The 57,671-nt window shown below is 34.9% G+C and carries 54 protein-coding genes (1 of these 54 running past the window's edge); 11 read left to right on the top strand and 43 right to left on the bottom strand.

The features are described 5' to 3' along the window. The 16 genes from Q0951_RS16455 to Q0951_RS16380 all read right to left on the bottom strand — a co-directional run. On the bottom strand, window positions 1-370 hold the 5' portion of the coding sequence (locus Q0951_RS16455; RefSeq protein ID WP_299339297.1) for a TspO/MBR family protein. It extends 92 nt beyond the left edge of the window; 370 of the gene's 462 nt are visible here — the first part of the coding sequence; the start codon lies at window positions 368-370; its stop codon lies beyond the left edge, outside the window. A gap of 6 nt (window positions 371-376) precedes the next feature. Beyond that, on the bottom strand, window positions 377-544 hold the full coding sequence (locus Q0951_RS16450) for a Lacal_2735 family protein (protein WP_299339294.1): 168 nt from the start codon (window positions 542-544) through the stop codon (window positions 377-379). Between the two features lie 5 nt (window positions 545-549). After that, window positions 550-1,089: a glutathione peroxidase gene (locus Q0951_RS16445; RefSeq protein ID WP_299339291.1), complete on the bottom strand. Its 540-nt coding sequence runs from the start codon at window positions 1,087-1,089 to the stop codon at window positions 550-552. A gap of 3 nt (window positions 1,090-1,092) precedes the next feature. Continuing rightward, on the bottom strand, window positions 1,093-1,776 hold the full coding sequence (locus tag Q0951_RS16440) for an SDR family NAD(P)-dependent oxidoreductase (protein WP_299339288.1): 684 nt from the start codon (window positions 1,774-1,776) through the stop codon (window positions 1,093-1,095). A gap of 89 nt (window positions 1,777-1,865) precedes the next feature. Beyond that, the gene (locus tag Q0951_RS16435) at window positions 1,866-2,090 is read right to left on the bottom strand and encodes a hypothetical protein (RefSeq protein WP_299339285.1); all 225 of its coding nucleotides are present in this window, start codon (window positions 2,088-2,090) and stop codon (window positions 1,866-1,868) included. Between the two features lie 4 nt (window positions 2,091-2,094). Then, window positions 2,095-2,790 (bottom strand): GTP cyclohydrolase I FolE, encoded by a 696-nt coding sequence (gene folE / locus Q0951_RS16430; RefSeq protein WP_299339282.1) that lies wholly within the window; start codon window positions 2,788-2,790, stop codon window positions 2,095-2,097. Between the two features lie 54 nt (window positions 2,791-2,844). Next, entirely contained in the window at window positions 2,845-3,117 is a 273-nt protein-coding gene (locus Q0951_RS16425) for a TIGR03643 family protein (RefSeq protein WP_299339279.1), read from the bottom strand. Between the two features lie 3 nt (window positions 3,118-3,120). Beyond that, window positions 3,121-3,549 (bottom strand): hypothetical protein, encoded by a 429-nt coding sequence (locus tag Q0951_RS16420; protein WP_299339276.1) that lies wholly within the window; start codon window positions 3,547-3,549, stop codon window positions 3,121-3,123. Between the two features lie 140 nt (window positions 3,550-3,689). Beyond that, window positions 3,690-5,159 (bottom strand): cryptochrome/deoxyribodipyrimidine photo-lyase family protein, encoded by a 1,470-nt coding sequence (locus Q0951_RS16415; RefSeq protein WP_299339274.1) that lies wholly within the window; start codon window positions 5,157-5,159, stop codon window positions 3,690-3,692. After that, entirely contained in the window at window positions 5,149-6,681 is a 1,533-nt protein-coding gene (locus tag Q0951_RS16410; RefSeq protein WP_299339271.1) for a cryptochrome/photolyase family protein, read from the bottom strand. Before Q0951_RS16410 ends, Q0951_RS16415 begins: the two co-directional genes overlap by 11 nt. Next, the gene (locus Q0951_RS16405) at window positions 6,682-7,992 is read right to left on the bottom strand and encodes a DASH family cryptochrome (RefSeq protein ID WP_299339268.1); all 1,311 of its coding nucleotides are present in this window, start codon (window positions 7,990-7,992) and stop codon (window positions 6,682-6,684) included. It lies immediately after the preceding gene. Beyond that, complete coding sequence (locus tag Q0951_RS16400) at window positions 7,968-8,111, bottom strand: DUF2256 domain-containing protein (RefSeq protein WP_299339265.1); 144 nt, start codon at window positions 8,109-8,111, stop codon at window positions 7,968-7,970. Before Q0951_RS16400 ends, Q0951_RS16405 begins: the two co-directional genes overlap by 25 nt. Then, entirely contained in the window at window positions 8,104-9,528 is a 1,425-nt protein-coding gene (locus tag Q0951_RS16395) for an SDR family oxidoreductase (protein WP_299339262.1), read from the bottom strand. Before Q0951_RS16395 ends, Q0951_RS16400 begins: the two co-directional genes overlap by 8 nt. An 8-nt stretch (window positions 9,529-9,536) precedes the next feature. Next, window positions 9,537-10,151, bottom strand: a complete 615-nt coding sequence (locus Q0951_RS16390; RefSeq protein WP_299339260.1) for a flavin reductase — start codon at window positions 10,149-10,151, stop codon at window positions 9,537-9,539. Beyond that, the gene (locus Q0951_RS16385) at window positions 10,151-11,461 is read right to left on the bottom strand and encodes an AarF/UbiB family protein (RefSeq protein ID WP_299339257.1); all 1,311 of its coding nucleotides are present in this window, start codon (window positions 11,459-11,461) and stop codon (window positions 10,151-10,153) included. The genes Q0951_RS16390 and Q0951_RS16385 overlap by 1 nt, the downstream gene beginning before the upstream one ends. A 9-nt stretch (window positions 11,462-11,470) precedes the next feature. Next, a complete protein-coding gene (locus tag Q0951_RS16380; protein WP_299339254.1) occupies window positions 11,471-12,127 on the bottom strand; it encodes a TetR family transcriptional regulator C-terminal domain-containing protein in 657 nt (218 codons plus the stop codon). Window positions 12,128-12,540: 413 nt separating this feature from the next. Here Q0951_RS16380 and Q0951_RS16375 point away from each other — a divergent pair, with 413 nt between their 5' ends. Then, on the top strand, window positions 12,541-13,389 hold the full coding sequence (locus Q0951_RS16375; protein ID WP_299339252.1) for a DUF2911 domain-containing protein: 849 nt from the start codon (window positions 12,541-12,543) through the stop codon (window positions 13,387-13,389). Between the two features lie 52 nt (window positions 13,390-13,441). Here Q0951_RS16375 and Q0951_RS16370 read toward each other — a convergent pair whose 3' ends face one another. From Q0951_RS16370 to Q0951_RS16315, 12 genes are all read right to left on the bottom strand, one after another. Beyond that, entirely contained in the window at window positions 13,442-14,422 is a 981-nt protein-coding gene (locus Q0951_RS16370; RefSeq protein ID WP_299339249.1) for a Gfo/Idh/MocA family oxidoreductase, read from the bottom strand. Next, window positions 14,409-16,112 carry a sodium:solute symporter gene (locus Q0951_RS16365; protein WP_299339246.1) on the bottom strand — a complete coding sequence of 568 codons (1,704 nt, stop codon included), beginning with the start codon at window positions 16,110-16,112 and terminating at the stop codon, window positions 14,409-14,411. The genes Q0951_RS16370 and Q0951_RS16365 overlap by 14 nt, the downstream gene beginning before the upstream one ends. 98 nt (window positions 16,113-16,210) lie before the next feature. Continuing rightward, on the bottom strand, window positions 16,211-18,736 hold the full coding sequence (locus Q0951_RS16360; RefSeq protein WP_299339244.1) for a PIG-L family deacetylase: 2,526 nt from the start codon (window positions 18,734-18,736) through the stop codon (window positions 16,211-16,213). A 132-nt stretch (window positions 18,737-18,868) separates the two neighbouring features. After that, the gene (locus Q0951_RS16355) at window positions 18,869-19,285 is read right to left on the bottom strand and encodes a hypothetical protein (protein WP_299339241.1); all 417 of its coding nucleotides are present in this window, start codon (window positions 19,283-19,285) and stop codon (window positions 18,869-18,871) included. A 72-nt stretch (window positions 19,286-19,357) separates the two neighbouring features. After that, complete coding sequence (locus tag Q0951_RS16350) at window positions 19,358-19,705, bottom strand: VOC family protein (protein ID WP_299339238.1); 348 nt, start codon at window positions 19,703-19,705, stop codon at window positions 19,358-19,360. A gap of 1 nt (window position 19,706) precedes the next feature. Beyond that, window positions 19,707-20,162 carry an RDD family protein gene (locus Q0951_RS16345; protein WP_299339235.1) on the bottom strand — a complete coding sequence of 152 codons (456 nt, stop codon included), beginning with the start codon at window positions 20,160-20,162 and terminating at the stop codon, window positions 19,707-19,709. A gap of 11 nt (window positions 20,163-20,173) precedes the next feature. Further along, a complete protein-coding gene (locus Q0951_RS16340) occupies window positions 20,174-20,716 on the bottom strand; it encodes a mechanosensitive ion channel domain-containing protein (protein ID WP_299339234.1) in 543 nt (180 codons plus the stop codon). 50 nt (window positions 20,717-20,766) lie between these two features. Continuing rightward, the gene (locus Q0951_RS16335) at window positions 20,767-21,726 is read right to left on the bottom strand and encodes a septum formation inhibitor Maf (protein ID WP_299339231.1); all 960 of its coding nucleotides are present in this window, start codon (window positions 21,724-21,726) and stop codon (window positions 20,767-20,769) included. Window positions 21,727-21,763: 37 nt separating this feature from the next. After that, window positions 21,764-22,351: a Maf-like protein gene (locus Q0951_RS16330; protein ID WP_299339228.1), complete on the bottom strand. Its 588-nt coding sequence runs from the start codon at window positions 22,349-22,351 to the stop codon at window positions 21,764-21,766. 7 nt (window positions 22,352-22,358) lie between these two features. Beyond that, on the bottom strand, window positions 22,359-23,270 hold the full coding sequence (locus tag Q0951_RS16325) for a geranylgeranylglycerol-phosphate geranylgeranyltransferase (protein ID WP_299339225.1): 912 nt from the start codon (window positions 23,268-23,270) through the stop codon (window positions 22,359-22,361). Between the two features lie 64 nt (window positions 23,271-23,334). Beyond that, window positions 23,335-23,865, bottom strand: a complete 531-nt coding sequence (locus tag Q0951_RS16320; RefSeq protein WP_299339222.1) for an HAD family hydrolase — start codon at window positions 23,863-23,865, stop codon at window positions 23,335-23,337. After that, window positions 23,855-24,613, bottom strand: coding sequence for a Rossmann-like and DUF2520 domain-containing protein (locus Q0951_RS16315; protein ID WP_299339219.1), 759 nt, complete (start codon window positions 24,611-24,613; stop codon window positions 23,855-23,857). Before Q0951_RS16315 ends, Q0951_RS16320 begins: the two co-directional genes overlap by 11 nt. 76 nt (window positions 24,614-24,689) lie before the next feature. Between Q0951_RS16315 and Q0951_RS16310 the strand changes: the two genes are divergently transcribed. From Q0951_RS16310 to mscL, 4 genes are all read left to right on the top strand, one after another. Further along, entirely contained in the window at window positions 24,690-25,100 is a 411-nt protein-coding gene (locus Q0951_RS16310; RefSeq protein WP_299339342.1) for a group III truncated hemoglobin, read from the top strand. Between the two features lie 106 nt (window positions 25,101-25,206). Then, window positions 25,207-28,464 (top strand): cytochrome c biogenesis protein CcsA, encoded by a 3,258-nt coding sequence (gene ccsA / locus Q0951_RS16305; protein ID WP_299339216.1) that lies wholly within the window; start codon window positions 25,207-25,209, stop codon window positions 28,462-28,464. Window positions 28,465-28,717: 253 nt separating this feature from the next. Then, the gene (locus tag Q0951_RS16300) at window positions 28,718-29,071 is read left to right on the top strand and encodes an endonuclease domain-containing protein (protein ID WP_299339214.1); all 354 of its coding nucleotides are present in this window, start codon (window positions 28,718-28,720) and stop codon (window positions 29,069-29,071) included. A 92-nt stretch (window positions 29,072-29,163) separates the two neighbouring features. Beyond that, window positions 29,164-29,610, top strand: a complete 447-nt coding sequence (mscL, locus tag Q0951_RS16295) for a large conductance mechanosensitive channel protein MscL (protein ID WP_299339212.1) — start codon at window positions 29,164-29,166, stop codon at window positions 29,608-29,610. 3 nt (window positions 29,611-29,613) lie between these two features. On the opposite strand, the gene Q0951_RS16290 is transcribed toward mscL, so the two are convergent. Beyond that, window positions 29,614-30,027 (bottom strand): hypothetical protein, encoded by a 414-nt coding sequence (locus tag Q0951_RS16290; RefSeq protein WP_299339209.1) that lies wholly within the window; start codon window positions 30,025-30,027, stop codon window positions 29,614-29,616. Between the two features lie 1,089 nt (window positions 30,028-31,116). Beyond that, on the bottom strand, window positions 31,117-31,524 hold the full coding sequence (locus tag Q0951_RS16285; RefSeq protein WP_299339206.1) for a DUF2452 domain-containing protein: 408 nt from the start codon (window positions 31,522-31,524) through the stop codon (window positions 31,117-31,119). 103 nt (window positions 31,525-31,627) lie between these two features. Here Q0951_RS16285 and Q0951_RS16280 point away from each other — a divergent pair, with 103 nt between their 5' ends. Then, a complete protein-coding gene (locus Q0951_RS16280) occupies window positions 31,628-31,813 on the top strand; it encodes a hypothetical protein (protein ID WP_299339205.1) in 186 nt (61 codons plus the stop codon). 166 nt (window positions 31,814-31,979) lie between these two features. Beyond that, window positions 31,980-32,510 carry a Pvc16 family protein gene (locus tag Q0951_RS16275; RefSeq protein WP_299339202.1) on the top strand — a complete coding sequence of 177 codons (531 nt, stop codon included), beginning with the start codon at window positions 31,980-31,982 and terminating at the stop codon, window positions 32,508-32,510. A gap of 28 nt (window positions 32,511-32,538) precedes the next feature. On the opposite strand, the gene Q0951_RS16270 is transcribed toward Q0951_RS16275, so the two are convergent. From Q0951_RS16270 to Q0951_RS16240, 7 genes are read right to left on the bottom strand one after another with little or no spacing between them, the layout of a single operon-like run. Then, window positions 32,539-33,381: a GIY-YIG nuclease family protein gene (locus Q0951_RS16270; protein WP_299339199.1), complete on the bottom strand. Its 843-nt coding sequence runs from the start codon at window positions 33,379-33,381 to the stop codon at window positions 32,539-32,541. 2 nt (window positions 33,382-33,383) lie between these two features. Then, window positions 33,384-34,427, bottom strand: a complete 1,044-nt coding sequence (locus Q0951_RS16265; RefSeq protein ID WP_299339196.1) for a hypothetical protein — start codon at window positions 34,425-34,427, stop codon at window positions 33,384-33,386. 3 nt (window positions 34,428-34,430) lie between these two features. After that, entirely contained in the window at window positions 34,431-36,068 is a 1,638-nt protein-coding gene (locus Q0951_RS16260) for a restriction system-associated AAA family ATPase (RefSeq protein WP_299339194.1), read from the bottom strand. After that, window positions 36,065-37,582, bottom strand: a complete 1,518-nt coding sequence (locus Q0951_RS16255) for a restriction endonuclease subunit S (protein ID WP_299339191.1) — start codon at window positions 37,580-37,582, stop codon at window positions 36,065-36,067. Before Q0951_RS16255 ends, Q0951_RS16260 begins: the two co-directional genes overlap by 4 nt. Next, window positions 37,582-39,216: an N-6 DNA methylase gene (locus Q0951_RS16250; RefSeq protein WP_299339188.1), complete on the bottom strand. Its 1,635-nt coding sequence runs from the start codon at window positions 39,214-39,216 to the stop codon at window positions 37,582-37,584. Before Q0951_RS16250 ends, Q0951_RS16255 begins: the two co-directional genes overlap by 1 nt. Before the next feature lie 9 nt (window positions 39,217-39,225). After that, on the bottom strand, window positions 39,226-39,603 hold the full coding sequence (locus Q0951_RS16245) for a hypothetical protein (RefSeq protein WP_299339186.1): 378 nt from the start codon (window positions 39,601-39,603) through the stop codon (window positions 39,226-39,228). 2 nt (window positions 39,604-39,605) lie between these two features. Further along, complete coding sequence (locus Q0951_RS16240) at window positions 39,606-42,383, bottom strand: DEAD/DEAH box helicase family protein (RefSeq protein ID WP_299339183.1); 2,778 nt, start codon at window positions 42,381-42,383, stop codon at window positions 39,606-39,608. Window positions 42,384-43,222: 839 nt separating this feature from the next. Between Q0951_RS16240 and Q0951_RS16235 the strand changes: the two genes are divergently transcribed. Further along, entirely contained in the window at window positions 43,223-43,777 is a 555-nt protein-coding gene (locus tag Q0951_RS16235) for a LemA family protein (protein ID WP_299339181.1), read from the top strand. 3 nt (window positions 43,778-43,780) lie between these two features. Continuing rightward, on the top strand, window positions 43,781-45,511 hold the full coding sequence (locus Q0951_RS16230; RefSeq protein ID WP_299339178.1) for a DUF2207 domain-containing protein: 1,731 nt from the start codon (window positions 43,781-43,783) through the stop codon (window positions 45,509-45,511). Window positions 45,512-45,641: 130 nt separating this feature from the next. Here Q0951_RS16230 and Q0951_RS16225 read toward each other — a convergent pair whose 3' ends face one another. The 6 genes from Q0951_RS16225 to Q0951_RS16200 form a co-directional block, all read right to left on the bottom strand. Next, the gene (locus tag Q0951_RS16225; protein ID WP_299339176.1) at window positions 45,642-47,216 is read right to left on the bottom strand and encodes a hypothetical protein; all 1,575 of its coding nucleotides are present in this window, start codon (window positions 47,214-47,216) and stop codon (window positions 45,642-45,644) included. A 332-nt stretch (window positions 47,217-47,548) separates the two neighbouring features. Further along, entirely contained in the window at window positions 47,549-47,836 is a 288-nt protein-coding gene (locus tag Q0951_RS16220) for a DUF2188 domain-containing protein (RefSeq protein WP_299339173.1), read from the bottom strand. Window positions 47,837-48,226: 390 nt separating this feature from the next. Beyond that, on the bottom strand, window positions 48,227-49,021 hold the full coding sequence (locus Q0951_RS16215; protein ID WP_299339170.1) for a hypothetical protein: 795 nt from the start codon (window positions 49,019-49,021) through the stop codon (window positions 48,227-48,229). Between the two features lie 25 nt (window positions 49,022-49,046). Beyond that, entirely contained in the window at window positions 49,047-50,198 is a 1,152-nt protein-coding gene (locus Q0951_RS16210) for a serine protease (protein ID WP_299339167.1), read from the bottom strand. A 107-nt stretch (window positions 50,199-50,305) separates the two neighbouring features. Beyond that, window positions 50,306-53,248 (bottom strand): hypothetical protein, encoded by a 2,943-nt coding sequence (locus Q0951_RS16205; RefSeq protein ID WP_299339164.1) that lies wholly within the window; start codon window positions 53,246-53,248, stop codon window positions 50,306-50,308. Window positions 53,249-53,456: 208 nt separating this feature from the next. Then, window positions 53,457-54,122, bottom strand: a complete 666-nt coding sequence (locus tag Q0951_RS16200; protein ID WP_299339161.1) for an HAD family phosphatase — start codon at window positions 54,120-54,122, stop codon at window positions 53,457-53,459. Between the two features lie 952 nt (window positions 54,123-55,074). Between Q0951_RS16200 and Q0951_RS16195 the strand changes: the two genes are divergently transcribed. Both Q0951_RS16195 and Q0951_RS16190 read left to right on the top strand, forming a co-directional pair. Further along, on the top strand, window positions 55,075-56,481 hold the full coding sequence (locus Q0951_RS16195; RefSeq protein ID WP_299339158.1) for an MATE family efflux transporter: 1,407 nt from the start codon (window positions 55,075-55,077) through the stop codon (window positions 56,479-56,481). Between the two features lie 234 nt (window positions 56,482-56,715). Beyond that, a partial coding sequence (locus Q0951_RS16190; protein ID WP_299339155.1) for a hypothetical protein occupies window positions 56,716-57,671 on the top strand: 956 nt, incomplete at its 3' end.

The following is a 57,671-nucleotide window of genomic DNA, read 5'->3' as shown; positions in this document are numbered from 1 at the left end:
CTTTTATGTAGGTAAATAATAAAGCAGTTACAATAATTAACAACAAAATAATGTTTACCAAGGCTAGATCAATAAGCTGCTGATTGAAGAATATGAAATTCCAGCTGACATTAAGTACAAACTGTACGATAAACAACGTGAGTACTTTGTGCGTTGGGCGTTTTAAATATAGAAAAGCCATATAGGTAGAGAAGCAGATCATTACTATAGTCCATGCTACTCCAAATACCCAACCCTCGGGCGTCCAGGGCGCTTTTTCTAATTGCGTGTACCAATTGCCTTGCGGACCTTCGGCCATTAACCATGAGCCAATTCCAAGAGCACCAAAATTGATGATAAGAAAACTGATAAATGCCTTCAGGAATTTCATGAGGAATTACTTTTGCAGCTGTTCTATTCTTTCTTGTATTTTTTGTGCTTCAGCATATTTTTTATCGCTTTCAGCTCTATTGGTCGTGGATAAAGCGTGCCATTCTTTCATTAGCTTTTCATAAGTCTTCTGAAGTTTATCTATTTCAGAAGTTTTTTTAAATAGTCCGAACATGATCTTTAATTTAAATGTTTAGTAATTTTTGAGCTTAATGGTGAGGTCATTGAATAAAAATAGTCAATAAGCTCTCCATTTGGATTAACTAAGTATTTTTGGAAGTTCCATTTCACTTTTGAACTTTTTACACCGTTTTTATGCTTTTGGGTTAACCAATTATATAGTGGGTGCTGTTGAGTTCCCTTGACATTTACTTTTTCAGTTATAGGAAATGTGACACCATAATTGATTTCGCAAAATGTTTCAATCTCCTGAGCGTCTCCAGGTTCTTGATTACCAAACTGATTACAAGGTACACCAATAATTACAAGTTTATCTTGATAAGAATCAGAAAGTTTCTGTAGGTCTTTGTATTGAGGTGTAAAACCGCATTTGGAAGCTACATTGACAAACAGTAGGTGTTTTCCTTTAAAATCTGAGAGGTTTAGAGGTTTTCCGTGTAATCCATTGATATCTATATCGTACAATGAAGTTTTTTCGATGGTTTCCGAAGAACTTGATTTTGAGAATAAAGTGCCTAAAAACATTTTTATAGGATTCATAAATTAGATTTTAAAGCTAACAATTCCACAGTCCATTTCAAATATTTGTCCTGAGATTGAACTAGATTTATCTGATAGGAGGAACTCTGCCATACCTGCAACATCTGAAGGTTCTAAAAACTTCTTCATTGGATGACGCTCTGTAATGTTTTCAATCATTTTCTCGTTCCTCAGCAGTTTTGAAGCTAATTCAGTGTTCGTTACTGTTGGAGCAATAGCATTGATTCTTAATGTTGTTGCTAACTCTGCTCCAAGTGATTTAACTAAACCTTCAACACCAGATTTCGCAGCGGCAACACTGGCATGAAATGGCATTCCTAGTTTTGCAGCTACAGTACTAAATAGAACTATGGACGGATTTTGGCCGTTCTTAATGACGTTTAAGTATTTCTGTATTGCTTTAACAGCACCAATGACATTGATTTCATAGTCTTCACGAAATTCATCTAAACTAAATCTGCTTATAGGTTTGAGGTTGATACTTCCTGGACAATAGACCAATCCGTCAGCTGAATCAATATCAGGAAGTTCATCGTTGAGCACATCACAATTATAATGTGTCAGGTTATCGTGTGATTGTTCTGGAGCGGTTCTACTTAGGTTGATGACTTTATGTTGGTCTAATAAAGTGGTTACAATAGCATTACCTATACCTTTGCTACCACCTACAACTATGTATGTTTTCATTTTATTAGTGTTTATATTTAATCGAGCGTAACAGAATTACGATAAACGCTATCCATTACGCTCGACATTAAAATAGAGTAAATTTGGGATTATGCTGTTAAAGGTGCACCTTTTAAGCGTTTTTCCACTTTTCTTTTTATTACAGTTAAACGCTTCATAATATCCATGATTTTTTGATCTTTTTGTTCTTTATAAATTTGATTTAAATCAAGGATTAACGCTTTTGCTTCACGAGAAATTTTAACACGATCGCTAGTTGACAGTGATCTCATTTTTCTCTGCTCAAATTCTAAGGCTCTGTTTATTAATTCCATAATGTTAATTGTTTATATAGTTGTGTAATTCAGTGATTTTTTCTGGTGTATTAAATTGTCCACCGTAAAATGTTGTAACGGTAGCTGATGTATCGTCTTTGATACCTCTTGATGATACACACAAGTGTTTGGCATCAATTATTACTGCAACATCCTCAGTATTTAATATGGCTTTTAACTCTTCAGCAATCTGATTAGTCAATCGCTCCTGTACTTGTGGACGTTTGGCATAATATTGTACGATTCTATTCAATTTTGAAAGTCCAATCACTTTTCCAGAGGAAATGTAAGCTACATGAGCTTTTCCGATAATAGGTACAAAATGATGCTCACAGTTGGAATAGAATGTAATATTCTTTTCTACCAACATTTGATTGTATTGATACTTATTATCAAACAATGCTACTTTTGGTTTATTTACAGGATTGAGTCCAGAGAATATCTCGTCAATATACATTTTCGCTACACGTTTAGGTGTGCCTTTGAGTGAATCGTCAGTAAGGTCTAATCCAATGACATCCATAATCTCTTCAAATAAAATGGCGATACGTTCTTTCTTTTCTTCATCACTCAGTTTGAAAGCATCTGCTTTCATAGGTGTTTCTAAACCTGTATATAAATGGTCATCTCCAATTTCAGAAGGTGTAAAACCGTTTAGTTTTTGGCCATTTTTTTTAATTTCTAATGTGTTTGTACTCATGTATTGTCTTTTTAGTGTGCTGTCTCAGGAACTCATCTCCATGAACAAAGCACGTTATCGTTTTGATATTGAGTTATGGGTAATTTGCTTTTGTCTTGAACATTTAAAACGGCCTTTTTCAAAAGTCCTTAGTTTTTCATGTTTTGTTTTTCTTCCTTGAACTCGCTTGCGCCACATTCTGAAACTTTTTGGTTTCATTTCTCTTCTCATGAGTTCAATCACGTCCTGTTCTTTTAAACCAAACTGAAATTCAATAGCTTCAAATGTGGTTCTGTCTTCCCAGGCCATTTCTATTATTCTATCTGTCGTTCTAATATCTAACTCCATACATTATATGCCTTGAAAACTAAATCGTTCGTCATATTCTACTTTAGCATTTAATAATTTATCAAAGAATGATTTATTTTCTTTAAACGTTTTATTATTTCTGAAGTGAATAAATTTACCTTGTGCGTGTATACTCGTTCCGTTGGTTTTGTAAATCACCAACTGATAGAACGGAATGATCCAAGAGAAGTTTTTTAGTCCTTTGTTAATGTAAATTATAATACCTCCAGATCGCATCTCTATATTGGCATAGTTAATATCTGAAACAAGATTTAGGTATTGGTTCATATTCGGACTCACATTTTCTATGATCATTCGTTTTGATCCTACACCACCCATTTTAAAAGATTCCATAAATGAATATGGCTTACCAACCAAATCATTGATGATCTGCTTATGCTCTTTATTAGTATGGGTTGAATTTAAAATCACTTCTGTTTGTTCTTGTGATTCAAATATACAAATTGTTTAACTTTTTGTAATAAGACTTAAACAAAAAATTAACATAATACTATAGGTTTCATCTATAATTAAGTCAAATAGCTGTTAATGAGTGCTTTGTGTTGTAGTTTTTAGCTGCGAAGTGTGTGTTTTTTTAAGATTCTTTTACTTTCTTCACGTACCTTTTTATTTTTTCTGAGATTCCAAAGTGTATCACTTGCTTTTTTTCTCGTCTTATCTATATCTACAATTGGAAACGGATAATCTTTACCAAGATGAAACTCATAAAGTTGCTGTTCCATTTCTGTCATTAAATAAGGTTCGTGAGCAAAATGAGTTTCTAGTTTCCGAAGTTCAGGTACCCATTTCTTTATGAATGTAGCATCAGGATCATGCTCAAGACTATTTTTTATCGGATTGTAAATTCTAAGCATATTGGTTCCTGTTTCGCCTGCTTGCATTTGTAATTGAGGAAAATGTATTCCAGGCTCAAAGTCTAAAAACATTTGTGATAAATGTTGTGAAGCGGCTTGCCATGGTTGCCAGAGGTTATGCGTAAAGAACGATACAACTAAAGCTCGCATTCTAAAATTTAAATATCCTGTTTCATTAAGACAACGCATGCAGGCATCTATAAGCGGATAGCCAGTTTGACCAGTCTTCCAAGCTTTTTGATAGTTTTCAGAAATGTCCTTTTTTAGCTTTTGAAATCCCTTATTGATGCTTTCTTGTTCCATGGTGTGTTCCATTTCAAACTTTTGAATGAAATGTGCTTGCCATCGTAAACGTGACATGAATGCTTCCAAAGGTTTTTTGTTTTTTGACGTTTTCTTCAGAAAAAAAGCTTTACGATATACCTCTCTAATTGATAAGTTTCCCCATGCGAGATATGGTGAAATTCTACTACAACCCGTTCTTGCTAATTCTGGTTTAGAAATGTGAAACATATAATTGACATACCGTTTGTCTAGAAAGGACTCCAAATATCTTAATCCCATTGTGCGACCTCCTTTTTGAAAAGGACTGTCATCTGGAGTGTCAAGACTAGGAACATGTACAAGTGTCTCCAATTCTTCAATATCTTCAATTGAAAGCAACTGATTATTTGAAGGCGCAAATAATAAAGGTTCTATTTCAAAATACGCATTACATCGTTCTTGCCATAACTCTCGATCCTTTAATCCGCGTTGTACACCATTATTTATATTTTCATGCCAGGTAATTAAATTGTTTTTGCAAAACCGTTTAAACAATTTATCACGATTATAGGTCACTAAAATACCAGTTTCCTGATGTGAATAAATATCTCTTATCGTGTAACGTTCCATTAATTGATTAACAGCAGAAATAATATCTGCTTCTAGTGTTAATACTTTGGTGTTATATGGCTTTAGTCGAGCATTGAGATCTCTTATTGATTCTTTTATAAAATTCCAATGACGCTCACTATAATGACCATCGTCTATAAGCATTCTTTCAAAAGTATAGAGTAGGAGTGTTCGTTTACCTGATGCTAGTGCATTGAAGATAGCTTCATTGTCTTCGAGCCTCAGATCACGTTTTAACCAAACAACATTAATATCTGGCGTATTAGTAGTCATCTTGATGTTCAATTATGTGTTGTGCTTTTTCTTTTATTTGCTGAAGGTCTTGTTTATCCATTTTATCCAGTAGGCTATACATCATTCCCATTCTGAAATTATTACCTAGTTGTTCTCGTTTGTCGTCGAGGAAGTTCCAGTAAAGACTATTAAACGGACAAGCGTCATCACCTAACTTTTTGTTTTTTTTGTAATGGCAATCACTACAATAATTACTCATTTTATTAATATATGATCCAGATGAAACATAGGGTTTAGTAGCTATGAGTCCGCCATCTGCAAACTGACTCATACCTCTGGTATTTGTTAATTGTACCCATTCAATAGCATCTATATAAATTCCTAGATACCAATCGTCAACTTCATCTGGATTCGTTTGCGTTAATAAGGCGTAGTTACCTGTAATCATTAAACGCTGAATATGATGTGCATATCCATTATCTAATGAGTTATTTATAGCGTGCTTCAGACAATTCATTTTTGTGTCTCCTGTCCAGAAAAAGTCAGCTAATGTATTATGATTGTCTAAGGCATTTTTTTCTTTGTAATCTGGCATGAAAGCCCAATACATACCTCTCATATATTCGCGCCAACCAATAATCTGTCTCACAAAACCTTCAACCTGTGAGATGTCAATATCATCACCGTGTTTCCTGTAATAATTCATGACAGTGGTAACAATATCTTTTGGAGATATTAATTTCAGATTCATAGCAAACGACAGTCTGGAATGAAACAAATACACTTCATTAGTATGCATAGCATCCTGATAGTCGCCAAAATGTATGAGAAGCGCTTCACAAAAGTATTTGAGCTGTTCCAGTGCTTGAGGCCTCGAAATTGGGTATGAAAATGTCTTTGTTTGGAATCTACCTATAGTTTTTATATCAGCAGTTTTAATATCTTCTAATACTTCGGAAATATCATTTTTGAACAATTTGTAATTCGGTATGTCAACCTCTCCTTTCCATTTGTTTCGATTACTTTTATCGTAGTTCCACTTGCCACCTTCTGGTTGACCACCAATCATTAAGATGTCGTGTTTTTTACGCATGTCTCGATAGAAGTTCTCCATGAGATATTGCTTTTTACCCTTAAAAAATGTTTTTAGATCATTGCGTTCAGTATAAAAATGTTCTGCTGAAACGACTGATGTTGATATGTCTAAATTCTCAGAAAAGGATTTGAGTTGTGAATCTAATCGATATTCATCAGGATAGATGTATTCAAAACGCTCAATGCTATGTTCTTTCAATAACGAAGATATATTGTCAACTAAATTTTGTGTATTCTCTTTATCATTGATTCTGTAATAGATTGTGTTATGACCAAGAGCATTAAGGTGTTCAGAAAACTCTCGCATTGCAGCAAAAACACCAATCACTTTTTGAATATGATGTTTTACATAATCAGTTTCCTGACGCATTTCAAACATACAATACACGATATCTTCATTGGTGTCTTTAAACCATGAGTGTTTGATATTGAGTTGATCACCTAGTATGAGTCTGAGTGTTTTCATCTAGAATAATTGTTCTTGTAACCATAGTTGCTGAAACTTTCCGTTAGCGTCATAGCGTTCAGCTTGAAGGTCTACATTAAATTTACGGTCTCGTGGGTCGTTTCCAACACCAGCAACGTACATCCAATTTCCGTAGTTACTGTGCACGTCATAATCGATAAGCATAGCCTCAAAATAGGCAGCTCCTATACGCCAATCCAACAGTAATTCTTTCGCGAAAAATGAGGCGACATTCTGGCGACCTCTATTGCTCATCCAGCCTGTTTTTTTTAATTCAATCATGTTGGCATTAACAAATGATGAACGGGTTTCACCATTGATCCATTTTTGTATCAGGACATCATTAGTTTTCCAATCGTAATCCTTACGTAGAATACCTCCGATTTTGAAAATGTTATTTTGGTATTTTAATGAAATGTACTTGAAATAATCTCTCCAAATTAATTCAAAAATGAGCCAGTAGGTAGATTGATTCTCAAAATGAACCTTTTCAAATGTTTTGATTTGCCAATAGATAGTCCTTGCCGAAATACTGCCGTTAGCCAACCATGGAGAGAATTTAGAGCTAAAATCTTTACCTACTAATCCATTTCTGGTTTTTTTATATACACCTAATTTTTTGGTGACAAAAAAGTAATCTTTTAAACGATCTAAAGCTGCAGTTTCTCCGCCTTTAAACGGAAATGCCGAATTTGGATGTGTTTCAAAATTTTCAAAGCCTAAGTCTTTGAGTGTTGGAATTTCAGTATCATTTACAATGGATTTGATTTTTTCTGCGGAATGATTTTTTAGTGAAGGTCTGACTTTACTATACTTCTCAACTTTTTTTCTAAAGACTGTAAACACATTTGGAATGGCCTGAAACCCCATGGATATATCGGCTGGATGGAAAAGAAATTGATCATAAATCTCAATGAGTTTTACATCATCTGGCAAGATAGAATTTAAACGGTCTGAGACTTTGGTTTCTTCACTAGTCCATTCTTTTTGAGAATATATCCAATTAATGTTAAATTGCTCTGTGAGTGATAGAATAGCCGTTTCTGGAGTTTTGGTAGTTAAAAACAAATCAATGTTTAATGCTTTTAAATTCTTTTTTAGATCCTCAATACTTTCAATTAAAAATTTAGCTCTGAATTGTTCGGTTTTTTTAAAGCCAAATTTAGAGGTCTCATAATGTCTAGGATCAAAGCAATAGCATGCAATTACAGATTTGTGATTGCGAATGACTTCATTTAAAACCGTATTATCCTGAACTCTCAAATTGTTTTTAAACCAAACGAGTGCTATGTTGTTTTGTTTCTTCTGCATCTTTCACTACAATATTTAACATGATCCCAATTCTTTTCCCATTTTTTTCTCCAGGCAAATGGTAAGCCGCAGGTTTTACATACCTTTTCGGGTAGATGTTGTTTTTTATGTTTAGACATCTACTAGCTTGTTTATCATTCCTCTGAATATAAATCCATGAAAAGGTAATACACTGTACCAGTATAAACGACCCCAAAGTCCGCGTGGTCTGAATGTAGCTGTTTGTTTTAATAACTTGTCTTCAATTTTAAATTCCAGCCATGCTTCACCAGGTAATCGCATTTCGGCATAGAGCAGTAGTTTTTGCTGAGATTTATCAGCAAAGATTACACGCCAAAAGTCTAGCGCGTCTCCTGCATCTAACTCTGTTGGACTGGTGCGTCCGCGACGTAAGCCAATACCACCAAATAATTTATCGAGATTACCTCGTATTTTCCAGAGAAACGTTCCGTAGTACCAACCATTTGTACCTCCAATACTCCAAATCTTATCTATGGTCTTTTTGACGTTAGTTACTGGACGCTCTTTGTAGTCTGTGAAACAGCCATACTTTGGGACATTGATATATTTATGTAAACTCTTTCTTAATCTACCACTACTCACCATAGAGTCTTTCCAACTTGAGATGATACTATTTTGCTCTATTTTCTCAAAAGCCAATTCAACAGCTTGTTTGTAGGTTAGTGGATTTACATCTTGAAGTTCATTGATATTACTTGGCTTACCAATAATTTGAACTCCCATACTATCCACCAATGAAGACGCTAGTTTGTATGATGTTGAGGTTACAAAGTATAACCAATATGATGATAATTTTGGTGTCATCACAGGAACAGTTAATATATATCGTTTTAAGCCTCTTACTTCAGCAAATTGTAAAAGCATTTGCTTGTAGGTTAAAATTTCTGGACCAAAGACATCAAATGATTTGTTGTACAATTCCTCACGTCCAACACTGCGATGTAAAAAAGCTAACACATCTCTTACTGCTAAAGGTTGTGTTTTGGTATTTAGCCATTTTGGAGCAATCATAAATGGGAGTTTTTCAACCAAATCCCTTATGATTTCAAAAGATGAACTACCAGAACCCACAATAATACCAGCTTTAAAAATGGTGAATGCGTAATGTTCAGATTTTAATATGTCTTCAACATTTTTACGTGATTGCAAATGTTTAGACAGATTGTCTTCATTAGTAATGCCACTAAGATAAACTACTTGTTTCACCTTGGTGTGTTTAATACGGTCTTTAAAATTAACCGCACATCGCTCTTCTAGAGATTCAAAATCCTTTGAAGAATTTGACATGGAGTGTATCAGGTAGAAGGCTACATCGATATCTTCAGGGATATTTTGTAGTGTTTCAGGTTTAAGAAAATCGGCTTCAACAACATCGATTTCGTCATCTTCAGCATAGCTTTTATCTGCGCGTAGTTTATCTCTAACTGCACAAACAATATGATGGCCATCATTGGCTAACAACGGAATTAACCGTTTGCCAATATAACCTGTTGCACCTGTTACAAGAATTTTCATGTGTTGAGTTATTTGGGTCTTTGATAACCAAAACGTGTTTTTAATTCTGGTACTGCATAGCCATCAAGACCATTTATTGTGGCTACCTGAGCTTTAGATAAATTTATAAAGCCATCATCTTCAAGTATATCATCCTTAATATATAAACCTACAATTTTCCCTACAACTAGAATGGTATTATTAGCTTTAATATCATATTCCTCAACATATTCCATTGCCAATTGTATTGGCGCATGTTTTACAAAAGGTGCTTGAAATTTATTTTTATATTCTGAAATGAGCCTGGTTTTGTCAAACTCAGAGATCTCAGCATCGTACTTTGCCGAGGTGTGATGCGCATCTTCTAATATGTTTTGATGAATATGATTGATGGTATAATAGCCAGAGGCTTTTAAATTTTCATAGGTATTTCTCATTACTGTAGTTGGTCTCAGAAAAAAGCCTAGCATTGGCGGATTAGAGCCTATGTGAGTTACTGAGCTAAATACAGCAACGTTTTCAATACCATCAGGAGATTTTGTGCCTAGTAAGTTAGCAGATTTATAGCCAGAACAACTGTTGATTAAGTTGATGCGGTAGAGATGATGAAAATTGTCCAGTTGTTCATTACTAATGTGTGTCATTATAATGTATTGAAATTATTGATTTTGATGCCTTTTGCTTTTAAATCAAACATCAAATTATAAAGTCCGAAAAACGTTCTGTTGATATAAATAAAGTGCTTGGATCCACGATTGCCATTCATCTTTCTTAACTCTGTGCTTTTAGAATAACGTTCGCCCAATTCAGCTATTTTTCCGAAGAAATCACCATCTGAGAAATCAAAAGTTTCAGCATGAAATGGTTGGGTAAACAAACTCAACATTTCATGAAACATTTCGGTGAAAAATGCAATTTCTTTAGGACTATCATCTTCTCTTAAGATCTCAAGTTGATAAAGTTTTTCAACAAAATACTCACGGTTGTTGATGTTGTCTTTTTCAGCTAGCTCAAAATAAGGTACATAAAATTCTTCCGGAATAGTTTTCATACATCCAAAATCTAGTGCAATCAATTGCCCGTCTTCAGACACTAGAAAATTTCCTGGATGTGGATCTGCGTGTACTTTTTTTAATCTGTGAATTTGAAACATATAAAAATCCCATAGGGCTTGACCTAATTGATTGGAATACGTTTGATTAGTATTGTGAGCTACAAATTCAGAAAGGTGCTCACCAACCATATAATCCATGGTGATAATACGTTCTGAGGATAGCTCTTCATAATATTGAGGAAACAAAAGGTTTGGAATATGAGCGCATTCTTTAGCTATTTCTTTGCTTTGCTCAACTTCCAAAATGTAATTTGTCTCCTCAATTAATTTACCTTCAACTTCCTTAAAGTACTTATCAGAATCTTTTCCTTTAATGTTGAACATACTCATCGCTATAGGTTTAACCATAGCAAGATCTGATGCGATACTTTCGGCAACTCCTGGATATTGGATTTTCACAGCAAGTTTTTTCCCATTTTTTTCTGCAATATGGACTTGTCCAATACTTGCAGCATTCACAGAAGTTGCATTGAAGGTATCATATATGTCATTTGGTAATTTCCCAAAATATTTTTTAAAAGTCTTTATCACTAATGGAGGTGACAAAGGAGGAACAGAAAATTGTGCCAATGAAAATTTTTCTACATAGGCTTGAGGTAATATACTTTTCTCCATACTGAGCATTTGTGCAACTTTGAGTGCGCTACCTTTAAGCTGTTTCAAACCATCATAAATGTCTTCTGCATTATTTTGGTTTAAACGCTCTTTAGCCTCAGTTTCGGTTTTTGTCAATTTATCTCCATAATACTTGAGATAATTAACACCAACCTTAGCTCCTGTGGAAACTAATTTTGTGGCTCTTTGTATTTTGGATGTTGGTATTTTGTCTATAGTTTTCATTGGAACAAATTAATTCATGTGAATTTTTTCTTTGAAAATAAATTTTCCAAAGTCTATGAGGCTTCTTACTGGAGCAACATTAAGTACATCAAAACTAGTGTTAACAGACTTTTCGATGAAAATATCTGTTTTCTCAAATCCAGCCGACGTGTCATCTATCCAAAACTTCATGGTTAATAAGAGTTGTAACCATGCCGTTTCCTTAAGGCCACGTCTTTGGATTCTGTCAATTTGCTCCTGTTTGATGTCTATGAGTTCAATGCCCAAATGTTCTATGTAACTGGTAAAGGATGACTTTAATTCTGATAATAGACTTAAACCTTTAAGGCTGTTTTTGTGATGCTCGAGTGCGTATTTTACATAGCTTCGGTTGGCAGTTAAGTTCTCAAAGAATGTGAAATAAAAACTGAGTAATTTATTTCGCGCATCAAATGAATTATAATCTTCGCTTTGTTCTAAAACCTTTATACTATTGTCAAAAAAAGCATTGAACACATGCTTTTCTACAGCTTCAAAAGATCCGAAAAACTCATAGAATTTTTGTTCTTCAAAGTTATTAGCTTTTGCAAAAGCATAAATGGTTTTAGGTTGCTCGTTGTACTCTAGCACATAATCCATGTAAAATGTAATAATGTCGTTACTTGTAATGTTTTTCTTTCTTGCCATGATTGTCAAATTGTGCTGTAAAGATACAAAATGTTTAACCATATTTAATTATGATTAAACAAAATTTAACAAGACATTATTATAAATGGTTTAAGAGCATTCATAGTCATTAACCAGCTCAGCTAACAACAGCCAGTAAAGCATCTGTACATAGTGTTTTGAGTTAGGCTCAATATCTTAGATGTCCTGTGACTAAGGTAGGAGTAGAGGATCTTATGGGATTTATGGATGCTTTAGGCTTTGTACTAGGAAACCTAGCTTTTTATAGAATAACACCAACCATAGTATTATTTGTTGATTGACAAGGGAGATTAATGAACAGTTTTTCTAATTTAAGGTTTTCTTAACAAACAAAGGGTTTGCTTGTTTGTAAATTTACATGGAATTTAAAACTAATCATTAAAACTAATACAATGAAAAGATTACTATTAGTGTTTGCAGTGTTTGCAATGACTTTCGCTTCATATGCACAAATTGAAACACCACAACCTAGCCCGCTCTCTAAAGTGGAACAAAAGGTTGGATTAACTGATATTACTATCGAATATTCTCGTCCAGGTGTTAAGGGAAGAACAATATTTGGAGATTTAGAACCTTTCGGAGGTATTTGGAGAACTGGAGCTAATAAAAATACTATAATCACTTTTAGTGATGATGTTACTATAGCTGGACAGGAGATTAAAGCAGGATCGTATGCAATGTTTACAAAATTAAATTCAGCTACACAGTGGGACGTCATGTTCTACAATGATACTAACAATTGGGGAGCACCTAGAAATTGGGATGACAGTAAAGTAGTTGCAACTGCTAAGGTAGATGTGAATGCTATTCCTTTTAATGTAGAAACAATGACCATTGATATTAATAACATTACAACAAATAGTGGAACTATTGATATTATTTGGGAGAAATCATATGCAGCAATCCCTTTTACTGTGCCAACAGACAAATCAGTTACAACTGCAATTGATAAAATAATGGCAGGGCCTAGTGCTAACGATTACTATGCGTCTGCAGTATATTATTTAAATACAGGTAAAGATATTGGAAAAGCAAAAGAGTGGATGGATAAAGCAATGTCTATGACTGAAGATCCAAAATATTGGCAATTAAGACAACAATCGTTAATCTATGCTGCTGCAGGTGATAAGAAGAAAGCTATTGAATTAGCTAAACAATCTATGGCTGCTGCCAAAGAAGCTGATAACCAAAACTATGTAAAGCAGAATATGGCGTCTCTAAAAGAATGGGGAGCCATGTAATATTATTAGTATTTGACTTAAAAAAGACCGTTTTATTCAAGCGGTCTTTTTTTTATTCGTATTTCAAACCTATTTGCGATCTTACAGTGTCCAGAAGTTCAATAAGGTCTCTACTAAAAGCAAATGTCATCACATCACTTTCAGTTTTTTCTTGTCGTATCAATTCATTAAAATGCTCAATTTCGAAACTATAGCCATTAGTGCTGTAATCAAAATTTATGGTACGTTCTTTTTCTTCTGAAATGAGCGTCACATTAGTAGGCTCTTGGAATCTTGAATTGATCTTAATTGTTCCTTTTTTACAGTGAAAAATAGCTTCTGTTGGTGTGTTTTTTAGAAGTGTACTTTTTAAGTGTGCTTCAACACCATTGTTATAACTAAATACCATTAGACAAGAGGAATCAACCTCATTATCAAAAAATGTAGCTTTAGATTCTATGTGAATGGGTTTTCCTAGTGTAGATAAAGCTGCAAAAATAGGGTAGATGCCAATGTCGAGTAAACTTCCGCCTCCCAGAGATTTTTTAAATACTCTAGATGATAGGTCAATCTCAGGTTGGAATCCAAAATCTGCTTCGATTTTTATGATTTTTCCAAATGTTTCATTAGTAATATGCTGGAGTACCAATTGGTAATGTGGAAGAAAGTATGTCCATAGGGCTTCCATCAATAAGGTCTTCTTTGCTTTTGCCGTAGCAATCATCTCTTGTACTTCATGATAATTCATTGCAAAAGGTTTCTCGCACAAAACGGCTTTACTATGGTTGAGGCACAAGATTGTATGTGCTTTATGAAAAACGTGTGGTGTGGCAATATAAACCGCATCTATATTAGAGTCTTCTGCTAATGCCTGATAGCTATCGTATGCGACTTTAGCATTGTATAGTTTGGCAAAATCATTTGCCTTCTCCTGATTGCGAGATGCAACTGCATAGAGTTGAACATGCTCAAGGTTAATTAGGTCCTGAGCAAATTTATTGGCAATTTTTCCAAGTCCGATAATTCCCCAATTTATAGTTTTAGGCTTCTGCATAGTTACTATTAGAATTCAGTGATTGTAATAGGCAAGCAATTGCAATTACGATAACACATCCTACAAAGTTTAACCATAAGAAGGGCAGGTTGATGATTTCGTATTCGTTGAGTAAAAATAGTCCAATGACCAGAACTTGTGTAATCAGTGCTGCTGTGAACACAGCGTTTGCTCTCACAAACTTAAAGAAGAATGCCAGAAGGAAAATCCCAAGTACATTTCCGTAGAAAATGGATCCGATAATATTTACCAATTGAATCAGATTTTCGGCAAGATTAGCGACACAGGCTACACCAATAGCAACAATTCCCCAACCTAAAGTAAATAACCGTGAAGCTTTAACCATTTCAGCTTCCGATTTTTCACTGGTGTTTCGTTTGTAGAGATCCATAGTTGTAGTACTGGCTAAAGCATTTAACTCGCTTGAGGTACTAGACATGGCTGCGCTTAATATAACCGCAAGCAGCAAACCTATGAGTCCGCGAGGTAAGTTGTTTAATATGAAATGAATAAACACATAATCTTTATCGTTACTTTCAACTTTTATATTTTGAGCGTCACCTGCTTTCTCTATGAGTGATCTGGCATTAGCTCTCAATTCATCATTTATTGAATTTAAAACTGCAATCCCTTTGGCAGCATCAACATTATTATTGCTGACAAAATCATTGATAATTTTTTCCTTTTCAGTATGATTTAAGAGTTGTTTTTCTTGTATGTCCTTGTACTCATCTGCATATTCAGAATTTAGAACAACTTCTGTTGCTGTAGGATTAAAATTAGCAGGAGCCTGATTGAATTGATAAAACACAAAGACCATAACACCAACCAATAAAATAAAGAATTGCATTGGAACTTTTAGGAGTCCGTTGAACATCATACCAATCTGCATTTCTTTTAACGATTTACCTGAAAGGTAACGTTGTACTTGGCTCTGATCTGTTCCGAAATAAGAAAGCATAAGAAAAGTACCACCAATAAGTCCGCTCCAAACCGTATAGCGATTATTGAAATCAAAAGAAAAATCGAGAACTTCCATTTTACCACTTGCACCAGCAATATCAAGAGCCTTAGAAAAAGTAATGCCTTCAGGGAGCTTATCTATAATTAAAAAGAAGGCGATAAGCATGCCTGTAAATATAACTACCATTTGGTGTTTTTGAGTGACGTTTACAGCTTTTGTTCCTCCTGAAACGGTATAAATAATGACTAGTACGCCAATGATCACATTGAGTAAGAGTAAGTTCCAGCCTAAAACTGCAGATAATATAATGGCAGGAGCAAAAATGGTAATTCCAGCGGCTAAACCGCGTTGTATCAAGAATAAAATGGCTGTTAGTGTTCTGGTCTTAAGATCAAATCTATTTTCTAAAAATTCATATGCTGTGTAAACTTTTAGTCTGTGATATAGTGGAATAAACACCATACAGATTACCACCATAGCAATTGGCAAACCAAAGTAGAACTGCACAAATCCCATTCCGTCATTAAAGGCTTGACCAGGTGTTGATAAGAATGTGATGGCACTGGCTTGAGTTGCCATAACCGATAAACCTATAGTCCACCACTTTGAAGTGTTTCCACCTTTTAAATAGTCCTGAACATTTTTACTGCCTCTGGATTGGTAAGTTCCGTAGACAACAATAAGCAGCAAGGTGCCAATAAGTACAATCCAATCTAATGTCTGCATTTTTTAAAAGGCTTTAGTAATGAAGTAAAACGCTATGATGTAGATGATGTTTGCACAGAGTACTAGTGTATACATCTTATTCCATTTGTACTTTTCCATTAGTTTTTGATTTGATTAGTGGTATTGAAGTCGTTTTTTCCAAGTGAGAGCATATTGGCAAAAAGTCGGTATGCACCAGAAACACCTACGGGAAACTCCCTAAAAAAGCTCAAACCTGTGTATATGTAATAACCTTTGCCGTGTTTTGCAACCAGTAAGCTTCCGGTTTTTGGTGACTCGCCTTTATCATTCATAGAAAGTATAGGTGTGAACTCATCGGCCCATTCATTAGGGAAATATAAACCGCGTTCCTGTGTCCATCCTTCGAAATCGTTCGTTGTGACTTTATTTGGAAAATTTAATACTTCATGATCTTTTGCAATCAAACTAACCTGAGCATTTTCATCGGTGACACGATCTCTTGATAATTTTAGAGTATAAGGTGCAATTTGATCAACTTTAAGTCGGCGATTAGTATTGTACTGCACAATCATATTACCACCTTGTGCTACATAATCAAACAGTAGCTGTTGCTTGAATTTTAATTCATTAACCGTGTTGTAGGCTCTTATGCCAACAACTATAGCATCGAAGCGACTTAAATGTTCTGCGGAAATATCCTCAGGTTTTATAATGGCGACATTGTAACCTATCTGCCTCAAACTCTCAGGAACTACATCTCCTGCACCTTCAATATATCCAATGTTTTCACCACGTTTTTGAATGTCTAGTCTTACCACTTTACTTTCGCTAGGCAATAATATGGTTTGAAACGGAATATGATCGTAATCGATCTCTATAAGCTCTCTTGTGTAGATATTCTCACCAATATGAACCATAGGCGTCATTAGGCCTTCACTTTGTTCTTTTGGAGGTATAACTGTGAATATAAGACGTTGTTCCTGACCTTTGTTGGCGATATTTATTTTTTGTTTTTCAGGAAAAACCTGCCAATCGTTAGGGTAGGCTATTTGTACGTAACCTTCCAGATTATCACGTCCAGCTTTAACTATAACTTCAATATCACGTTGCGTATCAGAATCGAGAATAATGACCTTCTCCGAAATTCTAGCTGAAGCTTCAGGTACAATTTCAAACGGTTTATAAACTTCGCCTTTAACAGGATCATTCATCTTATAAACAATGGGTCTTGTAAAAGGAATGGCTAGATTTTCTACATTTAAATTAAACGTCACATTTAAATCTCTGGGAGTTTCAGGTTGACCTATCAGGCTTTTGTCTTTAACAGTATACATTCCCAGTGTGCCTTTTTTGGTAAGCCAGTAAGGTGTTGATACTTTTTGATTAGCACTGATCTTTAACGTTTCTTTGAAATTAAAGCGCGTGTTGTTATCGAGTTTTAAATTCTTATCAATTCTAATACCATTTGGTGTGATGAGATTAGATAATGTGATGTTAGTATTACTGCGGTTAATAACTTCAATGTTAAGGTTAATATCAGAGCCAGCACTTGAATGATTTGTATTGGCTGTTGCTTCTATATATAAACCAGCACAAGCTGCAATAATATCTTTTATTTCTTTTGTTTTGACAGTTTTCCAATGGTCGTCTTTGAGTGTTTGAATGAGTTTGTAAGCTCTTAAAAGATTGGGTATTGATGCTGAAGGGGCTTTGAAATCATAATTCTTTTGTACATCATCCAGAATGGTTCCAATAGCTTTACCACCTTCAACACGATTCCATGAAGTGTCTATACCTTCAAATATATTGGTTTTATCTGTTGGCAGATCGCCTTTAATAAGTTCTATGTATTCAATCTGAGATCCTCGACTTCCTGTGCTTCCAAACCCTTGTGATTTATGCTGACTTCGACTTAAAGCTGCAATTTCTGGGTTGCTTAATCCCAGACCAGGAAAGTAGACACCAGTATCTATTTCTAACAGATTAGATTTATCTGCTTCCTCAAATTTCTCACGACTTCCGTAGAACCACCATGAGGTGTTAAAAAACAAGCGTTTTGGCTGCCAGGTATTTACAGACCTTAATTGATCAGGATACGCATTTTTATCGCCAACCAGATCAAAGGCTTCAATACTCAGCATTGCTGAACTTGTATGATGGCCATGAGTAGTTCCAGGGTTTCTATGGTTAAATCGATTGATGATCACGTCTGGCTTGAACTTCCTAATGGCGAGAACCACATCGCTAAGTACCTCCTCTTTATTCCATATGGCTAAGGTTTCATCAGGATGTTTTGAATATCCAAAATCGTTAGCTCTTGTAAACAGTTGTTCGCCACCATCGGTTCGTCGTGCAGCAAGCAATTCTTGTGTTCTTATAACACCCAATAATTCTCTGAGTTCAGGTCCGATTAGGTTTTGACCGCCATCACCACGTGTCAGAGAGAGGTAGGCTGTTCTAGCTTTAACTTCATTAGACATGTAAGAGATGAGCCTGGTGTTCTCATCATCTGGATGCGCAGCAACATATAAAACCGATCCTAAGAAATTTAACTTTTTTATCGATTCGTGAATTTCTGAAGCTGTTGGCTTTTTTGGTTGTTGCGCTGAGAGTAATCCTGCTGAAAGAATAAATAGAAACAGTAAGCGTAGTCTGGTCTGCATAAAAAATTAGTTAGTTCTGATCAAATATAATGAAGTAAGCTAGGGCAGTACTAGTTTTTAGATTTTCTTTAACGTTAAAAACGCTCCAAAAAGGAGCGTTGATATCATTTTAGTTTTACTAAAGAAACGTAGTTATTTTACCCGTTTAAGCATAATAGCATTGTCTCCTTCGAAGTTTTTAGGTCTTTCAGCATCAAAGGCTAGAGCAAATTTCATGACATCTTTCTCTTCAAATTGAGCGATACAGCGAATGACTTTACTTTCACCAGAGGACATCTTTGTAATTGTTAGATCAATCTCAATCGGACTTGCCTCTGTATTGATTGAGTAGGTCATTTTTCCTTTTTCTCCATTCATCACAAATTCTTTACCACCTATGAGCTGGCCTTGAGTTTCAAAGGCAGCATAACCTTCTTTGTCAAAAATGAGATACCCAATTTCGCTACCATCATCACCGAGCCATTTTCCAAGAAAATCGGTTTGTTTTTGAGCTGTTACGAGTGTGGTTGTGAGTAAGAATAGGAACAATAGTTGAAATTTCGTTTTCATCTTGTAATAATTATGTTACTCAAATATAGTAAAGTTAGCGCTCTAAATGATATGTATTCGATGAACGGTTATCTATTTATCGCACCATACAGCCAATTCATTGCCTGAGGGATCTGTAAAATGAAAGCGACTTCCACCAGGAAATGAAAAGATATCTATTGAAATTTTACCTCCACATTCAATCACTTTACTTTTAATGTTTTTGAGGTCGTTGTGATATAAAACAACTAATGCGCCATTGGTGATGGGGTTCTCTGTTTTTTCAAATCCACCTTCAAGTCCGCTATTAGAAAATGCTGTATAATTTGGTCCGTAGTCTGTAAATGTCCAACCAAAAGTATTATGATAGAATGATTTGACAATCTCTAGATCATTAGCATAAAGTTCAACGTAGTTAATGTGGTTGTTATTAGTGTCCATTTCAGTTTTGATTTGATTTCGTAGAAATTACAATTGTATCAGCTACCATATCTCCAATACGCTTCTTCTTTTTGTTTGTGGCTGCTATTATGATACCGATCAAAAAGATATAATCTATGAGTCCTAAAAAGAATCTAGCAAAACCTTCACCAATACCAATAGGTTCAAAATTTTCTCTGACGACTTTCAGGTTTAGAAAACGCTTGCCAATGGTTTGACCAAATAAGCCTTCACTAATTGGCCATAGAAACAAACCTATAACCATAACAATGAGTGCAGGAAATCCAGAAATTGAAAATCCGTAACTACCTTCTAAAGATTCTCCATAGAAAGTGCCAAATACCATAGCAATACTCCAGAATATGATAAAGTCTATTAGAAAAGCTAAGATTCTATATCTAATTTTTGCAAGTTCATACCTATTTTCAAAATCTTTAGCGAAAATACTATCTTCCATTATGTTGTGTTTTAAAGAGAATCACTGCCATCGTCCATAAAACCTTCTATGGCATCTTTTTCTACTAAGGTGACTGCTTTTTGGAGAATCAGATTATTTGGATAAGTGACCAGATCTCCATTATCTAGTCTTAAGTGTAATTGAAAAGCTCTAATATCTTCAATAATGGCTTCAATAGGAAAATCCTTATCATGGATTTGAATTTTGTCCCCAACTTTGTAAGGAAACGAAAAGAACATTATAATGCCAGAAGTGACATTACTAAGAATAGACCAGATGGCAAAAAGGGCAATCCCGATTACAGCAAAAACAGAGGACACAATAAAGGTCATGTCTTTTAATTCTGCACCAAACACAAAGGCTTCAATTATTAAAGCAATGATTAACAAAGTAACTGTTATATATCTGCAAATTAACTGAATACGAGCATCATTGATTCCGCTTTTTCTTCCAATGCTTCTAACGAGCGCATGACTTAAAAAACGTAAGATCAATACAATAACAAGAATAACAGCTGTTGTGATTAATTCGGTTTTGTAGCTCTCAAAAAACATAAGTTTGCATTTAGTGTAGTTCAAATATACACTAGAATTTTAACACTATATTATTTTAATTGAAGAGTTTCTCGTAGTCCTTCATCTGCATTAGAATTCTTACTCCAATAGGCAGATTTTATGGTTTTCAGTTTTGTTGCTTTAGTCGATAATGTTTTTGCATTGATTCCGAAACCGCTTTTAAAAGTCTCTACCCAACTTAAAATATCATAAGGGAAGTTTGGATTGAATTGTATGACCAGAGAGCGTTCTAATTCTGGATAATTAAGTGTGTAATGTCCTTTGTCGGTATCAATTTTAGCATTAGCCGAATAGGCTTTAAATTCAATATGCTTTAATCGGATATATTCCTGAGAGGGTATAATGTTTAAATCTCCTGTTGGTAAACTTTTTGGATCTAATCGTAATTGTGTCCACAGTTCGTTTTCAAGAATAGCTTTATCTAATTTAAAGTCTTGATCGGCTTCGCTTTCAAAGTAGCTGTGTGAAGTGATTTCAAACAATTCTCTGTTGTTAAGCTGCGAGTATACATGTCCGCACCATTCCTGAATAGAACTACTCACTTTAATGGCATGTTTGTTATTACTCACAGGATAGAATGTCGATTGCATTATCGAATACGGATAAATCCCAGTGTTGAAGCTTTTGGTTGCATTTAACTTTATCACCGGAATATTTTTAGAGCTATAGCGATCTGCTTTCACTTGCTTTTCAGGACGGAAATCTTCGGTAACAAACACCAGAACAGCATTGCCATCACGGAGTTCTCCGTAACGTGCTTGTTCTAGTTTGTAGGATGATATTTCGGCTTCACCTTTATACCAGTAATTTTTAAAATCTTCAGATTGTTCGAAGGCATCTGTATCTGAACTATTGTTTTTAGCTTCGGAAATAGGCTCAGTATGTAAAGCTTGATCTTTTGGTGTTTTATCATCTTGGCAAGAGAGGAATATTCCGAAGAGTAAAATGGTTAAAACCTTGTAATTGTATTCTTTAAAGATGGAATTCATAGCGTTAGTTTTATACTACAAATTTACAACCCATATCTTATACAACCATGCTGTTTAACGTTTTGTAAACGAGGTGTGTTGGTAAGCCAACTACATTGGTATAAGAACCTTCAATGTTGGTGATACCAATTTGTCCAATCCATTCCTGAATACCATATGCACCAGCTTTATCAAAAGGCTGACAGGTGTCAATGTAGTAATTGATCTCGTCCTCAGTAAGTGTTTTAAAAGTCACTTTGGTGATGCTATTGACTGTTTTTTGAAGTGTTTTTGTAGTAAAACATACAGATGTAATGACGTCGTGAGTTTTACCACTCATTGAGGATAACATATCAAATGCCTCAACATCATGTCTTGGTTTGCCTAGAGCTTTTTCGTCATGCCAAACAATGGTGTCACTCGTAACAAGAATGTCGTTTTCTTGTAATTCGTCTTTAAAAGGTAAGGACTTAAGTTGCGCCAGATAATCACTAATCTCAAAATGTCTGAGACGGTTTGGATATTCTTCGGCAACAGGCTTTAAGCGTACCTCAAAGCTTAGTCCAAGATCTTTGAAGAATTGCTGACGTCGTGGAGATCCAGAAGCTAGAATAAGATGATATGCTTTAAGCTTGTCGTTGAGCATTTGTGTACTATTTCAGTATTAAAGGGTAAACGAGTAATGATAAAATCCCAAGTAACATCACCAGTTTATAGATATCACTTATATGTTTGTAATGATCGTTGTGTTTTGCTCCAAAAATTTTAATTGTTGCATAAATCAATGGTGCAATGATACAGATTAAAAAATAAGCAATAGCCAGTTGCTGTTTGTAAAGATACGTCACTACAAAATAGATAACAGCACCAATAGGAATCATACTGATGATAAAGGCAATTCTATTAGCACGTTCTCTGCCAAGCACAATAGGTAAGGTGTTTAATCCCGCTTTATAATCGCCATCTACATCTTGTATGTCTTTAATGATTTCTCTGATAAGATTGATTAATAATGCAAAAACAGCGTAATCTACAACGATATCAAAAAAGACCAATTGTGATGTTCTATTATCTGATACAATAGCTGGAATAATATCAAATATGCCAACAATAATAAGACTCATAGCCACCAAAAATGAAATGAGCAAATTGCCAAAAAGAACAGTGCCTTTGAGATAAGAGGCGTAAACATAAAGCGCTAAAGAAATAATAACAAATATGGAAAAGAAAGAGGGGTTTCCAACGCTATGCGATAAATAAAAACCAATAATAATTCCAATGATATTCAATATAAAAAACAAGTTATAGGCTAGTTTTTCTGAAACCTGCTTTCCAATAATGATCTTTTTTGGCTTATTGACACTATCAGTTTCAATATCGTAAATATCGTTAATAATATTTCCAGCTGCAGCTATAGATATCGTGGCAATAACTAAAAGGATAAATCCTATTGTGCTTAATGTGGTTAGGACGTTGAATGGTTCAAAAAGCGCATATTTTACGAGTACTTGCGCAATGATGATCATGATAAGGTTTTTCCAACGAATAAGATTTAGAATGTGCAATTTGGTTGAGTTGTTAATGGTTATTGGTTAGTAAAATATAGTGTTAAAGTGAGATCATTATGCATTAATCGTACTTCGCGTCAAAATTTCCATCCCATTTATCCTGAACTTTCATTACCTGCTCAATAATGTCTCTTACAGCTCCTTTTCCACCGTCTTTATGGGAGATATATTTTGCAATAGCTTTAGTTTCAATAGCAGCATCTTGCGGGCAACAGGGTAGACCAACTAATTTCATTACAGGAATATCAGGAATATCATCTCCCATATATAACACCTGTTTTGAGTCAATATTGTTGTTATTGAGATATTCATTGTATTGATTGATTTTATGATGTGCACCAAGATAGATGTCAGTGATACCTAAACCTTCCAAACGTTTTTGCACACCAAGATTGGTGCCTCCTGAGATGATGCAAATATTAAAACCTGCATCTTTAGCGGTTTTGAGTGCATAACCATCTTTGATATTCATACGTCGTAGCATGTCACCATTGGTCATAATAGTCACTGTGCCGTCAGTGAGTACACCATCTACATCAAAAATGAAAGTGGTAATATCTGCTAGGTATTCTTTATAACTTTTATCGTCCATGAGTTTGTTTAATTGATGTAGTTAGCAATTTATATAGGTCTTTGTGATGTTCGTTATCTAGTAATTTCAAGTGTCGTTTAATCGTTTTCTTATCATTGCGCTTTGCTGGACCAGTTTGTGCTTTAAAAGGTGAAAGCTCCTGAACTTTTATAGCGGTTTCCAAGATCAAAGGTTTTAACAGATCAAACTCAGCACCTTTAGATTCTGTGATTTCGTGAGCTACTCTGTACAGTTGATTGGTGAAATTATTTACAAAAACAGCAGCCAAATGTAATGCAGCACGTTGATCGCTATTGACACGTTTAGTGATTGAAGAGATTGATGTTGCCAAGTTCTTTAGAGGCATGTAATCTTTTTTCATTAGAGTTTCTAAACAAATAGGTACCTGAGAAAAATCAATATCAGCCGATTTAGAAAAGGTCTGTAACGGATAAAACACACCACGTCTATTCTTTTTATCCAGATCGTAGGCACTTACACTTCCTGAGGTATGTACCACAAAACGTTCCTCAAAAGGTAATTGTTGCGAAAGCTCGCCTATGGCATCATCACTTACTGCAATGATATAAATATCAGCTTCAGTGAGTTGCGATAGGTCGTCAGTAATAGCTACCTCATTTTTATAGGATAAGATGCGTTCAATATTCCGATTATACCATTGCTTAATCGTTACGTTTTCCGAGGAATAAAAGGCTTTATATAAATGGTGAGCCACGTTACCTGCTCCTAAAATAACAACTGAAATCATAGCGCTAAAATACAATAGAATTCAGAAATGAGAATTATCAGTCCTAAATTTAATTGATATGACTACATTTGTGCTAATGAAAAATGACATCCATACCAGAGACGATATATTGTTGTTAGTGACTAAATTCTACGAGAAAGTTAGAGCTAATGAGACGCTTGGTCCTTTTTTTAATGAAACTATTAAAGATTGGGATACTCATTTAGAGCATCTAACCACGTTTTGGGAATCCAGCCTGTTCATGACCAGAAAACTGGAACATAAATATCAGGGAAATCCTCTCGAAGCTCATGTTAAGGTTGATAAGCAATTCAATCATAGTATTACTGAAATGCACTTCGGAATCTGGCTCAATCTATGGTATGAAACCTTAGAAGAATTGTTTGAAGGAGAGGTGGTTGAAAATGCGAAACGAAGAGCGCGTAAAATGGGAACATTCATCTATCTGAAATTATTTGAAGCCAGACAATATTCAAGTGATACCTAACTAATTTGCAACGGGTATTATTTAACAGATTTTTGAGACCGTATCTGCTTAGCTAAACAAACTAAAATGGTTATCTTTGCACAACAAAAAAATAAGCCTTCTAGCTATGCAAAAGAAACTTGCTAACTTTTTATTTTCTACACGTCTTACTGGTATTTTATTTATTGTTTATGCAGCAGCTATGATTGCTGGTACGTTTCTGGATGCCGGACAAGAGACATCACCAACTCCTTTTACTAGACATTACATCTATAATGCGTGGTGGTTTGAGGCCATTATGGTGTTATTCATGATCAATTTTATTGGAAATATTTTTAGATACCGACTCCTTAGAAAAGAAAAATGGGCAACTCTCATTTTGCACTTAGCATTTATTTTTATTCTCCTTGGCGCTGGAATTACAAGATACATAGGGTATGAAGGTTGGATGCCAATTAGAGAAGGTGAAACTGAAAACTCTTTTCTTACCAGAGATATTTATCTAACGGCTTTTATTGATGGTGATTTGATAGTTGACGGACAACAACAACGTAGAGTAGTGCAGGAGCGTGTTGATTTTTCAGAACGTTTAGACAACGATTTTGAAGTGACCAGCGAATACAACGGTACGCCTGTAACTATTGAGGTGAAGCAATTTGTCAAAGATGCCGAATTAGATATCATTCCTAATGATACTGGTGAATCTTATTTAAAACTGGTTGAAGCTGGAGATGAAGCCTCGCATAGTCATTTCATTAAAGATGGTGATGATGAGTTGATTCATAATGTGGTATTTACGCTTAATAATCCTAAGCCAGGTGCTATTAATATTACTACAAAAGATGATCAGTTATTTATTGAGTCACCTTTTGAAGGTGAATACATGACCATGGCAACACAAGTTACAGGAACATTAGTTAAGGATTCTATTCAGCCTTTAGCTTTGCGTTCCCGATATCAAATTGGAACCATGTCAATGGTGTTTCCAAAGCCTGTTATTCAAGGTGATTTCGGCGTAGTGAAGAAGTCGCAATTACTCCGAAGTCGTGAAGATGGTGTTGTAGTTGATGTGACTGCAAATGGCGAAACAAAAACAGTCAACCTGTTGGGAGGTCTCTATGTCAATGGTCGTTTTCAACAAGTTAATGTTGGCGGACTTGATGTGGCAGTGAAGTATGGTTCTATAGTGAAAGAATTACCATTTAGTATCAAACTCAATGATTTCGTAGCAGAACGTTATCCTGGTACTGAAGATAATTTTTCCTCGTTTGCCAGTGAAGTTACGGTTATAAAACCTGAAGAAACACCATACGATTATCGTATTTTTATGAATAATATTCTTGATGAAGAAGGCTATCGTTTCTTTCAGGCGAGTTTCTTTCCAGATGAGAAAGGCACCAAACTATCGGTCAATCATGATCAATGGGGAACTTGGGTCACCTATTTTGGCTATTTTCTCTTGTACTTCGGATTAATGGCTATTCTATTTGATCGTAAAACACGTTTTGCAGATTTGAAGCGTATGTTAGACAAAATCAAGGATAAGAAATCAAAGTTATTAACTGTACTACTTCTGTGTTTTAGTCTCACAGGCTTTGCTCAGGAACATTCTGAAGATGATGGTCACAATCATGGTACAACCACTCAGGAAGAAGCACATTTTGAAGGAGATGGTCATGATCACAGTGCGAAAGTAGCTTTTGAGAAACCTAAGAAAACAACTATCGATTCGGTCATTAGAGCTAATATCACGCCTAAAGCACATTCTGATGCGTTTGGGAAATTAGTGATTCAGGATTATAGCGGACGAATGATGCCAATGAATACCTTTGCTTCGGAAATTCTCCGAAAATTAAGTAAGAGTGATCATTACGAAGAGTTTGATGCTAATCAGGTCTTGCTATCCATGCAAGAGAGTCCGTTATTTTGGTACAATGTGCCCATCATTTATCTCGCAAAGCGGAAAGGGGATTCGATTAGAAAAATCATAGGAATTGAAAAAGACCAGAAATATGTGGCGCTAGTTGATTTCCTAACAGAAGACGGACGAAACAAATTAGGTCCTTATCTTCAAGAGGCTTACAGTGCTGAGGTGCCTAACGGATTTCAGAAAGAATTCAAAGAAGCTTATGATCGCATGAGCTTATTGTATAATACCTTAGACGGTCGCTCGATGAAAATCTATCCTGTGCCTGGTGATGACAAGGATACTTGGATTTCTTCAGTAGAATACAAAGAGGATTACAGAACCAAAGTAGGTGATACGCTCTACGGAAAATTTATAGAAAACAGTTTTGGATACTATTTGGGAGAACTTTCAAAAGCTAGACAAAGTAACGACTTTACAACTGCTAATCGCTTGTTGGATGGTTTTAAGAAGAACCAGCAGCAACAAGGTGCTAATGTGATGTTGTCTGACAAAAAGATAGATATGGAGATCATGTACAATAAGTATGATATCTTCCAAAGACTGTTTGCTTTTTATATGATTATTGGTGCTATCCTATTTATATTGCTTATTGTTCAGATTTTTTCAGCAAATAGTAAGAAACTAGACACCATTATTAAGGTATTTGCCTTTAGTATTCTTGTGCTGTTCTTGGTGCACACTGCAGGACTCATCGTGCGTTGGTACATTTCAGGACATGCACCATGGAGTGATGCTTACGAATCTATGATTTATGTGGCTTGGGCAACGATGTTCTTCGGATTGGCATTCGGACGAAAAAGTATGTTAACACTTGCTGCAACAGCTTTTGTTACCTCAATGATTTTAATGGTGGCGCATTGGAATTGGATGGATCCTGCTATTGCCAACCTACAACCTGTATTAGACAGTTATTGGCTAATGATTCACGTTGCTGTGATTGTAGCAAGTTATGGTCCGTTTGCACTAGGAATGATCTTAGGACTGACCGTCTTGTTATTGATGATCTTTACTACCAAAGAGAATAAAGTCAAAATGGACTTGAATATTAAGGAGCTCACAGTGATTAATGAAATGGCATTAACTGTTGGTTTGGTGATGTTGACGATTGGAAACTTCTTAGGTGGTATGTGGGCTAATGAAAGTTGGGGACGTTATTGGGGCTGGGACCCTAAAGAAACCTGGGCACTGATTAGTATCATGATCTATGCCTTTGTCATTCATATGCGATTAATTCCTGGTCTTCGTGGTCGCTACGGATTTAACCTCGCGTCTGTTTTAGCCATTTCTAGTATTTTATTTACCTATTTTGGTGTGAATTTCTATCTGTCTGGACTACATTCGTACCAATCTGGACAACAGATTTTAAGCTATCAGTATATTGCAATCATACTTGTGATTATAACACTTATTGGCTTCTTCGCGTATCGTAAATATGCGAAGTATTATAGGAAGTAAACTAAGTTCTCTTAGGGTTTTATTAATTCAGAATTCACCTATATTATAAACCACCTCGTCTTCCGAGTTTAAACTACTCAGAATCCACTCCTCCTTATTAAGGAGGAGAATCTTTAATTGATAGATTTTCTTATTAATTATAGTTGTCTTTTTTAGTTAAACAGACTTCAATTTCTTCCCTTAGTAAGGGAAGATGTCCGAAGGACAGTAGGGTTTTTTAGAATAGTATAGAAAATTTTCTTAATTTGTAAATATGAAAATCCATAATTATAAGACATTAGAAGCTAAAAGAAAGGCGTTACGTCGAAATGGAACTGCAGCAGAATCAGTGCTTTGGAAAAGTTTGCAAAAAAGAAAATTAAAAGGGCGTAAATTCAGAAGACAACATAGTATACTGTATTTTATAGTTGATTTTTATTGTCCGCAAGAGCAACTTATTATTGAGTTAGATGGAGCTTATCATTCTGATTTAGTCCAGCATAATTATGATCTTGAACGGACTAAAATATTAGAACGTCTTGGATTCAAACTTATTAGGTTTGAGAATAAGTTGGTATTTGAAGATATAGAAACTGTTCTAAATCAAATTATTAGTAAATTTCAATAAGTTTTATAAAATTAGTTCGGCTTATCACCACAACCATTGTATTTCATCCTCAATTCAAATACCTTTGGCTCTTTCAACCAAAACACAATACAATGAAGTTTTTAAAGGAATTCAAAGAGTTTGCAGTCAAAGGGAATATGATGGACATGGCCATAGGAATCATCATTGGTGCTGCTTTTAATAAAGTGATCGATGTACTGGTCAAAAAGATTTTCATGCCGCCATTGTCTTTAATGACTGATGGACTTAATTTTCAGGACCAAAAGTATGTGGTGAGGGAGTCGGTTACAAATTCAGAAGGCGAGGTGATCGTTCAGGAAGTAGCTATGGAGTACGGTGTGTTGTTTGAAACTTTTCTGGACTTTATAATTATTGGTCTAACAGTATTTCTGGTGGTTAAGGCAATGAATCGACTGCGCAGTAAAGCTCAGGATCCTAAAAATGAAGTGGTAGTGACGCCAAAAGATATTGAGTTATTATCAAAACTTAATGATCTTATGGAAGAACAAAATGAACTCTTAAGATCTAAGTCAGTGTAGTACTTAAGTCAGATAATCATTAAGACTCCAAATAAACAAACCTGTCCATAGTAATGTTCGGAGCCAATTTCTTAAGACCAATTGTTTCAGCATGAACTCGGTGTGTTGCCTGTTGGCAATTTGCTGATGTAAAGGCACAAAAAGCACAAAGGTCGACATCCAGGCGATGATTGTTATACTGAGTCCGGAGACAGTAAACACCGTTTGAGATCCCAGTACCTGATAAATATAGAGTCCGAGTTGCGAGGTCATTAACGGAATCACAATAAGTGATACATTAAAGGTATAACGTTTGTGCCAACTCACCAGCGCTTTATCTGTGTAATACAAAAAGCTGGGATATATAATGAGTTGGACCATCCATATCAGAACAACCAATCCGAAATCGATAATCACGCGAGCTAGTTCAAAGGTCATTGTATGTTGATTAATAGCAGAGTTATATCTCAAATATAGATGTTATGCTATTAAATTCAAATAGTGTTTGTTCATTTTTGACAGAGCAAAAACGAACCAAAAACTCTTTTACTGTCGAAGGTATTTTCATTGACTTGAGCGTCAATGAAACCATAAGTAAAACACTAAATAGCTTCCAAGGCTTCAGCTATTCTTAACGTGTTTTACTTATTATACTGCCGACAGCAGATTCCGACGATGTCGGAAATGTATCTTACTCATTTTAATAATCATAATAGTCTACAACGCCCTAAGTTTAAACCTTGGGACCCAAAAGCAGAAGGAAGCGTTAAAAACAAAAAGCTGTTTAAGACTTTGCGAGGAGCAAAGTCGAGTTCTTTTTGTTTAGCTTTCAATGCTAATTTGGGTAAGGTTTAAAGTTCAGGCTAGATTTTTTGAATACTTTTTTATCAATGAAAAAAGTATTATAATAAACTTTATGTTCATTTTTGAGAGGTCAAAAACGAACCAAAAACCCTTTTACTGTCGAAGGTATTTTCATTGACTTGAGCGTCAATGAAACCATAAGTAAAACACTAAATAGCTTCCAAGGCTTCAGCTATTCTTAACGTATTTTACTTATTATACTGCCGACAGCAGATTCCGACGATGTCGGAAATCAATCAAATGACTTTTACAGCGCCCTAAGTTTAAAGCTTGGGACCCAAAAGTAGCAGGAAGCGTTAAAAACAAAAAGCTGTTTGAGACTTTGCGTGTAGCAAAGTTGAGTTCTTTTTGTTTAGCTTTCAATACTAATTTGGGTAAGGTTTAAAGTTCAGGCTAGATTTTTTTGGTTCTTTTTTCATCAATGGAAAAAAGAATTGAAACAACTCGCCTGCCAAATCTTAAGGTCGGTTTTGGGAAGTCAAATTATAAAGTAAGAGTTACTACCAATAGCAGATTCCGACGATGTCGGAAATGTATCTTACTCACTTTCTGAGTAGTCATGATGGTATAAAACACCCTAAGTTTAAACTTCAGTCTTTAAAAATAGGATAACTTATAATGAAGTTCTTCTTTTCATCAATGGAAAAAAGAATATAATAAAAGTTAATTCTCCACTTTCCTCCACACAAACTCACTATTCAATGCAAAGCTCCCAATAAAATCAAAGTTGCAGTCGGAAGGCGCAATAATCGACAAGAACGGTTTTTCGTTTTTATCACGATAGAGGTGATAGGTCTCACCAACAATAGGCTCGAAGTTATAGCGCGAATTATAGACCAGATTATTGTATTCCAGCGCTTCCATCATTTTCTCATACTCGGCTTTGAGCTCTAAGTATTTCGCTTGTATCTGCTGATTGGCCCTATGGATATTTCGGTTTTTCCAGGTCGAATTACCAGAGGTTTGAATCGCAGGCGCACCAACATTAGTCGCATAAGGTTTTAATGCTGCATCGTAGCGTTGGGTGTTCTCGTCAAAGACGACCTGATCTGGTTTTTTGTCTGTAGACATAGCGTTTGAGCTTTATGCAAAGATAAAGCGCATTTAATTGTGGTGAAAGTTAAGACGATGTTAATTTTTTTTCTACCTTAGAGGAATAACCAATCAGCAATTAATGAATTTTATTAAAAAATTAGGCCCTTCCAATCTCTTTATGCTCACCATGTGTGCATTGATCATTGTAGTAGCCGAATATTTATTCCTCTCAGGAGACGAGCTCCATGGGATTTTTGTAGGACTTTGGGCACCAACGCTTATAGGCATTGTGATCTTTTTAAAACAAATCAAAAATGGACGCTAACGACATCGTATTATATTTCTCGATTTTTGTGTCCGTTTGCGTCGTGCTTTGGGCCATTTGGTTAATTCGTGCTTACGATAAAGTCGACCGAAATGATAGGTGAGGCGTGTGCTCATCATCTGAAAGATCAACACAACACAGATATGTTCATTATTAAACCACAGGTATGCTATTAGACACGCTTCGTTTTATTCATCTCACTTTAGATACAGCTTTAAAACACACATTTAAGTCCAGAGATGCTATGATTAGTATTGCAGGCGTCACGTCAACAACCAGCAAAACACCATTGCGCTTATCTTTAGTTAATATTGACGCAGAGCATACCCAACATGTGGCTATCAGTAGGCAACGTTCTGGGAGTAGTACACCAACGCACAAAAAACTTTTCGTACTGATCTCTGCAAATCCTGAACTCTCCTATGACGAGGGGATCAGGTATCTAGAGGAGGCTATGGCCTGGTTTGAAAGCCATGAAGTCTTTAGTCAGCAAACCTATGTCAACCTCCCAAAGCACATCGAGCGTATCACAACAGAAGCTTATTCCCAAACCTTAGAAGGGCAATCGGTCTTATGGCAAGGTTTAGGCGCAGCCTACCAGCCGTCTGTGGTGTATCAATTACGTGTGGTGGTGGCAGCAGATATTGGCGTTACACCTGCGGTGTCTATTGAGGGAGATCGAGAGGTTATGGAGTGATTTGGGTTTGAATTATAATATAAGCGATTTATTTTCTTTTTAACTCATCTAAGGTTTTTCCATTTTTATCTTTCCAAGATGTCCAACCATTAGCAGATCTCGCGAGGATAGTTGCAGCAGCAGCACTTAATGAATTAAATATATAATCTGATTGAAAAACATAGGCTCCATTTTCTTCTTTTAAAATTGAATCTTCTAATAACTGCTTTCTTAATCTAGAAACCCAAGTACCAAGACCTTTAGCTTCATTAATTTTACATTTCCCACCCTGATGAACCAGAAAACCATCATCGATGAGTTCTCCTTGTGCTTCAGCATCTTTGCTTTTACAGTAAAAGATTTCTTTGTTGCTTTTCGCCTTTCGTTTTTCCTCAAAAATAGGGTAACCAAGGGTTGCCAATAAAATTTTAGCTGTTTCAAAATTATCTAGTAAATCGTATTCTCTACTTTCTGAAATTGAAGGTTTTTTAGATCCCGTATCATTATCAATTTCATATCGACCTATTTCTTGAGCTTTATGAAGACAATGGTGTTCTAAATATTTCCCATCTGTTTTGGTGTACTCGTCCGTTTTTGTGGATATAATAATGCAATGTGTCCAAAAATCTTTATTACGATTGTGAGATTGGATGCGTTTAAAACAATCTTCACCTTCACCGATATAGACTTTTGATTTTGTACTATCTTCATTAGTGCCAAATAAAAAATATACTCCAGTAAAATTTACCAACTCACGTTTGGCGGCTTCTTGCATTTTATTTCTTGGAAATAATATTGCTTTGACTAATCGGTTAGTTAACTCAGCTTCACGAATACTGGTTGGTGAACCGTCTGGTAAAAATATTTGTATGGTTTGTGGTTTTACGGTCATAGTTAATTAAAAACTGTGGTTAACGGTCTAATATTTTCAAAATATGACTTTTTCAAAAAAGAATTATTGGTAGACTCCTGAACAGATAATGAATCTAAATAATCATTATATGTAAGAGGTGTGCTCACATAGGTTCCATCATTTACTTTTAGTGTTAGAAAATCAAAAAATTCCACATACCAATTATCAGAATCATCTTCAATTATATTTTTGTATCGTGTATTTATTTCATAAATATCTATCCAGGAATTAACTTCGTTCTGTAAAGTTGAATCACTGCAATTAACAGAAACATTACAATTATTTATTTTTAAATTAGTGTTATCCAAACTTATATTTAGAAGATTTAAAGTTACTTGGTAATTATATGTTCCGTATGGATAAAATAGTTTTCTTCTAATTGTTCTTTGCGGGTTTAAATAATGTGAATCTTTGCTATGCTTATAGTCTTCATTGCAAGTCCTACACGTAGGCACATAATTTTTTGTACAAATGCCATGAAATGGGTATTCAGATAGAGCTAAGTAATGATCATACGTTTGTTTAACCTTTGATTTAAGTGGTTTTATTGGCTCTAAACCGCAAAAAGGACACATTTTAATTCTCGTGGCGTTTTTTAAAGCCTTATAATGGTCTATTAACTCTCCATAAATACTTTTAAATATCTTTGTTTGAGGAAGTTGATAATACATGTATTTATATAAATCATGTATTGCATTTCCAACGTTCTGGCTTAAGTCTTTCTTGTTTAAACTATTAATAGTTGTATTACAAATAGCTTCTATATTTGAGCTATTTAATGCAGCATTATATACTTTTAATTTGTTATTACTTGAAGAAAGTACAAAGTTTGAATGAACTGCTTTTAAAAGAGTTCTTAATTTAGTACACTTATCATAAATTGGTTTTAATTTATAGTGGATAAAATTATCATTCCAAGCAACATCTGCAGTTAAGCTTTGAAAGTAAATAGCTTCAAAGAAAAATATTAATTGATTATTTAAATCATCTAATTTTGATGATTTGAAAACAAATTGTTGCCTCATAAACTAAAAAGATTTTATTTTTTGAGAAAGCAAATGGAATAGCATTATTTTTTCAGGGGAATCACCAAACTTTAAGGATTCATCTTTTATAAATTGTATATCTTCTTCATTTTTAATAGAATTTACCTTTTCATAGAGCTTGAACAAGTCACCGTATGAAAACTCACCTATACTTTTCTTTTGATTGAATAATTTACTTAATAAAATTCTTACTGATGCTCCATAAGTTTCTTCCGATGGATATTCGAATGTTTTTTTATTGCCATTAATTGTTCTTATTACATTCTCTTTTTTAGAGTCTGACACAATAAATGGTGAGTGGGTAGTAAGTAAAACCTCTTGTTCTCGTTCATCTTCACCAACACTTTGATTCATTAAATAAATAAATTTAGAACGCCATTCTGGATTAAAATGTGTAGTAGGTTCATCTAATAAAAATAAAGTACTCTTGTTGTTAAATAGAGCTATACTGCCAAGGACCTGAAGCATTTGATGTTCACCATCAGACAATTGTTTAAAATAAACAGAATCCTTTACTTTTTCTTTTTTTAAGGCTATACTGTCTATCGAGAAAACTAATTGATCCTTTTCTTTTTTTGGAATTAAATCTGATAAATTATTTTTAGATTTTGCAGATGTGTTTTTAATTCTATTTACTGTTTTTCTTCCAACTAAATCAAGGTTTAAAATCTGGAAATTATATAGGATTCTAAACAGATTAATGGGTGTCTTAAACTCATTCTTAAAACCTTCAATTACAGCACTATTCAAGGTGAAATTGAAATGATATTCTACTATATCTTTATACTTTAGACTTGTCTTTTCTTTTTTGTCAAAAAAAGGGTCTAGACTCTGAAAGGTATTAATTGCTAAATTTAATTCTGAAGGGAAATAATCTCTATTGTCTTTTGTTTTCTCTTGTTTAATATTAATTGAAAATGAATTTAGTTTTTTGATTTGCAATTCGTCCTTAAAAGATTTAATATTTTCAAGGTCAAAAATTAAGTTACAAATAGTCACCAATTTACTTGAATTATAATTAAGATAAAACAATCTGTTTATTTCGAGTGTAGATCTTTTGGCTTCAGTTGTTTTTTGGTTTATTTCTTTAAGGTAATCGAAATCCATTTTTATAAATGGATTGCTCAATAGTTCATTCATACCTGATGAATATCCTAAAACATACCTAGGTAATACTGCAAAAATTTGTGCCTCGTCTTCTAATTTAATTTTTCTCTTATTGGCATCAAAGCTTACTTTAAACTCTGGTAATTCATCGGGTTTCTTATTAATTGATACTATTTTTATGACATCTTTATCATCGATTAATTCTTTAGCCAAATCTGATAAGTAAAAACCATTCTCGTACAATGTAATTTTTGATTGCGAATATTCTATTTCAAATCCAAAACTAGTTTTTAACCTTCCTAATTCTTTTGTCGAAGCTCTATTGAAGTTTTCTAAGTAATAGAATACTTCTGATATTAACTCTAATAAATTGGATTTGCCTGATCCATTTAGCCCAATAAAACAAATTGGGTTAATGGCTAATTCGTCATTCTTATGATTAGAAAAATTAATTTCGTAACCCTTTGGAAGGCCTCTAAATTTAGAAAGTAGTTTTAACTTCTTTAATTTCATTTCTTGATTTTAAATAGTACAGAACGAGTTTCTCCACTATATTTTTGTTCTATTGAATTATCTGACATAGATTTTCTTAAAAAATCTTTTATTAAGCTATTATTAATATTGATTTTTTTCAGCCTTAAGATTTCTTCAATTTCATTTAAACCAAATAGTTCTTTTTTAATATCGTTTTTTATGATTTTATCTAAAATCATTTCAACATTCAATGAGTCCAGCTTGCTTGTATGATTATCTTGTGTTTCTTTTACTGTAGTTGTATAATTCGTAGATTGTGATTTATCAGGATAATTAAAAATATCTACCTTACTCACATCCAGCTCTCCTTTAAAAGCTTTTTGGCTTAAACTACCGTATAAGTTTTCTAATTCTTGTAAATGGGTTTGGTAGAGATGTTTGATGTTTTCAATTTTATCGACTATTCCGACAAATTTATTTTGAAGTTCTTTTGGTGGACAAATAAATTTAAATCTCTTAAAGGAAGACATTGGTGGAAAATTTGGAACACCGCTTCCTCGAACATTTCCAAAAAACTTTTGTTTAAAATGTGGATTAGTGAATATATGTACAAACATGATGTTTGACATTAATTTTTGATTAAGAGTAACTTTAAGTAAGGCTTGATTAATTATACCTTTTTTAGAATTGTCAGGAATTATCGCTAACCTACCCAAATTTACTCCAGAACAACTAATAATAATATCACCAGGCTTAATAGAAAAAGCCTCTAACTCTTTATATTTTTTTTCATCTATATAATATCTAGCAAAGGTAAAGTCATTATTTAATGCATGATATTGTTCATACACCAAGTATCCATCATTAACAAATATTTCCTTTTTTAAAGCTCCTCCAAATGGACCTCTTTTAATTGAATGCTTTTCCTTTTTAGAAAATTCTTCTATAGTTTTTAAATCCCAACCCTTTTCATTCCTAACAGGATCCCCAAACATCTCTAAAAAAGTAGATTTTAAGAGCTCATCTAAAAGTGCAATACTTTCTTTACGTTTGGCTATTAAAGCTTCACAATCACTTAATACCTTGGCAATGCGTTTTTGTTCATCCAGAGATGGTAAAGGAACTTTATATTCCTTCACAAACTTCTGACTGATATGCGGTTGTGCTCCTCCCCAAGCTTTTCTAAAAATAGCCTCCTTTTGAGTTTTGAAAAATTGATATAAATATTGAGAGTCGTGGTTAACTGAAGGTAAAATACCTGTTACTGACTGATTTGCGCAAGCCTCAAATGTTAAGTATGCGCTTTTCCCTGTTGTACTGCCAGTTAATGCAATAAGCACACTATCAGCTGGCATAAGTCTCGCAGAACTATTTTTAAGACCTTTTTCTGTTATATAATTACGTGTGTAGGTAATGATGTCTTGATTAAGTTCACCTGAATTCAACCAAGGAATTGTTCCATCATCCCAATACTCCTTTACTCTTCTTGATGGTGTTCCACCGGTGATTACATCAGCAAAGTCTTCAACCTTTTTCCAATTAAATTCAGCCATTAAAACAACTCTTTTAACTCCTTTAACTTTTCAGAAATCTCTTTTTCCAAACCTTTTATTTCATTATCGTTTTCGTCTTTACCTCCTAATAGCTTGGCTAAAATCACCTCTGATTTTTCATATTCTATTTCCTCAAAAACTTCTTCCTTATAGCGCGAAAAACTTAAATCGTATTTTTCATCTACAATTTCCTTTTTAAGCACGGTAAAGTATTTGCGCTTTCGGTCGTTTTCGCTATCCGGTTTTTTACTTTTATACTTAATAAGTATGTCTTGGATGTCTCCAAAATCATTCTTATTATCTTTTGTTGTCAGTTTGTTACGCTTATCATCTAGAGTGTAGCCATCACTTTCCATATCGTAAAACCACACCTTGTCGGTTTCACCACCTTTGGTAAATATTAAAATAGCTGTACTTACACCTGCATACGGTTTAAAAACGCCACTCGGCAAAGTGACCACAGCCTTTAACTGTGATTTTTCTATCATTATTTTTCGTGCGTCTACAAAGGCACGACCAGAACCAAACAACACACCTTGAGGGATTACAATACCTGCTGTTCCTCCCATTTTTAGCATGTTGTAAATACGCTCTATAAACAATAGTTCGGTTTTAGTGGTCCTTAAGGTGAGTTCTTCATTAATGTCTCCTTTGTCTATATTACCTGTAAAAGGTGGATTTGCCAACACCACATCATATTCACTGGTTTCGTGATAGCTTTTACTCAAGGTGTCCTTATAGTCTATTTGTGGGCTGTCTATACCATGCATCATGAGGTTCATTAAACCTAAACGCACCATGGTTTGGTCAATGTCATAACCCTGCAAACTTTTACCGAGAATTTCCTTAACGTCTTCTGTAAGTTTAGAACTTCTTCCCGTTAATCTAAACCCATCTTCATCGGGTTCTACATTAGAGTTGTCCTTATTTAAATTGGTAATTAAATGATGATAGGCTCCTAACAAAAATCCACCTGTACCACAAGCTGGGTCTACAATGCGTTGCCCTAATTGCGGATTTACCATATCTACCAACAATTTGATGATATGTCTAGGTGTACGGAATTGTCCATTTTTACCAGCAGAAGCGATTTCGCTTAGTAGCATTTCATAGACATCACCTTGTATGTCTTGGAAATCGTGCCCTTTTTCCTGAGCATCCTTTTCCATTTCTTTGAAAATACTATCTATACTTTTTACGGCTTCAACAAGTAGAGACGGTTTAGGGATTATGAATACAGCATTCGCCATATGCTTAACAAATGGAGACTCATTTGAATCTAATCTCTGTATAAAAGGAAATACAAATCGTTGAACATGTTGCAGCATTTCATCTGCTGGTTTACGTATGAATGAACTCCATCTTAAACTTTGTTTATCAACACCATTTTGTTGCTTTTCTTCGTCTTGCTTTGTTGCATAGAATACACCGTGAAATATTGAAACATAATCATCACCGGTAAATTCAGCATCAGATTGCTTCTTCAAATCATTCTCATCTAGCTTTTTCATAAAAAGCAGATAGGTAATCTGCTCTATGGCTGTCAGTGGATTAGATATACCACCAGACCAGAATTTGTTCCAGAGGTCATTAATTTTTGATGCTATTTGTGGGTTACTGCTTATTAAGCTCATTGTAATAGTTTAGTAATCGTTTTTATACTTTTTATAATTATCTAGTTCTAACCAAAATGTATAGCAGTCTGCTATCATTTTATTCTCCCAGTTTTTATCTGCCTTTAAATCTTCCCAATCTTTGCCTAACAAATTCTCACAAAGTTTATAAAAGCCATCACCTTGTTCTCGCTTTCCAAGTTTATGAGTAATTAAGGCACTAAGCAAAGGTCTTCCTTTACTATATTCATGAACTGAAACTTCACCTAACCATTCACCAATTAAATCTCTATCTAAAACATTATTGAAATTTAGCCCAAGTTCTAATTGCTCATTTAATTGAGAATATGTCCAAGTCGTTTTTTGTCTTGCAAGTTCAATCAATTTGTATCTGATATCTTTTATCATAATTATGCGACAATTTTTTTAGTTAGCACTAATATTTCCTTGATATCATTTGGTGAAAATACACCACGTATCCCTTTTGGGTGAATGATAGTAAAAGGCGCTTCTATTAAATTACGCTTTTCAATAGTACCTTTTTCTATAATGTAATCTCGTAGTAAATGCAAAAACTCAATTTGATGTGTGCTTAAAGTATTGTGTTCTGCAATAAATTGCTGCACGGCTTTACTCACTTGATCATCAAATCGTTCCAGAATTTCAATACCTAAAACATGTTTTACAAATTGTACTAAGGTTGCCTTTTGATGATTGTAAACCTTGCGTAATAAGGTTTCAGTAATGTGAGGATCTTCTTCGTAGAGCTCTTCTGCCAATAGCTCTGCTTCCTCGATTGTAATGCTTTGTCCTACTTTAAGTTTTTGTAGAATAGGATTCCGTTTTGTCAATTCATTGATGCGCTGTTCTACCATTTCACGATACTTAGAAATGCTTACAGCTTCATTTGCTGGACCGAACTCCACAAACTCCTTTGTCAGTAAGATATCCTTAAAATCAAAGCTTGACGATTGCCCTGTCTTTTTGGTTTCCCTAAAATGAATTAAAGGTGCAATGGTATCTGCTAATTCATCAAATCCGACATCATCAATAACACTCCAGTAATGATTGCTCAGCACTTTATTGATGAATGGTTTATGCTTGGAAACACTATTGATAGACAAAGGTAGTTCTTCTACTAAGGTTTTAATGTTTTCTTTGAGTGCATCAAATTGCTCGGCTTCTTCTGTCATATGTGCTACAGATGTTTCCAGAACATCTTTTCTAAAGCGCATGGCTTTAAAATCGGATTGAGATACAGTTCTAAATAAGGGTTGAATCTGATAACGTAAAAATTCAATTTGCTCTAGGCCAAAGTTATTCCAAAAATCTTTGGTTTTAAGTTTAGCCAAATCAGATTGAGCATCTTGAATTACTACAGATTGCTTTGGTAATGTCGCTAATTGCTCATTAAGTATATTAATCTCTTTAAGAGCAATATCTTTTTTATCCAGTTCTAGCGCGAGTTCGATTTTATCGAGTCTTAGACCAAAATAACGTACAGGTAATGGAATTTGAGCTTTTAGTTCTTTACCTTTTGGGTTGAGTTTAAAATATTCAAAATTGTCCCAACAATCTAAAATTAAAAACACATCTTTTTCTGGACACCAAGGCTTCATTTTGGCAGGCTCTAAAAGACGAGTGCCTCGCCCTATCATTTGCCAAAACTTAGTATAAGAATAGACAGGTTTTGCAAATACCAAATTCACTAGCTCACGCACATCGATACCAGTATCGAGCATATCAACACTTATTGCCACTCTAGGCATATCATTATTGGTAAATTGATGTAATAAGCCTCCTTTACCATAAACCCTTGGGTCATCAGAAACCATGACTTTAGCTAATTCGCCAGTATATTCAGGATATAAAGCGTCAAATATTTTTTCAATTCGCCTTGCATGGCTTATCGTAGAACAAAAGAAAATCGTCTTACCAGGAAGCACACCATTTGGGTCTTTGATGCACTCTTCCATAAATTGTTTTACAATGGTAACATTAGTACCTTTATTGACGACCGCTTTTTCGAGTTCCGTACCTTCAAAATTTATTTCAGCAACTTCTTTCCCTTCAAGAATTAGGCGTTTTTGGTCTTCTAGACTTATAGTCCGTTTGCTAATTCCTTCAGATTGAAATTTCGTTTGCAGTTTCATCACCTGAAAATTGCATAGATATGGCGGAATATTATTTACAGCTTCTTCATAGGAATAGGCAAACGTAGGTAAACCATCATCACAGTTAAATAACTTAAACGTATTATGGTCGATAACATCGGTTGGAGTTGCCGTTAAACCTAGAGTAGTTGTATTAAAATAATTTAGTACTTCTTGATAGGTATTGTATATGGAACGATGCGATTCGTCAACAACAATTAAATCAAAAAAGTGAGGTGATAATGTATCGATGTCATCTCTAATAATATTCAACATAGTTGGATAGGTAGATATATAAATACGTCTATCTGTCGCGATACTTTTCTCACCAACTTTTGGCCAACGAGGTTCGTTAGGCAAATGTTCTTTGAAAGCATCCAAGGCTTGATTCCGTAATGCAATCCTATCTACTAAAAACAAGACACGCTCAGCCCAACCTGCTCGCATTAGTCCATCGACTAACGCTATACAAGTTCTCGTTTTTCCTGTACCTGTTGCCATAACCAAAAGAAACTTTTGGCGTTTCTTTTCCATGCCTTCCATTACTGAACGAATGGCTTGTATTTGATAATCTCGACCAGCGATGTCTACGTTAATTAATTCTTGTGCAAGCTTCTTTCTATTCTTACGAATAAATTTATAGCGTTCTAAATCATCGCGTGTTGGGAATCCTATTACTTTCTTTGGTGGATAGTTTCCTAAATCCCAGAAATACGTTTCGTGTCCATTGGTATAAAAACAAAATGGTAGGGTTCCAGTTTCTTGCTCAATATTTAGGCAGTATTGTTTAGCTTGCTCTCTGCCTAATTCTGCATCTTTGGATGTTCTCTTTGCCTCAACAACAGCCAATGGTTTACCGTCTTTGCCTAAAAGAACATAATCATTGAATTGAATTGAGTAGTCTTTTTCTGGTTCATTTAATGAATTAGAGCCCAAAGTCGACTCAATGACCACTTGAGTTTGGTCACTGATATTCCAGCCCGCTGAAAGCAGATTTTTATCTATAATTTGTTTTCTGGTTTGTTTTTCGTTCACAAAAGTCTATATCAAGTGCTATTGATATTAATCTAAAAGGGAGAGTTTAAAGATAAAAAAAGCCTTGGAGTGGGCAAGGGATTTTACAGTAAAAATAGTAAGGCTAGACCTTGCTGTATCAAGCTAGTCGTTGCCATCACTTATACAATCCCAAATCCCACCGCTTTCACGATGAATAATGACATCAGAGTTATAGCGCTTGGTATACATTTTATTTTATTGGTGGCATCAGTTTTGGTTCGTAGTAAAACCAAGGCAAGGTAAGTGTAGGGCAGAGGAGCATGGCCTAGCGCAGCGATTGCCATGCGCATGATAAACCTTGTTGACAGGTTTTCAAGAACTAAAAATGTAGCCTAGATTTTTTTGAATCTTTTTTGATCAATGCAAAAAAGATTAAATCTAATTTATAACATTGACAACCTAAATAAATCTCTATAACTCATCCAATACCAAATCCCACCGCTTTCATGATGAATAATGACATTGGTAGTATAGCATTTGACTTTCATTTTACAGGTGGTATCCGTTTTTGGTTTGTAGTAACATCAAGGCAAGGTAAGTGGAGGGCAGAGGAGCATGGCCTAGCGCAGCGATTGCCATGCGCATGATAAACCTTGTTGACAGGTTTTCAAGAACTAAAAGTGCAGCCTAGATTTTTTTGAATCTTTTTTGATCAATGCAAAAAAGATTAAATCTAATTTATAACATTGAAAACCTACATAAATCTCTATAACTCACCCAATCCCAAATCTCACCGCTTTCACGATGAATAATTACATTGGCATGATATCATTTTACTAATTTTTCAATACCTTTAGTTCATATTAAAATAAGTGATTATGAAAGCATTGTATGTATTAATTGGTCTTCTAGTGTTAGCCGCATTTTACGGTGTTGGCATTTATAACAGATTGGTAAAATTAAAGACCCTAGTCAGTGAAGCCTGGAGTGGTATTGACGTGCAATTAAAAAAACGTTATAATTTAATTCCCAACCTCGTAGAAACTGTAAAAGGCTACGCCAAACACGAAAAAGATACTTTTGAGAATGTGACTAAAGCGAGAAGCCAAGCTCAAAATGCAACTACTGTTAATGAACAACAAGCTGCTGAAAATCAGTTAAACAAGGCGTTGATTAACCTATATGCTGTGGCTGAGCAATATCCTGAGCTCAAAGCCAACGAAAATTTCTTAAATCTGCAAAACGAATTATCGGTGATTGAAGGTGATATTGAAAAATCCAGACGTTACTATAATGGCACCACACGCGATTATAATATTTTAATTGATTCGTTTCCTTCAAATATTATTGCTGGGATGACCAACTTTAAGACAGCCGAATTTTTTGAAATTGAGAGTTCTGAAGAACGAGAAAATCCACAAGTAAAATTCTAAGCGTTGCAGAAACTTTTATGCATCATACTCCTGGTTAGCAACTCTTATGCTTTGTTTTCGCAAAGTGAAAGCGTGCTGTCTTTTCATTCAGCTATTGTAGTCGATACCTCAAGTGCCATTACGGTAAAAGAGTCGATTAAAATTTATGCCAATGGCACTATTTTTAAAAGAGGCATTACTCGAACTCTCCCAACGGTAAGTGTGGATAGTGCTGGTAACAAGCTAAGACACGATTTTAAAATTCTTTCTGTAGAAAGAGATGGTAGTGCATCAAACTATCACACCGAGAGAGGCAGTGGGACTACCACCATCTATGTAGGTGATAAGGATGTGTTTTTAACTGAAGGGACCTATGACTATACCATTACGTATAGCATGAGTCGACAAATTCGCTTTTTTGAAACCTATGATGAACTCTACTGGAATGTCAATGGGTTTGATTGGGACTTAGCGTTTGGTGAGGTGTCCTGTAACATCACATTGCCATCAACAGGTCACATTATACAAAATGCGTGTTATACAGGACGCTATGGTAGCAGTAGTACCAACTGTAGTGCAACATTACTATCTGAGAATAGCATACGTTTTAGTGCTAATGATTTAAGGGCTGGCGAAAACTTAACTGTTGCGGTAGGGTTTGGTAAAGGGAGCGTGAACCAACCGCCACCACCTCCGCCGCCAACATTTTTTCAAAAGTTTGGAGCGCTCATTTTAAGCTCATGTATTAGTTTATTACTCTTGCTGTATTACGGATACACCTGGTTGAGATTTGGTATCGATCCACCAAAGCCAACCGTGATTCCACAGTTTGAAGTGCCACGTCAAATGACACCTGCTTCTATAGGGATGTTAGATAAACAGCGCTATCATGGCGACTTAATTACAGGCACGATTTTAAATTTAGCTGTAAAAGGCTATCTTAAAATTAAAGAAGAAACACAAGACTATGTGTTTGGCTTGTTTAAAAGTCAAACGTTTATCATTCATAAATTAAAGGAAGATACAGGGATGCTTAATAACGAAGAGCGCGTACTGTTCTCGAAGTTATTCTCTGACGAAGACCAAATCACCTTAAATGGGAAATACGATTCTAAAATACTAAGTGCTGTTACAGCATTTAGAAGCTCACTAAAACAACAGCATCACGGATTAATTTATGAAGGCTTTAATTACAAATTTTGGTTAATTCCATTGTTTACTATAGTGGCATATGTTGTGTCATTTGTTATACTTGCTTCACGATACTTTGAAGGCGATAATGATGGCTTGATATTCGGTGTGTTTTTGGTGATTAATATTATTTGCTTTTTGATCTATCAATATTTAATCAGAAAACCTAGTTTAGAAAAGTTGAAACTTAAATCATTGATTGAAGGCTTTAAAATGTACATGAGTGCTGCCGAGGATAAGCAAATAGCACATTTTAATCCGCCAGATTTGACACCAGAAATTTTTGAAAAGCTCTTACCTTATGCTATTGTATTGGGAGCTGAAGATGTCTGGGGCGAAAAATTTCAGAAGCTCATCAACACAGCTATGGTTGACCAAAGTTATCAGCCAACATGGTACGATGGTCGTGTGACCAACTTCTCAACCTTTAACCATACCTTAAATTCGTCATTATCTAATTCTATTAGCAGGTCTGCAACACCACCATCGAGTAGTGGTAGTGGTTCTGGCGGCGGCGGATTCTCTGGTGGCGGCGGAGGCGGAGGCGGTGGAGGCGGCTGGTAGTTGTCGCTTCTTATAGTTTTAACTCCGTGATTTGTTGAGCCTTCCTGCGGCTAAGGAGTTAATCTTTTACATAGTAAGGTTTTCTATTTGACCCGATTGAAGTTCGATTTTAAAAAGAGCCTTCAGTGTCCTAATTAATCCGTCTATTTAACGTTTGATATGCAAGACTTCCATCGCATGGATTCTTTTTGATAATAGTAATGGAGTTTCCATCGCTACTCATTTCAATAATTCCTGACATCCATAGTACATATGATGTATTTGGGAATAGCCACATGACTTCACATCGCCACTTATTGTTCCCTGCTTTTTGAATATTTTTTAATATGAGACTGCCTTTATCAATATTATAATTTTGCCAATAGTTTATATCCGTTGTTTGGAACAAACTCGCATTGTTACTGTCTATTTGAAACGCAATATAATTATTGCCCCAAATACCGCTAAGTTCATTATTTCTTATGTCGTTAGGTGAGTCATCAAATAATTCAATGCGGTCATTTATATTACCATTATCTTGATTATTATCATCAGGTGAAGTTTCAAAAATATCCACATTTTCATATATATCATCAGGACTTTGGTCATTATTAAAGGTATTGTTAGCACCTATAGTTAAAGGCGGTATCTTTTCACTATAACTGATGTACATACGGTAATACGCAGGACGATTGCCCTTACTACTAATGCTTACTTGGTATTCTCCACCAGCAACAACATCCATATGACCTTTAAAATCTGATTTGTAATCAACCAATGTCGAAGTTTTTACCCCTTTATGCATGACCAATACTTTAAATAAAGGGTATTCTGAAACATCTTTTGTATTAAATTTCCGCCAAGCCCTTTGCCAAACGTCCATAGCATCTAACGAAAATGCTTCGAGATGAAAATACACTTTCCCTGAGACACTAGGAGTAAACCATAAGACATCTCTTGAGTTATTATGTGTATAGGCAGATTTTTTTGCAAGTCTATTGTTTTCTGATCTACGCATCCATGTTTCAATATTTAAAGAACTCACAACGTTAATACTATTATTATTTAATGCCGTCATTCCTAAATCAATGGGATAGCCTGCACTAACATTAGGATTGTACGCGCCTCTGTTTGTTCCTAAATTTCCACTATAACTGTTAACATTAAGATCTTGTATCACACCAACTTGATACGTTAATGGTAAATATTTACCTTGGCCTTCACCATATTTTCCAACAACTACTAAATAATAAGTACCAGGATAAGCATAAAAAGAAGCACTATCTGTAACATTCCAACCGTCATCTCTTCTATAGCTATCATAACTTTTAATACTGAGTTTCTTAAGAACTAAACCGTCCTCTGTTCTATTATCATTGCCATAAATACGTAGTGATAAGGTTCCTTTTTCATTATATGCAATAGGATTTGCTACAATGGATAAAACACCTTCGTTAACCACTTTAATCTCATACAAATCAATATCTGCATCATTGTGATTTGGCCATTTACTCAATACAGAACCTTGCCTATGTTTACCATTAACTTCTAAAGGCATAACAGGCGAAATTTCTCCTCTAGTTGTTCCGTCGTAAGCATGTGTAAGTTTGTAAATAACGTTTTCAGGTCCTGGCTGATAATTAGGATACATATTGTAAACGTTTTGTGCAGAAGTTAGAAAACTCCCAAAAAAAGCAATCAGCGCAATAAGAATTCTGGTTTTCATAATCTGATGTTTTATATGTTAAGCTTTATGATGTTTATTTTTCCTTTTACCGTAAACCACTGGCATAAATTATGTAGCTTTTTACTTCCAATTTTGAATTTTAAAGTTACCGAAACTAAAAAGCGGATGAAATGATTTATATCAGTATTAGAGAGTATTTAGAGGAGTGCTGCCCTAAAGTATCTCGAAGAATACAAACTATATATTGACAATAAGAAGTGTGATTTTTCTGATTGAGTCGAATCTTGAAAACTTTCAATGCTCTAGTAGTAAATCTACATAGATTTCTAAATTTTTATTTTAAGAATGTGTGCCATGCAGTTAAACTATGATTATTCTTTATAACTGATACGATCTCGAATCCCACCACTTTCCCGATGAATAATCACATCCGCCTTATAGCGCTTAGCTAATACCTTAGCCTTATTAATCGCAGTGCTCTGCTTTCGGTGCTTAGACGTAATACGTTTGTTACCTTCTCTCCGAACTGCCCAACCGTCCTGATAGGGCACCACATGTTGATGCCAGGTGCGTTTCCGTTTGGTGTTGTAACCCAAAGCTTTTAAAATGGCTTGAATGAGGTTTTGGATGTCGTTTGCTATTGAGTTTTGTTTGGGCATGGGTTGATGAGACTTTGTCTTACTGTTGTAAATGTAGTTGTACTTTTTTGATGGACCAAAAAAGCTACCAAAAAAGTCCTATACTGCCGACAGCGGATTCCGACGTTGTCGGACATGTATCTTACTCAGATATTAAATAAATAGGATATTAGTATAACTACGATTTTATTAAAACTTACACTTCGCCCTAAGTTTAAAGCTTGGGACCCAAAAGCAGTAGAAAGCGTCAAAAACAAATAAGGGTTTGAGACTTTGCGAGGAGCAAAGTTGAGTTCTTTTTGTTTAGCTTTCAATGGTAATTTGGGTAAGGTTTAAAGTTCAGGCTAGATGTTTTTATTGAATGTGTGTTAACCGAACTGGTTTATATTATTAATTCATCAAGATAAACTATTATTCAAAGTCTATTCCTGCAGTGGCACACCACTCTACAATCGTATCATAAGTTTTTTTATTAATAAAAACAGCAGAATTACAACCTATACCTTTTGTCCCTCTAGAATGCACACCCGCAATTTGATACTCATTGTTAGCATTTTTAAACCAAATTGGTGATCCACTATTTCTGGGAGCTGTGAATATATCGTATGATAATTTAGAACCATTCACAGCAAAATTATTAGTATGAGCAGTCCAAATTTGGAATTTATCCTTGTCTCCAGGTGATCCTGTAATGTTGATTGGACCATCGATATCAGTTTCAGAAGTCATTGGTTTTACAATAAAATGACCACCTAATGCTCTATATACAGAATCATCGGGTAGTATGATGATAGAAAAGTCATCTTCTATTTTGGGAGATAACCAATACCCATCACTAAAAAATTTTGTTTTGCCTTTTTTAAGTCTGACATTCTGCTTAATGATATAGTTGTCCTCATCGGTACTGCCGAAATACAATGTGACATTTTTCACGGATGAAAAGACAAATGGAAAAGATTTACTAAACATAAAAAATGCGGTGTTGTGACCAGCAGTTAGAACAACTCTAGGATGAATTAAAATTCCCGTTCCTAGTGTTGTGTTTGTCCATCCTCTTCGCATTTCCATATAGCATGTGTAAGAACTTGGATCATTATTATCAAGTATCTGCGTCCTATTTAACGGATCTGGTTTGCAGTCTAAATTTTGAGCTGATACTACTGTGCTTAAAGCACATATAACTAGCCACGCTAATTTGATTCTCATATTAAATGTATTTAAAAATTAATTATTAGTTCATTATGTTATCAATTCGTACTACTTTTTCACCTTCACAATAGGGCAGTTTACACACATTAATTTCGTTGCAACTCCCGTTAAACTTATAGTCTAATTCTCCCGATACAAGAATGCCTATCACATTATGAGTTTGCCTGTTAAAAACTGGTGAGCCCGAATTTCCCTGAAAGCTATCAAGTGTCGTATAGAAATAGTGTGAATTTGAATTGTCTAAAATCCCGGCGTTTAAGGCTATTTTTTTTGGGATTCCACTAGGATGACCTATCATATAAACTTCGGTTCTATCATCTAATAATTTAGAGTTTTCCCAAGTCAATACTGGTCTGTTAAGCTCACGGTCTAATGCTACTGTAGTGACATCGTAATAGTCGTTATTATATACTTTTGAAATTGGTGTGTACACATTTTTTTTATGAACGATAGCTTCTACAATCCCATTTTTATTTAACAGTTCAAAACCGAATACAATTACATAGTGCTCCAAATTACGCTGAAAGACATGCTTTGCCGTTGTCATTTGATTTGATCCACTAATAAAAGCGGTTCCTACACCTACAACAGGCTGGTTTTTGAACGGCACATTTCCGCAGAGATTATAAAAATTTTCTAAAGAAGTAGAGATATCTATTTGATAAAACTGTTCGTTGATAAGACTTAATTTCTCTTTTTCTACAATTATGGCTACCGACTTGTTCTTCTTCAGAATTGTGCGTTGCCATTTGATGTCTGGATTAAGGGTTCTAACTTCCACACGACTGTCGTAACGTGACGGACCTCTGAGTCGCTCTGTATTGTAAATGACTTCCTTGTCAAGGTCTTCAATTATAGCTTTTTCGTATTCGGCCTCAAAGTCTTCATCAACTATCACAGACTCTTGTTGAAACTCTTGCGACATAGACTCCAAAATAATTTCAACCCGTTTCTCCTGATACAGTTCTATTTGCTCTACTTTTTCTATAGCCTGAGGTGGTGGAGGCGGCACTTCAATGGTTTGAACAGCCTTCTGCGGTGAAAAGAAATTAAACCTGTTCAGTTTCAATTGTTTCAACTCGTTTTTTTCCTCCTGTGCTTTGAGTTTTACTTTTAAGGAATCTGTTAACTTATTGACTCTAGTACCTGTCGAATCTTTTAGTTGTTGACTCATTATTTGTACAGAATCTTTCGGTTTAACTTGTTGTTCACTCGGCTTATCTTGAGCTGAACACCAGTTAAACGATATAAGAATCGCTATGAATAAACAACATAATTTCATTAGTTACGAGGTCTATTATATATGCTGAATAAAGGAATGTCAAGTGTTACACCAATACCAATTCGAAAGGAATCGTCAAATGTCTTTGCAGATGTTGAGGTTTCTCCTGTCATAGGATCAGTAAAGGTTTCAATCACTTCAAGTTCTGGACCATATTGCGCACCAAAATTGAATGAGAACGGGCCTTTAAGAGGCGACCAAGTGATATAAAGACCAGGTGCAATGATATTTTTAAAATTAAATTCAGGTAAGGTATTCGTAGTATTATCATCATCTAACCTAAACCTTACAGGAGCAGCAATGTCTATAATTGGAACAAATAATCCCAGATTGTGCTTATTGCTCAATTTGGTGTAAATACCTACAGGAGCAGTAAATGCTAGAGTGTTAAATTCTAAATCACTAATAGAGCGTTGTTCAAAACCTGTAAGAAGTCCTGGAAACGAATTTATAGCAATATAATCACCTCGTTTTTTCTTTAAGGCATAACTTCCAGAAGGTAAGGCAAACGCTGAAATCGCCGCTTCTACGTCTTCATCATTTTCTGAAATGGCTATGTCATTGATAAAATGGATGATCTTAATGAGGTTCTGGTCTTTAATTCTAAAGGTGTCTACAACTAATTCTGGTAAATAAGCTTCGATGTACATTCTGAATTGTCGTGTGGCTTCCTTTACTTGCTCATCATCCTTAAGCTCATTAAATGAAATAGTATCTGAAGTGATAACCTTTGAAAAAAGACTTTCGATAAATGTATTTGTTACTTTCGATATTTGTGTTCTAACTGTTGGGTCACTAATAGTATTGTTAAGATAAGTTGTAAGTGGTGTGGTAATTGTATTATCAATATTTATTGAGGCGAACTCAATAAGCGCTGCCTTGAAATTTGTCTTTAACTGACTAACTACCTGATCTCTGGCCGCTTTATACGCCTTATTAGATGCATTAGTTTGAACCAAACCAATAGCAGTATCAATACTCGTAATAATTGTATTGAGATTAGCATTGTTTTTTTTCTGAATAGCCGCTTTAAGAAATAATAGATTGCTTTCTAAAATTTGACGTTCATCTTTATTTTTAGGAATCTTTGTGGCAACCAAAGCTGTTCGGATGACATTAAACTGTTGCACATTGAGAAGTTGCTGCTGAAGATTGTAAATTTTTGAAGCATCAAATCCATTATAGTTGAAATAGGATGGAAGCTCTATTGCTTTAATAATTGCACTGCTAAATTTCTTGGTGTGAATATCCAGAACGATATCATTACTAGTATTTGCAATTTTGAAATAAGAACTTGTATATGCCTCAAGAGATTTTGGTAGTGTGATAGCTAAAGTCTTTAATGGTTGCGTTGTATCTAAGATTTTATCAGCACTTTTTACAGTTTCCAGAGCCATTTCAAGAATACCTTTTATAAGACCATGAACATCTTTGATGTCAACTTTATCGCTATTGTTTTTTGCTTTTTTAATAGCTAAAGCGTCATTATGTATTTTTTCTGCATTGATAGCGATTTGAGAGATCTCCTGAAATAAAAACCTTGCTTTTTTCTCTGTAGCATCAAGGGTTGTTGCACTTATTACATCCATTATTTTACTAAAATCCAGAGAAGTAGTTGTTTTTCCGTTTTTAAATTTTATATCGTAGTATTTGATGTTTTGCTGATTAAGAAAACCAGTGAATAATAAATAAAAATTAAGCTCAGACCCATAATTACTAATAAAGTCAGTTGATACGAATCTCGTTTCAGATTGCTCAGTAATTGTTAAGCTATGCGCAAGCATATTTGAAAGTTTAATTCCATTGGCTAAATTGAATTTTAAATTATTGGATTCTGAAACATCAGACCATCGAGATATGTTTCGACTTGAACCTATGAGATCGAAATAGTCTATTGGATTCTTAATTTTTGATATGTTTGGATAAATCTCTAAGGCTTCGAATGCAAAATCTAAATCTGGATGTTTTTTGAGAATAGCCTGAAATCTAGGTGTACTTTTAAGATGTGTTGCGTTTGATAATAAATTATTTAAGTCACCTTCTATATATTGTTTGATTTCGTCAATAAAATTTAAAACCTGATCGGCTTCAAAACTTTTAATATAGTCAGTGGTAACTGGTAATAATACCATTAACTCATTGAGGTAACTCGAAGGCTTTGGGTTATTAAGATTATCCTTAATTTGATCTACAACATAAGTTGTTAGCTCTTCTTTGATGCGTTTTGCAAGGAATCTACTAAGACCATCAATTAAGGTCTCAAGTGCGAGATCACCTCCTAAAAATGGTAAACTTTTTTGAATGGACGATTGATAATTCTGTGCTGCAAACGTATCAATGTCATTGTTTTGTAAAGTCGCATACTTTTTTATGAATAATTCAATACAGTATTTGATATAATTATTATCATCATAATTAACCCGTAAGGCAACCAAGTTTTTGACATCTTTATAATAACTGGCTTTCAGGTATTCAGACTTGGCTATATGTAATGCATTTGATTCTCTCGCTAAGGTGCTTATAGTACTTCCATTTCCTGAGATATTAAGCGATTTTATATCCTGAAGTTTATTTTTTTGCTCTTCATACGCTTTTAGTTTAGCATCATATACACCAGCATTAGTGTTTATATTAGCCATATTCATATTGTCAATGTCTAGAATGTCATCTCCACTTGATTTAATGATTTTTTTAGAAATAAGCTTTGCGTCGTCGATGTCTACATCGAGATCAGTAGCCATGTAAGAGTTAAAAATAGACATAGCTTTAGCTCTGTCTTTCATGATTTCTTCGGCTCTATTATCTGGACTTACACTATTGTAGTCTTTTTTTAAAATATCGATTAGTGCAGCTGCATCGCCAGCAACTGGTGCTGATTTCTGAGCATAAGAAAAGTTTAAACTAATCAAGATTAGTAAGAAGTAATAATAACGAAATTTCATTTTAGGTTGGTTTAGTTAATATTTTGACGTTCTAAAATTAATAGCAAAGCACACAAAACACCATACCCAATGTTGGGTATATTTCGTGATACTATGTGTAAAGTGTTTTGTATTCTCAACTATACAAATCACTTTCGTCAACAAAATTAACTTCACCAATGACCTAGTTGCCTTAGAGAAGTATTTAAAGGTATAAAAATTTTCTTACTTATGCAGTCGCCAGTTTCGCTTCTAATTGCTCATAATGAATCGCTTTAAAATCTGATACCACTAGATCGGCTTTGTCATAATCCTGATCTTCACTATGGAAACTATCAAAGCCTACACAGTATAATCCTGCAGCTTTTGCAGCAGCAATTCCGTTCGTAGAATCTTCAATCACAAAGCAGTCGTTTGGGATATGACCAGACAGTTCTGCAGCTTTTTCAAAAATTTCAGGGTGAGGCTTAGATGCTTTTAAATCGGCACCTGAGATTTTAGCCACAAAATATTGATTCAGATCAAAGCGTTCAAACACGCGATTGATATTGGTCATCGATGCCGAAGAGGCGAGGACCAAAGTCATCCCATGACTGTGATAATCTTTGATAAGCTCATGCACACCATCAATAAGCGATAATGACGTATCGGTATCAAACAGATGCTTGAAATGATGACGCTTGATATCGACTAAGGTTTGCGGACCTAAAGGCAATTTAAAATGGTCTATGAGTTGTTTGCAAATCTCTAAAGTAGACTGACCCGTGAATGAGGCATAGAGCTCGTCTGAGACTTCGATGTTGACATCGTCAAACATTTGGTAGTAGGCTTTATTGTGTAATGGCTCGGAGTCTACGACAACGCCGTCCATATCAAATAAGGCAGCTTTAAACATTGTTGGTTGAATTAATTAGCATCACGAATATATGTAATTAGGTTTTGATAATCAATAGTTTCTATAGACAAATGTGAGGACAATAGGATTATTGACATTTAAGTTCGATGAAGTGTTATGATCTTCTTTTTTATTAATGCGAAAAGTATTGAAATATATTAGAAGTACTTTTTTAAAGGACTAAAAAAGCTACTAAAAAAGTCCTTCACTGTCGAAGGTATTTTCATTGACTTGAATGTCAATGAAACCATAAATAAAACACTACATAGCTTCCAAGGCTTCAGCTATTTTTAACGTATTTTATTGATGATACTGCCGACAGCAGATTCCGACGATGTCGGAAATGTATCTTACTCACTTCCTGAGTAATCACGATAGCATAAAACGCCCTAAGTTTAAACCTTGGCACCCAAAAGTAGAAGTAAGCGTTAAAAACAAAAAGTTGTCTGAGACTTTACAAATAGTAAAGTTGAGTTCTTTTTGTTTAGCTTTCAATGCTAATTTGGGTAAGGTTTAAAGTTTAGGCTAGATTTTTTGAATACTTTTTTATCAATGAAAAAAGTATTGAAATATATTAGAAGTACTTTTTCAAAGACTAAAAAAGCTACCAAAAAAGTCTTTTACTGTCTAAGGTATTTCCATTGACTTGAATGTCAATGTAACTATAAGTAAAACATTACACAGCTTTCAAGGCTTCAGCTATGCTTAATGTGTTTTACGTATGATAATGCCAACAGCGATTCTGACGATGTTGGATATATATCTAATGAGCTTTGTGTAATCATTAAAACTGAATGAAAAAGTATTTTTTTTGATAATTAAAAAGAAAATCGCATCTTTACAGCCTTATGATTGTTTAAGTCCACACTTCAGAATATATCACATCACAGTGATAACCTAAATTACAACGAGTTTCGCGCACGTTGTCATGTCTATTTTACAGCCAACAATCATGTCAAAATCAAACATATCATTCAAACAATTTGTCTCATACCTCAAACTTGCGGTTTCTGGTAAAGAACAAGAATTTACTTCCGGAAGCATCAGACGAGCAGTCTTTATGTTGTCTATTCCTATGATCCTCGAAATGCTCATGGAATCCATCTTCGCTGTCGTCGATATCTTCTATGTGTCTAAAGTGAGTGTCAATGCTGTAGCAACTATTGGTCTCACCGAATCTGTCATCACATTGGTTTATGCGGTTGCTATCGGACTCAGCATGGCAGCCACTGCTATTGTAGCGCGTCGTATTGGCGAAAAAGATAATGAAGGAGCTTCGCAAGCTGCTGTACAGGTCATTTTCCTCGGTATTGCTGTTGCAGCAGTTATTAGTGTTATTGGTATCCTATTTCCGAAGGAAATATTAGATCTCATGGGAGGCGAACCCGATTTGATAGAAGAAGGTTACGGTTACACGCAGGTGCTTCTCGGCGGAAATGTAACCATCATGTTACTGTTCTTAATTAATGCAGTTTTCAGAGGGGCAGGTGATGCATCTATTGCCATGTGGACCTTGATCCTCTCTAATGGATTGAACATTATTCTGGATCCGATGTTTATTTTTGGTTTCGGACCTATTCCAGCATATGGCGTGGAAGGTGCTGCTATAGCAACCACAATCGGAAGAGGTTCTGCAGTGCTCTTTCAATTACTAGTGTTATTCTATGGATGGAGTAAAATTAAAGTCGGATTCAAAGATGTCGTTCTGAGAGTCGCTGTGATGCTTAACTTGATCAAAGTCTCTTTAGGTGGTATTGGGCAATTCCTGATTGGAACGTCCTCATGGGTATTTCTCATGCGAATCATGAGTGAGTTTGGTAGTGAAGTGCTCGCTGGATATACCATCGCTATTCGTGTGATGATGTTTACCTTTATGCCAGCATGGGGAATGAGTAATGCGGCAGCCACTTTGGTTGGGCAAAACCTGGGTGCCCAGCAACCTGGACGTGCCGAACAATCTGTTTGGAAAACCGGAAAGTATTGTGCCATTTTTATGGGCTTAGTATCCATTGCGTATCTCGTATTTGCACCAGAGATCATTTCGTGGTTTACACAAGAGCCTAATGTGGTTGAAAACGGAAGCCTTTGTCTTCGTGTCATTGCTGCAGGCTATATTTTCTATGCTTACGGAATGGTGGTCATCAATTCTTTTAATGGTGCAGGAGATACCATTACACCAACCATTATTAATTTTATCTGTTTTTGGTTGTTTCAATTACCATTTGCCTATCTCATGGCCATCAGTTTTGATTTCGGACCAATGGGTGTTTTCCTGGCTATTGTTCTGGCAGAAGTTCTCATTTCAATCATAGCCATTATCTGGTTTAGAAAAGGTCGCTGGAAGCTTACTAAGGTCTAAATTGTTATTCCATCATGTGTTTTTCACGTATTATATGTCTGAAAATCAACATTAAAAGTTAAATTTGGTAGTTTAACGATTAAATTGTTGAACACCACTGTTTCGATGTACTTTTAATAATCCCTACATTGATTAATAGCCCAAATTTAATGAGCAAATTTACAGTCTTGGTGGTTTTTCCATTTTAGGATAGACGACTGTGCTTGTAGGTTAACTTGTGTATAAAAGTTATTAATGATGAAAGGATGTCGTTTAATTATTAGCGTTTTGCTCCTTCTGGTAGGAGTTAATTTGTCATTTGCACAAAATGAATCATCAGTTGATGAAAGTAATATTATACTAGATTTCGGATCTGGAAATCAGTACTTTAATCTGTTTAATTCTGGTAATCCTAATTTTCAGGGAAATACTTTTGGTCCATTTAATTGCGGAGATACATTTATTTTAAATGGTGCTCAACAATTAACACATAAATGCGGTGATCATAACATTAGTTATTCTGAATTAAACTATAGAATTTATCAAGGCGCAACGCCACCTGCTTTCAGTCAGCTTGAAATATTATATAATTCAGATCTTGGTACGTTCAATTATTGTGCTGGTACAAGTAATGATCAAAATTGGCAAACCAATGCAGCTGGAATAGATATTTTAGCAGGTTTAACTCCTGGGACCTATACTATTGAAGTGTATACATTAGCCAACTATGAATCTTTAATTGATGGTAATGGTACACATTTTATTTCAAACTTTGGGGCTAATTTTATAGCGACTTTTACAGTGGTCGATAATACGGCTCCAGTTCCTGATATTGCAAATCTTTCAGATATTACAGCCCAATGTGAAGTCACAAGTTTAACTGCACCGACAGCAACAGATGATTGTGGTGGAACAATTACTGTGACTAATAATGCAACACTTCCTATTAATACACAAGGTACTACAGTTGTAATATGGACTTATGATGATGGTAACGGAAACACAAGTACTCAAAACCAGAATGTGATTATCGATGATGTTACTGATCCAGTGATACCAACCTTATCTGATGTGACAGGCGAATGTTCAGCCACAGCTACAGCACCAACCACAACGGATAACTGCTCAGGCACGCTCACAGGAACCACAAGTGATCCACTGACCTATAACACGCAAGGGACATTTGTAATCAACTGGACCTTCGATGATGG

Origin of the sequence: uncultured Psychroserpens sp. (genome assembly GCF_947501425.1) — a bacterium.
In the GTDB taxonomy this organism is placed as follows: Bacteria; Bacteroidota; Bacteroidia; order Flavobacteriales; family Flavobacteriaceae; genus Psychroserpens.
The sequence above is the reverse complement of the archived record's forward strand: the minus strand, read 5'-3'. Positions and strand labels throughout refer to the sequence as shown.

Coding starts and splice junctions, on each gene's coding strand:
- Q0951_RS16310 (WP_299339342.1), top strand. CDS start 24,690: ATGAAAAATGACATCCATACCAGAGACGATATATTGTTGTTAGTGACT.
- mscL (WP_299339212.1), top strand. CDS start 29,164: ATGAAGTTTTTAAAGGAATTCAAAGAGTTTGCAGTCAAAGGGAATATG.
- Q0951_RS16205 (WP_299339164.1), bottom strand. CDS start 53,248: ATGAAATTTCGTTATTATTACTTCTTACTAATCTTGATTAGTTTAAAC.
- Q0951_RS16265 (WP_299339196.1), bottom strand. CDS start 34,427: ATGAGGCAACAATTTGTTTTCAAATCATCAAAATTAGATGATTTAAAT.
- Q0951_RS16385 (WP_299339257.1), bottom strand. CDS start 11,461: ATGAAAACTATAGACAAAATACCAACATCCAAAATACAAAGAGCCACA.
- Q0951_RS16315 (WP_299339219.1), bottom strand. CDS start 24,613: ATGATTTCAGTTGTTATTTTAGGAGCAGGTAACGTGGCTCACCATTTA.
- Q0951_RS16195 (WP_299339158.1), top strand. CDS start 55,075: ATGTCAAAATCAAACATATCATTCAAACAATTTGTCTCATACCTCAAA.
- Q0951_RS16245 (WP_299339186.1), bottom strand. CDS start 39,603: ATGATAAAAGATATCAGATACAAATTGATTGAACTTGCAAGACAAAAA.
- Q0951_RS16390 (WP_299339260.1), bottom strand. CDS start 10,151: ATGACACACATTAGTAATGAACAACTGGACAATTTTCATCATCTCTAC.
- Q0951_RS16280 (WP_299339205.1), top strand. CDS start 31,628: ATGAATTTTATTAAAAAATTAGGCCCTTCCAATCTCTTTATGCTCACC.
- Q0951_RS16400 (WP_299339265.1), bottom strand. CDS start 8,111: ATGTCTAAACATAAAAAACAACATCTACCCGAAAAGGTATGTAAAACC.
- Q0951_RS16320 (WP_299339222.1), bottom strand. CDS start 23,865: ATGGACGATAAAAGTTATAAAGAATACCTAGCAGATATTACCACTTTC.
- Q0951_RS16250 (WP_299339188.1), bottom strand. CDS start 39,216: ATGAGCTTAATAAGCAGTAACCCACAAATAGCATCAAAAATTAATGAC.
- Q0951_RS16380 (WP_299339254.1), bottom strand. CDS start 12,127: ATGGCAAGAAAGAAAAACATTACAAGTAACGACATTATTACATTTTAC.
- Q0951_RS16285 (WP_299339206.1), bottom strand. CDS start 31,524: ATGTCTACAGACAAAAAACCAGATCAGGTCGTCTTTGACGAGAACACC.
- Q0951_RS16415 (WP_299339274.1), bottom strand. CDS start 5,159: ATGACTACTAATACGCCAGATATTAATGTTGTTTGGTTAAAACGTGAT.
- Q0951_RS16275 (WP_299339202.1), top strand. CDS start 31,980: ATGCTATTAGACACGCTTCGTTTTATTCATCTCACTTTAGATACAGCT.
- Q0951_RS16340 (WP_299339234.1), bottom strand. CDS start 20,716: ATGTTTTTTGAGAGCTACAAAACCGAATTAATCACAACAGCTGTTATT.
- Q0951_RS16450 (WP_299339294.1), bottom strand. CDS start 544: ATGTTCGGACTATTTAAAAAAACTTCTGAAATAGATAAACTTCAGAAG.
- Q0951_RS16435 (WP_299339285.1), bottom strand. CDS start 2,090: ATGGAATTAATAAACAGAGCCTTAGAATTTGAGCAGAGAAAAATGAGA.
- Q0951_RS16445 (WP_299339291.1), bottom strand. CDS start 1,089: ATGAATCCTATAAAAATGTTTTTAGGCACTTTATTCTCAAAATCAAGT.
- Q0951_RS16255 (WP_299339191.1), bottom strand. CDS start 37,582: ATGGCTGAATTTAATTGGAAAAAGGTTGAAGACTTTGCTGATGTAATC.
- folE (WP_299339282.1), bottom strand. CDS start 2,790: ATGAGTACAAACACATTAGAAATTAAAAAAAATGGCCAAAAACTAAAC.
- Q0951_RS16290 (WP_299339209.1), bottom strand. CDS start 30,027: ATGACCTTTGAACTAGCTCGCGTGATTATCGATTTCGGATTGGTTGTT.
- Q0951_RS16360 (WP_299339244.1), bottom strand. CDS start 18,736: ATGCAGACCAGACTACGCTTACTGTTTCTATTTATTCTTTCAGCAGGA.
- Q0951_RS16370 (WP_299339249.1), bottom strand. CDS start 14,422: ATGCAGAAGCCTAAAACTATAAATTGGGGAATTATCGGACTTGGAAAA.
- Q0951_RS16425 (WP_299339279.1), bottom strand. CDS start 3,117: ATGGAGTTAGATATTAGAACGACAGATAGAATAATAGAAATGGCCTGG.
- Q0951_RS16200 (WP_299339161.1), bottom strand. CDS start 54,122: ATGTTTAAAGCTGCCTTATTTGATATGGACGGCGTTGTCGTAGACTCC.
- Q0951_RS16210 (WP_299339167.1), bottom strand. CDS start 50,198: ATGAGTCAACAACTAAAAGATTCGACAGGTACTAGAGTCAATAAGTTA.
- Q0951_RS16260 (WP_299339194.1), bottom strand. CDS start 36,068: ATGAAATTAAAGAAGTTAAAACTACTTTCTAAATTTAGAGGCCTTCCA.
- Q0951_RS16270 (WP_299339199.1), bottom strand. CDS start 33,381: ATGACCGTAAAACCACAAACCATACAAATATTTTTACCAGACGGTTCA.
- Q0951_RS16235 (WP_299339181.1), top strand. CDS start 43,223: ATGAAAGCATTGTATGTATTAATTGGTCTTCTAGTGTTAGCCGCATTT.
- Q0951_RS16225 (WP_299339176.1), bottom strand. CDS start 47,216: ATGAAAACCAGAATTCTTATTGCGCTGATTGCTTTTTTTGGGAGTTTT.
- Q0951_RS16375 (WP_299339252.1), top strand. CDS start 12,541: ATGAAAAGATTACTATTAGTGTTTGCAGTGTTTGCAATGACTTTCGCT.
- Q0951_RS16395 (WP_299339262.1), bottom strand. CDS start 9,528: ATGAAAATTCTTGTAACAGGTGCAACAGGTTATATTGGCAAACGGTTA.
- Q0951_RS16350 (WP_299339238.1), bottom strand. CDS start 19,705: ATGGACACTAATAACAACCACATTAACTACGTTGAACTTTATGCTAAT.
- Q0951_RS16440 (WP_299339288.1), bottom strand. CDS start 1,776: ATGAAAACATACATAGTTGTAGGTGGTAGCAAAGGTATAGGTAATGCT.
- Q0951_RS16335 (WP_299339231.1), bottom strand. CDS start 21,726: ATGAATTCCATCTTTAAAGAATACAATTACAAGGTTTTAACCATTTTA.
- ccsA (WP_299339216.1), top strand. CDS start 25,207: ATGCAAAAGAAACTTGCTAACTTTTTATTTTCTACACGTCTTACTGGT.
- Q0951_RS16355 (WP_299339241.1), bottom strand. CDS start 19,285: ATGAAAACGAAATTTCAACTATTGTTCCTATTCTTACTCACAACCACA.
- Q0951_RS16215 (WP_299339170.1), bottom strand. CDS start 49,021: ATGAGAATCAAATTAGCGTGGCTAGTTATATGTGCTTTAAGCACAGTA.
- Q0951_RS16330 (WP_299339228.1), bottom strand. CDS start 22,351: ATGCTCAACGACAAGCTTAAAGCATATCATCTTATTCTAGCTTCTGGA.
- Q0951_RS16300 (WP_299339214.1), top strand. CDS start 28,718: ATGAAAATCCATAATTATAAGACATTAGAAGCTAAAAGAAAGGCGTTA.
- Q0951_RS16345 (WP_299339235.1), bottom strand. CDS start 20,162: ATGGAAGATAGTATTTTCGCTAAAGATTTTGAAAATAGGTATGAACTT.
- Q0951_RS16410 (WP_299339271.1), bottom strand. CDS start 6,681: ATGAAAACACTCAGACTCATACTAGGTGATCAACTCAATATCAAACAC.
- Q0951_RS16220 (WP_299339173.1), bottom strand. CDS start 47,836: ATGCCCAAACAAAACTCAATAGCAAACGACATCCAAAACCTCATTCAA.
- Q0951_RS16405 (WP_299339268.1), bottom strand. CDS start 7,992: ATGCAGAAGAAACAAAACAACATAGCACTCGTTTGGTTTAAAAACAAT.
- Q0951_RS16365 (WP_299339246.1), bottom strand. CDS start 16,112: ATGCAGACATTAGATTGGATTGTACTTATTGGCACCTTGCTGCTTATT.